A 55,177-nucleotide genomic window follows, 5' to 3' on the forward strand; every position below is an offset into this window, starting at 1 on the left:
GCCGCAGATAATAAACCGTTCGCTTTCGCCCTTCGATCGGGAGGAATGATTTCCCCAACCAGCGCGCTTTTAATCGGAGCAAACCATCCGTTGCAAAAAGAAATGCCTCCGATCAGACAAAACATCAGAAAAAAGAATGCGGATGAACCGGTTTGGATGACAAAAAACAAACAGACTAACAGTGTGATCTGTATCAATTGAGAACTGATTAACAAAGACCGAAGCGTGAACCGGCCGGTGACCAGCGGCAAAACGGCGCTGCCCAATACGCGACATACAATGCTGACGAACGTCATAAGAGAGGCCATCGCCGTCGAACCGGTTTTTGTAAACAAAAACAAGATGACGGCCATCGTATAAAGTGAGAACCCCAAGTTGATAGCGGTCTGGCTGTATAAAATAGTGTAATATGCCCTTTTCATATTCATCTTCTCACTCCCTGATTATGTAAATCATACCATATTTGCTGATCAGCTCTCTTTTTTTAAAAAAAGGTAGGTATGGAGTCAAAGCTGGCTGACATCGAAAATGTCATTAAGATTCCGGACAAAAACAAAAGCCGATGCGCGCAGGCATCGGCTTTCAAATTAACCTAAACATTATTTATCACCAAACGACTCAAGAACAAGCGACACAAAAGCTTCAGCGGCTGGAAGCTGCCATTTTTTCTTTTTGACCAGCATATGAGAATAAAGCCGCTCGAACGGCTCAGACTGCTGAAGAATTTTCAGCTTCCCCGCTTTTACCTCTTCTTTTACCGTAATATAAGGTAAAACGGAGAAACCGAGTCCGCTCATCACCGTCTGCTTAATGGCTTCTATACTCCACAATTCCATTGTTTGTAAATGACTGATATCATGCTTGACGAGAAATCGTTCAAACATAGTCCGATAGCTGCATCCTTCTTCATTTGTAATAAAAAAATGCTTGCCGCTTTGTTGATAGTCGTCAAAATGTTCCGGTGCGTCACTGCCCGCCACGAGGACGATGCGTTCCTCCAATAAAGAATGATGTATGCACTTTTCCATTTGTATCTCCGGATACACCATAAATGCAATATCCACACGGCCGCTTACTAATTCCACCTGATTCTGCCCGCATGTTCCGTTGCTCAATATGATATTGACGTTCGGATACTTCATGGAATATTCTCTGATAATCGGCCCCAGTCTGGAAATGGTCAAAGACTCCGGCGCCGCAATTTTTAAAACGCCCTTCACCTCGTGAATGCTTTGCATATTTTTGATCTTGTCATGGGCGGAAAGTAAATCCTCGGCTAACGGTATCAGCTCTCTCCCTAAAGGCGTCAGTTTCAGACGCCTTTTTTCGTACGTAAATAATGCGCCGCCGATCTCCTGTTCAAGCGCCTGAATATGAGTCGTAATCGTCGACTGCGTGTATCCCAGCTTCGCCGCGGCCCCTGTATAGCTTCCCTTATCTACAATGGCCTGAAATGTAATAAGATGTCTGATCTCCATATGAATTCACCTCTAAGATGTATCGAAAAAATCAATAATGCGATTTTATTTTTCAATTTTATTTATAACTATTCTTATCATACAATAAAAAACGGTTCCATCACATTAGCAAATGAAGGTGATTTAATGAGTATCATAGCTTTTCTTTCTTATGTCCTGATGACATCTATTACGCCCGGGCCGAGCAATATTTTAATGATGAATGAAGCGCGCAGAGCCGGCTTTATTGGTTCATGGCGTTTTAACGGCGGAATCCTGACGGGATTTGCAGTGCTCGGCATTCTCAGCGGTCTGTTCACAATGAGTGTTTATCATTGGATTCCCGTCGTGGAACCTTACTTTAAAATTGCCGGAGCCGTCTATTTGCTCTATTTGGCTTGGCAGATTTCGCTGCCCAAAACATCAAAAGGCGATTCTGAAAAAACCCGATCGTCTTTTCTATCGGGATTTCTGTTTCAGATGATCAATATAAAGAGTATTTTATTCTTTTTAACCTTAATGAGCGCCTTTATATTGCCATTTCAGCACACGTATCCATTGATTGCGTTCTGGCTCGCGTCGGCTATTCTCCTGGGCTGGGCGGCTTTACTGCTGTGGTCGGCGTTCGGCTCTGTTTTTAAACATCTCTTTGAGAAACACGATAAAGCGTTTCGCATCGTGATGTGTCTGCTGCTCATCTATTCTGCGGTAAGCATTTATCTGTAATTCAAAAAAGATAAACGCCTATTGGTGTTTATCTTTTTTTCGTTTCGTCAATAATCCCAGCCAGACTGAAACGGCTGCTGAAACGGCAGAAAGCGCCGTGATCATGACGGCAATGCCGCCCCAGCCGAATTGGTGATAGAAAGCGCCGCTTGCAGTCCCCCCGATGCTCCCTCCCACATAATAGGAAAACAAATATAAGGCCGCGGCCTGTGCCTTATCGCGTACGGCCAGTTCGCCAACCCAGCTGCTGGAGATCGAATGGCCCGCAAAAAAGCCGAATGTGAAAATCGCAACTCCTAAAATCATGATCCCTATATCAGCAGATAAAGTAATGCAGACACCAATCATGACAATCACCAATGAGAATGGCAGGATTTTTCTTTTGCCGTATTTGTCTGCTAACATGCCCATCCACGTTGAACTGAACGTTCCGACAAGGTATACGAGAAAAATAAACCCGACTGCCGTTTGGCTTAGTGAATAAGGCGGCTTCATCAATTGAAAACCGATATAGTTATATAAAGATACAAAGCCGGCTTCCAATAAAAAACCGATGATCAAAAGGCAGCCGAAACCGGGCGTCCTGTATTGACGGTAAAATGAGGTAAAAATGTCGTTTCTTTTATATGTCCGGGGCGTAAAATGAGAAGAGGCAGGAAGGATCGTCCAGAAGATAATACTTGCCAGCAAACTGATGAGGCCGATCGTCAGCAAAGCCGTATGCCAGCTGAAGGAATCCGTCAGAAAGCCGCTGATGATGCGTCCCGTCATGCCGCCAATCGAATTTCCGCTGATATAAAGCCCCATTGCCATTCCCAAGCTGTCCGGCTCAATTTCTTCAGCTAAATAAGCCATTGCCGCCGCGGGAAGCCCCGCTAATGCGGCTCCCTGCAGCGCCCTGCAAACGACGAGCAGCTGAAAGTCCGAAACAAACCCTGTGAGAACGGCTAGGATGGATGCAGCAAATAATGACACGCCCATTATCTGCTTCCGCCCGTACATTTCTGATAAAAAACCGGCGAATACCAGACTGACGGCTAAAGCAATCGTTGCCGCTGATTGGCTTAAGCTTGAAACCGCCGGTGACAGGTGAAAATCGTTTGCGATATCAGGCAGCAGCGGCTGCGTTCCCCAAAGGATGGCAAACGTGCAAAATCCGCCAGCAAACAAAGCGAAGTTTACCTTTTTGAATTGAAGTGTGCCGCGGCGAATGTAAGTCATTTATCTTCCCCCTTTGCTGTTAAGCCGGGTTTGAATAAACGCTATAAAATTCTCCGCTGCCGGCGATAAATAGCCGTCTTTCCTCCAAGCCAAACCAATCTCTCTTTTACAGATCGGATTGGTGACACTGAGAAGTTTGACCTTTGTTTTATCAAAAACGTGCAAGTCAGGGATAAGAGACACCCCCAGTTTAGCGCCGACTAACCCGGAAGCTGTCACAATATCTTCTCCCTCAAATACGACATCCGGTGAAAATCCCGCTTTTTCACACAACTCTTTAATCATGCCGTGAAGAACATTTGTATCTTTAAAAGAGATAAACGGTTCATGCTCCGCCATTTTCAAATCAATTTCATCATATGAGGCGAGCGGATGTTCAGCAGAAACGGCTAAATATAACTCTTCTGTTAAAAGCGGCTGGCAGATCACCTCATCGTTTTCATCACGAAGCGAAGTCAATGCGATGTCCACTTCTCTTGAGGTTAATTGCTCGATAATCTGCTGATTTGATGCTTGGGTCAACTGAAAATTGACATGAGGATACATGTGTTGAAACGAGCTGATCACATCCGGAACCATACTCATGCCAAGCGACGGCAAAAAAGACAATAAAATTGTGCCGCTGTTGGGATGTATTTCATTCCACACTTCCTGCTTACCGATTTCAATTTGTCTGATAGATTGTTCCACACGATGCAAAAACATTTTCCCGTACCGATTCAAATAAATATTCCTGCCTTTGCGATCAAAAAGCTGAACGCCCAGCTCGTCTTCAAGCTTTGAAATCGAACGGCTGAGAGCGGGCTGAGATATGGACAGCTGTTTTGCTGCCTGTGTAATATGCTGCACTTGTGCCACTGTCTGAAAATAATTAATCTGATGCCAATCCATTGATTGCCTCCGCTGATTTGTTATTTTCACTTATCATACGTTACCCGATCTATAACTTCTAATTGTTAGTTTGCATGAAACTGATGCATATAAGGAATGATTTTCAAAACAGAATAAAAAAAGAGGGCTTCCTTTCCGGAAGCCCTCTTTCCGTCTGCTACGCCAATAAAAGAAAAATAAGCGCTAAAACAGCCGGAAGTCCTTGTTTTACGATAATTGATTTGTTTGAAGTAAAGCCTCCGAAAATGGCCGCGATGACCACGCAGATGACGAAAAACATTTGAATCATATGGCCAATCGGATCAGCTCCGAGGATCAGCCCCCAAATGAGGCCGGCAGCCAGAAATCCATTATACAGACCCTGATTTGCAAACATGACCGCTACATTCCGATCACCTTCTAAATGCTTCGGCAATTTGAAGGACCGCTTAGCTGCCTTCGAATTGATAAAAAACATTTCAAGTATCATGATAAATACATGTTCTAAAGCTACAATTCCGACGAAAACAGCTGCAATAATCTCCACTGTCCCTCTCCCCTCAGCTTCACTTCAACCTTATTTCCATTGTGCGATTGTTTCGATAGGAAGACGGTAGGAAGCATATCCTTCGTCTGCCGCTTTTCCGATTGATAACAGCATGACCGGTACATAACGCTCTTTATCCATTCCGAAAACCTCGGCAATCTTTTCTTTATCGTAGCCGCCGATCGGGTTTGTGTCATAGCCGTGCGCGCGTGCCGTAAGCATCAGCTGCATGGAAACGAGTCCTCCGTCAATCAGAATCGTTTCACGGTTCACTTGCTCCGGCAGTTTTTCAAAATGCGCCGTCAACGCAGCGATTTGTCTGTCTTTTACTTCCTGCGGCATGTAGCCCAGTTCGACCGCTTTTGAATAAATTTCTTCTAAATAGTCATCACTGTTCATATCTGCGAAAACCGCGATCACCGCAGATGATGTGCTGACTTGTGTTTGGTTAAAGCTGGCAAGCGGCGCGAGTTTTTCTTTTCCTTCAGGGCTGTCAATGACGAGAAAACGCCACGGCTGCGCGTTGACTGAAGACGGCGCTGTCGTTGCTTCTTCCAGGATTTGAGTCATTTCTTCTTTGCTGATTTTAACAGCCGGATCATAATTCCGAATGGAACGGCGCCCTTTCATAATGTCCATAAAGTCGTTTGTTTTCAGTTCTGTTTTCATGTGTAAAACACTCCTATGCTTTCATATTTTCTATATTATTCTGCATCTGTGACAATACGTTTTTTAACATACTGCGTTCTTCCTCGCTGACACCGGCAAGCATTTCCTTTATGAAACGCTCCTTCTCCTTTTTGGAAGCCTCGATTCTCTCCCGCCCCTGTTCAGTAAGCCGGACAAGTATAATTCGGTTGTCCTCGGGCTTCCGCCTTCTTGTGACCATTTCTTTAGCTTCAAGCTGTTTCAAGTGTCTTGTCACGGCTGCGCCATCAATATTCACCTTTTTCTGAAGATCGCTTTGGCTGATCTCATCGACGTAAAAAAGCACGGCGAGAAGCTCAAGGCGGGATTGGCTGATTCCGGTGCACGCTTCAAACTTCGTGCCGATCACTTTATGCAGTGATTGGAGCTGATATAAAATCTCGCCTTCCTCTGAACAACATGCTGTCAAAACCCATCCCCACTTTCTTTTGCGCAATTAATTGACTAGTCAATGTTTGATATATCAATAATATACAGCCGTCATTCTATTTTTGCAAGTTTTTTCTCCTTTTTTAAAAAAAGCTGCCGATTAACGGCAGCTCGCTTCTTAATGATTATGGACTTTTCTGAAATTACTGCCTTTTACTTCTGCGACATCATATACCGTCACAAAGGCTTGTTTATCAATGTCATTAATAATTTCTTTCAGTTTGGTTTCTTCCAAACGGTTGATGACACATGTGATTTCTTGGAATTTTTCATGAGAAAAACCGCCGTATGCTTCTTTATAAGTAGCGCTCCGGCCCAATTCTTCACGAATGGTCTCTACCATTAATGCAGGCTCATTGGTGATAATCTGAAATGTTTTAGAACCGCTTAAGCCTTCCTCAACCACATGAATCACCTTAGATGCAATGTAGTAAGCAATGACGGAAAGCAATGCGCCTTGCAGCCCAAATACAAAAGAAACAAAAATAAACACAAACATGTTTAAAAATAAAATGAGGTCGCTCGTGCCAAACGGCAATTTCCGTGACAGAAGCACAGCCAGCATATCAATTCCATCTAATGCGCCGCCGTTACGCAATGCCAATCCCATTCCAAAGCCGAGAATAATCCCGCCGACAACGGTGATTAACAGGGTGTCTCCCTCGATGATAGCCGGTGTGTGGTGGAAAAAACTCGTGCCCGCGGCAAGTGAGACAATACCGATAATTGATAGAAACGCAAAACCTTTCCCGATTTGCTTATATCCTAACCAGACAAACGGTATATTGATCACCGCAATTAAGATCCCAAGAGGCAAATGAAACAGCTGTGAACCGACAATGCTGAGTCCGGTTACACCGCCGTCAGATACACTATTCGGAATCAATACGGTTTCCAGTCCATACGCGGCAATAATTCCGCCGATGATGACCATGATGGCCCGTACGATTGATTTCACTCTGAATTTCTTACGTCTTTGTTTTTCGATTGTACTCATATCATTCCCCGCTTCAATTATTTTTTCTTATTTAAATATACCATAATTGATACTTTTCGTTAAAAATAAGCCTATCGGCTATGTTGAAGCAGGAACCGAGGAAGGAGATGTCACAGATAACGTATCCATTTATGACTTTAATCATTCACAACGTAATCATTCACTAAAAGGAATTAATAACCATTAATAATCTCTTTTATTCCCCTTCTTCACATATTCCCAATCATGTTCTATATTTTTTCTCACCCGCTGAAGAAGGCTGAAAATGGTTTCTTTTTCCTCAGATGTAAAGCCGGACAGGGCCACCTCCGCAGAATGCTCTCCTTCTCTTTGCAATAACGGATAAACCTTTCTCCCTTTTTCAGTCGGAAACAGTTTTTTTATTTTTTTATTTTGATCATCAGGACGCTTTTCAATAAACCCCTGTATTTCCAGTTTTTTGATTGCCCTCGCCGCTGTTGTTCGGTCGACTTTAATCATTTCCGCCACTTTTTCCTGTATCACTCCCGGGTTTTCACATATACGCACAAGGTAGAGATACTGCCCTTTTGTTAAGTCTAATTCTTTAAATTCAATATTGCTGATGGAATCCAGTGCCCGTGCGATCATGCCGATTTCCCGCAAAATATCAGTCATATCTTTTCAAACCCCTCATTTTTTGTTGCATTTACAATATAATTATTTTATCGTTACTTCTATAAGACCACAAGCAAGCCGTGCAGTCCAGACTAACATGTGAAAAGGATTGGTTGATTATGAAGATAAAAAGAATAACAACGGAAATTGATTTGCAAGCAGCGCTTGAGATTAGAAAAGCAGTATTCATTGAGGAACAGCAAGTACCTGAATCCGATGAATTTGATCAGTTCGATACGCTTGGGGATCAGTGCGGGCATGTCTTGGTTTATCATGAAAATCAGCCTGCCGGCACAGGACGCGTCCGCATTGTAAACCATACAGGCAAGCTCGAACGAATCTGCATCCTGAAGCCTTATCGCAAATACGGGTTGGGCAAAGTCATCATAAGCGAATTAGAAAACATGGTAAAAGAAAAAGGCATCACCCAATGTAAACTGCATGGACAAACACATGCGGAAGGCTTTTATCACAAACTGGGCTATCAGACAGATTCACCGGAATTTATGGAAGACGGCATCCCGCATGTCTTGATGACAAAAGAGCTGTGAGCTGTCACTGAATGAGCAGCCAAACGGCTGTATGAATTATTTACCGAAAGCCTTGTATAAAGGCTTTTTTTCTTAGCCTGAAACTCAAATTAAAAGGTATGTGTGCGCAGCCGGTGCTTGTCACAAATGGCCGCCACAAAAAAATCAAAGCTGGAATAAAACTACCAATTTAAGCTTTTAATCTATTAAAAATTAACAGTTAAAGAGATTGTAAAAAGGGAAGAAAATCTCAAATTATACAAGAAAGACTGATTCTCTCTAATATGGACTGCTGACGCGTTACATTTTTTCTATCTTCACATATCTTTAATACTAAGTACGTTATAAATAGATTCCAGGAGGAGATATGAAGTGGAAGAAACGAGTATGGAGCCATCACGGCTCTGCAAAGAATTTGCTAGAATTCTCAATTCAACGCCCAGTGTCGTAAATGGCGTATGTACGGCGACAAGATTTCGAAGCAACATTCATCCGGTGGTACTCGGAAGAAGAGCCGAGGCATTTCCTTTTATTCCTCAGGCCTTTTCATTTGAAAGCATGGACCGGGAAGGCAGAGCTTTATGTTTAGGTGAGACTGTTTTACTGCAAGAAGAAGTGAACCCGTTAATGAGTGAGCTGCGCAAATTCGGTATCATCGTAACTGCCGTTCATAACCATTGGCTGTTTGATAAACCACGTCTGATGTTTATGCATTTTGAATCAATTGATAAACCTCTCAATTTTGCAAGAAAAGTGAGAGAGGCCCTGAGAGTTCTAACTACTAAAACTGTGCGTGCGGTACCAAAAACTGACGGGGAAATGATTGAACGGCATGGTCTTTGTGACGAGTTCAACGATATTCTAGGCGGAACCATGCATACGTTTGAAAATGGAATTTGTACAGTAATGAGATCACGAACGAATATAAAACCTGTAGTACTTGGACGGCCCGGAAGATCATTCTTGCTCATTCCGCAAATGTTTTCATTTGAATCAATGACAAAAGACGGCCGTGCCCTCTGCAGCGGAGAAACTGTCATTCTGCAAAAAGAAATCAATCCATTTATCAGCGTTCTTCGGAAGCATGATCTGATTGTAACGTCACTTCACAATCACTGGCTGTTTGATAAACCGAGACTGATGTATATTCATTTCGAAGCGATTGATAAACCTGTCAACTTCGCCTTAAAAGTGAGAGATGCTTTAAAAGTGCTTACTGATAAAGAGGTCAAAGCTTAGCATGTTTCGAAGTATCAAAAAGCGATTAATATAATCGCTTTTACATATGATCAACCGAAAAACAAAAAGGAGGTCAGACATTTTAATGTTAAAAAACAGCCTTATAGGCTGTCGTTTTGTGTATATTCTATTGATGAGTTTATACTAATTCCCCCGCATTCCATACATTTCTCAATGGTTTTCTACATGTCGTTGTGCAAACACCTTCTTAGCCACTGAAAGAGCATTAAGTACACGCGGGAAGCCTGTATAAGGAACCAATTGGGTGATACTCTCTACAATCTCAGTCGGTGTTAATCCGGATGTAAGCCCTGTATTGATATGAAGTTCAAGCTGAGGCTCGGTTCCTTGCGTTACTAGGGATGAAATGGTAACAAGCGCACGTTGTTGATTGGTTAATCCCGGCCGTGAATATATATCTCCGTAAGCAAATTCTATCATGTACTTACTTACATCTGGGGCGATATCTTTCAAGTCTTCAGAAATCTTTAAATGCGTAGAGATTTTATCATCGCTTGTTAAAGTGTACTCCATTAATTTGTCTAAACCTTGTTGGTAACGGCTTTGATCCATTTGAATTTCCTCCTGAAAGGTACTTATTTTCTGACATAAGATAATATATCGCAGCCCTCTCTAACCGTAAAATACATAAAAACTATAAAAACCATTCATTTTTTTCATGAGTTATCTTGATTTACGTAATTACTCTTACAAAAAAATGAAATATACCGGATAAATTCGCGTACTGCGTGCGAAACGTATTTTCCTTTTTTTAAAATAATCGCCACTTTCCAAGGAATTGATGGATTAACAATGGAGATTGCCTTAACTAAACTTTGATCAGTCTTTTTTACTATAGACTGAGGGAAAATGGAAATACCTAGTTCTTCTCCAATCATTTCGCTGATAAAATCCCATTGAGAACTTTCATAAACGATATTTGGACGAAAACCGGCTCTAATACACTCTTGAATAATCCGATCGTGAAGAGAAAAGTCTTCACTAAATAGGATGAAAGGTTCATTTTTCAAGTCTTGCATTTCCACAATCTCTTTATGAACAAGCGGGTGAGCGGAATGAACGAAGAGCATCAGTTCTTCATTAAGCAATGGAATGATATCAAACTGCTCTTCGTCCACTGGTTCAATAACCACTCCAAGATCCAGTACCCCATCTTCAACCTCCTGTTTCACCTTGTTACCCCCATGTTCTATCAGCTTGATGTTCACATCAGGATACAATTGTTTAAATCCTCTAATGATTTTAGGAAAAAATAAGACACCGATAAGGGGCGGTATTCCAATTTTCACTTTTCCTTTTTTTAAATGTAAAAGATCGTATAAGTTCGTCGACAAGTCATCTATTGACTTCATAATCATTTGACCTTGTTCAAATACAATTTCGCCCGCATCTGTCAATGCGATCTGTCTAGCGGATCGATCAATGAGCTCAACCTTTAATTCCTCTTCCAAACTTTTCACCATCTTACTTAAGGCAGGCTGTGACAAATGTAAATTTTCTGATGCCTTAGTAAAACTGTTGGATTTAGCAACTTCAAGAAAGTAAGTGATTTGGCGTATATCCATCGTATGACCTCCATTCCATAAGTTTAACGAATACATTACATTCTTTTTATTCATTTTACTTATACAACTGCTGGGTGTAAACTTTTAGGAGACCAAAATGTTTCCTGGAGGGGTTACTATGAGTAAATTATTAGAAAGTAAAGTTGCTCTTGTTACAGGCGCGGCGAGTGGAATTGGTTTAGAAATTGCACGTGAATTCGCTAAAGAAGGCGCAAAAGTTGTGATTTCCGATTTGAACGAAAAAGCCGTGCAACATGCAGCTGAGGAACTTACGGAACAAGGATACGAAGTCCTCTCTGCGGTTTGTGATGTAACAAACGAAGAACAAGTAGAAAAAAGTGTCTCTAAGACACTTGAAACCTTTGGACGATTGGATATTCTGGTAAACAATGCGGGGATTCAGCATGTGTCGGATATAGAAAACTTCCCGACTGATAAATTTGAATTTATGCTGAAATTAATGCTTACTGCTCCTTTTAGTGCGACAAAAAGAGTATTCCCTTTGATGAAAAAACAAAAATTTGGCCGCATTATCAATATGGCTTCCATAAATGGTTTAATTGGTTTTGCAGGGAAAGCGGCTTATTGCAGCGCTAAACACGGTTTGATCGGTTTAACTAAAGTATCAGCATTGGAAGGAGCGGAATACGGAATTACCGTCAACGCCTTGTGCCCGGGATATATCGACACTCCATTGGTGCAAAACCAGTTAAAAGATATTGCAGAGACTAGAGGCATTTCTAAAGAAAAGGTGTTTGAAGAAGTCATTTACCCCTTGGTTCCTCAAAAACGTTTGTTAGCCGTGCAAGAAATCGCTGATTACGCAGTATTCCTCGCCAGTGACAAAGCGAAAGGAGTTACAGGACAGGCAGTCGTAATGGACGGCGGTTATACGGCCCAATGATCTAAATAATAGAAAAAGCGCTATTCTTCATCTGTAGATATAAGAATTTCTGTGAATGATTTACTCTTCATAAACCAAGCCGATGTTCTTCTAGGAAAGACATAGCCATACAGATTGAAGTTTGAATAAAACAAGGAGGGCAAAGATTAACCTTTTTTAACATTTTGCATCTTAACTTAAGAAAAGCCGCTTTGTTAGCGGCTTTTTTACTGGTTTTCATGAGGGGGAAGAAGCATTTGAAAAAGCGAAACGCGAAAACAAGCCGATTCTTGTCATTGATAGCTTGTCTCTTTCTATTAAAGTAATCATTATATATTTATCTGCTTGCCAATTCCTTAATCATCAAACCCAATTCATAAATTCCCTTTTGAAGGTCTTCAAGAGATGCATAAGCATATGATAAGCGAATATAATTCCCTTTTTCTTGAGCATAGATACTGCCGAGATTGAGAAGTATCCCTTTTGTCAAAGCTTTTGTATAAAGTAATTTCATAGATAGTGAAGGCAATATTTTTACCCAGACAAAGAATCCTCCCTTCGGCATATTCCATATAGCGACATTCTTCAAATTGGTTTCTAAGAGACTCATGACCAATTGCCTTCTCACCTTTAATTGACTTCTCACCTGTTCTAGATGTTGCTGGTATTCACCGGATGTAAACCACTCTGCCGCTACTCTCTGAGATAACGAACTGGAGCCGTAATCTGTTTGCATTTTTATGTCGGATAAACGTTCAATCACTGGTTCTGGACCGACGATCCATCCAATCCTCAAACCCGGACTTAACGTTTTCGATAAACTGCCTATGTAAAGCACATGCCCATTTTTATCTATTGTTTTAATAGGATCTGGAGGAATCTCATCTATCCATAACTCACGATAAATGTCATCTTCAATAATGGGAAGCTGTGCATTCTCACTTGCGGCAAGGATTTCTTCTCGTCTCTTTTTTGACATTAAAATACCTGTCGGATTATGAAAACAAGGATTTGTATATAAGATAGCCCTCCCCCGCTCCCCCCTTGCCACGTGGATATGTTCCGGCAAAAGCCCATCGTTATCCATAGGAACTCCAGTCAGCTTCATACCGGCTGATTGAAATACGTGTAATGAATAAAGATAGGACGGCTGGTCAAGATAAACGGTCGATCCCCTTTGTAAAAGCCCCATTGATATAAGCTGCAAGGCTTGCAGTGCGCCCGAAACAATAAGAATGGAAGAAGGAGACGCTTGAATGCCGATTGTTCTTAAATAGCCGCTTAATGCCTCTCTCAAAGGCAAATATCCTTTTGGTTCCTCATACCCGAATGCCTCTATGTTTTGAGATACCTTTCCCATGATCTCTTTCATAACAGCTAAAGGAAAAATCTCATGTGAAAGTTCTCCTTTACTGAGCTGTATAAGATCAGAATTTGATTCTGATTTATTGATCTCTTGAACGATTTTTTGGCTGGGCTGCTGGATTCCGGAGGTTACATACTGATCCCAATCGGGAGCGGAATTCTTAGCCAAAAGTGTCCATGTATTGTTCGTAACAACTGTCCCTTTGCCCATTCTGCCTTCGATTAATCCATCCGCCGTCAATTCCTCTAAGGCTGTAATGACTGTGCTCCTGTTCACCTCAAAGTGTTTAGCAAGCGTGCGCTGGCTTGGAATCTTACTTCCAATCGGCCATTCTCCATTTCCTATTTTCTCTTTTATAAATTGAATGATTTGTATGTACTTAGGAAGCTTTTTCATCTTTTTTTCTTCTGGAGCTCTCATAAAAAGGATCCTCCTTAAAAACTAAAGTGGTTGGGTCAAAATCTATTTAACTGGTTGAAGCCATATCATCAAATCTTTATTAATATAGAACCACATTAAATAACTGGTTGGTTTTTGTAAAGAGGAGTGAGAAAGATGAGAAAGAAAACAGTTCGAATCGGTATATCTTACAGTCTGATGATTGGGTTGTGGGCATCAGCTTTCCCGGGAATTCGAGCGGGTTTGGAGAGTTACACGCCGGAACACCTCGCTTTGTTTCGCTTGTTGATTGGGTCAATGGCACTGTTGGTTTTTGCTGTTTTGACTCATATGCGTTTACCTGACATGAAGGATATCCCTGCTATTTTATCGTTAGGATTTTTAGGTTTTGCACTATATCACATTTTGCTGAATATCGGAGAAAAAACAGTCAGCGCAGGGGTAGCAAGCTTACTCGTGACCATGACACCTATTTTTTCTGCAATGTTATCCCGTCTGTTTTTTGGTGAACATTTTGGGCTTTATAAATGGATTGGCTCTATCATAAGTTTATTGGGTGTGTCGATCATTTCATTTGGGGCAGGAAACTATACAAATTCAGTGAACGGCATTTTGTTAATCCTGCTGGCAGCTTTTTCGGAGAGTATTTATTTCGTTTTTCAAGCTCGCTATATAAAAAAATATGGATTTATTCCATTCGTTACATTCACTATTTGGGGCGGGACAGTACCTATGCTTGTGTTTCTGCCTGGCTTAGGGGAAGAGTTTTTGAACGCTTCAATGAACTCAACATTGTCTATCGTTTACTTAGGTTTATTACCAACGGTTGTGCCTTACTTTGCACTTGCGTATGTAACTTCACTCGTCGGTGCTTCAGAAGCAACCATTTCACTTTATTTAACACCAGCCGTAGCCTTGGCCATTTCTTGGGTGTGGTTAGGTGAGGTGCCTGCGTTTATTGCACTGACAGGCGGGATGGTTACAGTCGCCGGAGTGTGTTTCACCTATCTAACAGTAAATAAAACGATAAAGATTTTAAATCCTTATTTCTTATCTAAAAAGCAATAAGGTGGATGAAGTTTAATCCTGAAAATAGAGTCATAAGCAGTTCTCCTTTTTAATGACTTGGGTGTGGTTCACAAAGTTGAGTGTATGAATTTTTTTAGAGGATTGTGGTATGTTAAACATACAAATATTAATAGAAAGAAGGTGAGCCCATGCCAAACAATAGTAAACCCAACAGTTTAATCATGGAGAAGTCCCCCTATCTGCTCCAACACGCCCACAACCCCGTAAACTGGCATCCTTGGGGAAAAGAAGCCTTCGAAAAAGCAAAACGCGAAAACAAGCCGGTTCTTGTCAGCATCGGCTATTCGACGTGTCACTGGTGCCAAGTTCGTATAGCTACACACCTATAATTATGATAATCTAGAAGTATATTACATTCAGGGAACTATAGAGGGTGATGAGCTGTTGGAGTTAAAAAACAAAATCAAGCGAGTAGCCATTTATCTAAGAAAGTCACGAAATAAAGAGGGCGAAGAAACAGAAGAAACCTTGGCAAAACATCGAAAAAGACTTCTTGATATTGCTCATAAAAACAATTGGCAGTATGAAATATTCCAAGAAGTTGGAAGTTCAATGGATGAAATGCGACCTGAATACCAAAGGATGATTAACAAACTCACAGATGGCATATTTGACGCTGTTTTGTCAGTTAACTTAGCCAGGGTTACAAGGGATGATGCAGAGACACCTAAATTCATGAACCTTTTACGCCAAGATGACATACTCTTTGTCACTGATAGTGAAAGAGTATATGATCTTGAAGTACAAGAGGACTGGCAAGCATTAAAATTTACTGGGTTCGTTAACAATTGGGAGTACGAGAATATAAAAGCCCAACTAAGAAAAGGAAAAAAGGACAGTGCAAAAATGGGTCGCTGGTCAAATGGCAAACCCAACTACGGATATATTTATAACCGTTTGGAAAGAAAATTGGAAATTGATGAAGAAAAAGCAAAAGCTGTAAAGCTTGCATTTCAAATGACTATTGACGGCATAGGTGCTGATAATATCGCAGTAAAATTAAATAAATTGGGATACAGAACAAACAATGGGAAGTTTTTTCACGGTCAAAGCATTGTCAGAATGATTCGATCCGAGATATATAAAGGGTGGATTGTTGCTAATCGGTTGAAAGGAAGAAATAAAACAGACGGAAAAATAAGACCACAAGATCAGTGGATTGTTGTTAAAGACGCTGTTAAACCCTGCATTATAGACGAAGATACATGGGACAAAGCAAACAAAGCTTTAGATAAACGAAAATTACTTAACCCTAGAGCCAAAATGAGAAAACACGGATTATCCTCTTTAATTGTATGCGGTTTATGTGGAAGAACTCACTCAGTTACAATACGTACGGATAGAAATAACATGAGAGTAATTCAATCATGTAGAAAAAGAAACCCACTTGGCGAAAAATGTACCAATGGTGGAATACAATATAATACGATGATGGAATTAATCATCAACAATATAAGAATGAAAAAGGATCAAATACAGTTAGAGCTTGAAAAACTAAAAGATGAAAACGAAACCATTGATACGACTGCTATTGAGATACAAAGCATTGAACAACAAATTAAAAAAGTCGAAAAAGCATTACAAATGCTCCAACTTCAATTAGAGGAAGACTTAATAAGTCTCAGTGATTTTAAGGAGAGAAGAACTATCCGATCAATTGAATTGGATAATCTTCAAAAAGAATTAACCAAATTAAAGGAAACATCAAAAGAAGATAAAATAAAATACAAGGAATCATTCGTTGAATACTTAGATCACTTTCTCAATAATTGGTCAGAATTAGATGAGTCGCAGCTTAATAATGAATTGATGTCTTTTATCAAAAAGATAATATGGTACCATCCTATAGGCAACAAAGAATATCGTGAAATCAAAATTGATTGGTCTGAATAAAAACAAGCCCTTCATTAAGGGCTTGCTGATTTACTACTCATGTTCAACTTTTTCTTGTTGATTTACACAGTGATAACATTGTCCTTCCCATAATGCAATACTCATATCGCCCCATGCTATTTCTTCACCACACCATTCATTAGGGCACTTTTCCATATATAGATCATTGTTTAATATATCAAGTGCTAATGCTTTTAACTGAGCATCGCTTAATGAATTAATATCTTCAGTAACTGCTCGTTTGGCTGAACCAATTGCAGCTTGATGACTTAAAACATTATCTTCTAAAAGCTGTTTTAAGTATCCATAAAGACCCCAACTATGTGCATCTTCACCTTTATGGTCTGAAGCATCGCTTTTTAAACGCTCAACTAAATAATCTATCTCTAATTTACTAACCATCTGATTACCTCCCCATTTATTTCAAATACCTCTATTATACTAAACTATGGAAAAAGGATAATCATTTACTTATCCGTTTTTTTAAAAAATCCATTATACCTACTCCTTTGCGTTTTTTCGGTTACAGCGATACTTTTGCGACTTGACACCCACAATATAACAACTCAAAAATATACATACATAGAGGGGTTTACGTCTTAAAAACAAACATTGTATAATGTAAGGCAATAATGAAATCGAGGTGAAAATATATGTTTTTAGCTCCACTATTTGAAAATGATGTTCCAGTAGCACTTCTCCGCCCTTAATGGAGTAAAGTGACTACTTCTCTCCGTTAGGGCATTTATTGACCTAATTTTAAATACGGAGGGAACAAAAAAAATGAAAAATACCCTGTTAGGTTCTATATATTTAGCTTTAGCCGCTAGTATCTGGGGCGGCATGTATGTTGTGGTTAAGGTTGTTGTCGCAGTAATTCCGCCTATTGAATTGGTTTGGATTAGGTACGTAATAGCCATCCTTACACTTCTTATCGTCGGTTTAATAAAGAGACAATCTTGGAAAATTAATAAACGGGACCTTTTATTAATTGTTATCATTGGAATAGTTGGCAACACAATTTCAATTGTTACGCAAGAATATGGAACGATGTTATCCTCAGCACAGATGGGAGCAATTATTACGTCTGCCACACCAGCGTTTATGGTTATTTTTGCCCGTCTATTACTCAAGGAGCCCCTTAATATAAAAAAAGGAGCTTCAATTATTTTAGCCACAGTAGGCGTATTGTTTATTGTTGGAAACGGCCATATTGATACATCTAATCAAATTGGCGGTATTACTCTACTTGTTGCAGCACTTACATGGGCACTTATGTCAGTGCTTATCAAACGTGTTCCAAACAGTTATTCACCTATACTTGTTACAACATATTCAACTTTTGTTGCCATTGTGGCACTAACTCCTTTTATAAAACCTAGCACGATTTTTACGTCACAATTATTTGACGCTAAAATTCTAGGTGGTCTTTTGTATTTAGGAATTGTTTCAACAGCTTGTGCCTTTTTATTGTGGAACCGTGGACTACAATTATTAAATGCATCAAGTGGAGGACTCTTTTTCTTTTTTCAACCTTTAGTTGGGACCTTACTTGGATGGCTTCTGCTGGGAGAACAAATAGGCGGGACATTTTGGATAGGCTCGTTTTTAATTCTTAGCGGTGTGTTATTAGTTATTAAAGAGAAAGAGAAAGAAGTAAATTCATAACAAAAAGAAAAGCAAACTATCTTGTATAGTTTGCTTTTCAATTAACTTTAGTTTCTTTACCTTTTGATTCTTCATAGTCTGGTGTTTTCTTTGATAAGCCAAGTCGATCATTTTCGCCATTCATTGGCATACCATCCATCTCTTGATACTTATCGCCGACTTTCTCATAATAGGTGTAAGACGTCAGTTCACGAAAAGAATCTTTTGGAAGGTAAAACGCAAATTGAATATATTTACCTTCGTCATAAACTCTAATAATCGCATTGTCTCGTCTATATATGGGGTCACTGTCATCTTGTTTTTCTTTATATTGATTGATTACATCATCAATCGCACTATCATATTTGTTGCCGCCGCATGCAGTTAAAACAATCATCATTATTAAACTAAGGAAAATTAAAAGGTTTTTCAAAATAAACATTACCTCCTTTTTCAATTTTTAGTATAAACAAACAATTTGATCTTTTCCACTTTTTATCCATTTCCCTTGACCTGCACATTATCAACTAACCAACCATCTTTCTCTTTTTTCATAGTCGTTTGAACAATCAACACTTGATTCGTAGTAACTGAATTCGCAGTTGTGGAGACTTCAGCAATGTTTAAAAACAATTCATGAGATTCATCTAACGGCTTTGAATAACTCTCTAATGAAAGTAAATCACTTTGCACACTGACTGTGTGCTTTTGATCAGAACGAGAAGGGAATGCATAGTCAAATCCTTTTCCAGTTGTATGCTTCTTAACTGTCTCATATCGCTCATCTATGTCCGAGTAATTAAAAAATGCTTCAAAAAATGCCTTGTTTTCCGAAGCGCTGCTTGTTGATTCTATATGGTTCAATTCCTTAATTTTTTCTGTCAAAACTTCATTCTTATCCTTTAACTTTTCAAACTTATAAGTTTGCTGTCCATTCGTGAAAAATCCCGTCAGCAATATTAATAACAAACAAACTGAAGCCCATGCAATATGTGTTTTCATGTTTCCACTCCTAGTTATTTAATTCGTCCAAAAGATACAAGGTGATCTCTCCAATAACCTGATTTCAGATTAGAATATTCGATTCCACTGTCATTTGAATTAAACATTCTGCCATTGCCAACATAGATGCCGACGTGAGTAATGGCTTTTCCTTCATATGTGCCGCCAAAGAACACCAAGTCGCCCGCAGTCGCTTCTTTTTCACTTATTTTCTTTGTTGCCCCATGTTGTTCCTGTGCTGTTCTTGGAAGAGTAATTCCGGCTTTGGCGAAAGACCACTGAACAAGGCCCGAACAATCAAATCCAGTTTTCGGGTTTGAACCACCCCAGGCATACGGTTGCCCTTCATACTTCAAAGCTTCTTTCATGACCGTTTCATAGAAATCCATAGAGCCATTCACAGGCGCTACATTTTTATCAGAACCTTTCACATACCTCATAACGTGATCAACATAGCTTGGATCACCATAACTTTTCCATCCCATTTTGAAAGCTTGCAATCGGCTGAAATCAAGTGCCAATTTCTTTGTGTATTTCCCGCCATTCTTTTTGACATAGTCTATAAATCCAGAACCAAAGTTGTATGCCTGTAAGGTTAAACGAACATCACCACCAGCCTGTTTAAAAACCTTCTTAAAATGTTTAATGCCGACTTCAATCGAACGTTCTGGGTCAGTTATGGAGTTGGGAGGTAAGCCGATACTTTCGGAACTTTGCATTATATCTAAAGAACGCCCACCACTTTCTTGCATGGTGAGCGCCATAATAATATTCATTTGATCAAAAACACCTTCCTGACGAGCGTACTTCTCAAATACAGCCCTAAATCGTTCGACTTCCGGTGCAATACCAACCGTTTCATATTCGCCATCCCCGCCGCCTATAAAATCGTCTCCGACTTGATTCTCCCTTGAAATCGTCATAACCACTACGATACATAAAGCAAAAAAGAAGATAAAAGGAGCCGAGAACACCAAAGGAAGAACTACCTTTTTACTCATCATCTTGTTCTTTCATCCCTTCTCAGTCGATCTTCTGTTTTTGATGAAGAACGTCTTGCAATTTCATTTAACGATACTTGTTCAAATGTATTTACGTTTTCTTCAGTTCGCTTAATCGTTTGTGATGAAGTCTGATTTTCTCTTAAAACAGTCTTACTTTCAGCAGGTGCATCCGTCTGTTTTTTCTCAGCACGAATACCATCTGAATGAACTTTTGCGGGTTCAGATGGTCTGGTTTTTCGTTCATTATTGACAACAGGTTGATTCTCTACTTTTGTAGGTTGAGAGCTTTCAAAGCCATTCTGTGGTTCAGATTGACTCGTTATGACTTTTTGGTCTGAACGTTTGATGTCTGCTGATCTCTCTTGTGCTACAGGTTCACTTTTTGAAACAGTATCATCTTTCTGGACTTCAAAATCTTGTTGCATATCTGTTTCAGGATTCTGGTTTTGTTCTTCATAAACATACGCTTTTTGATCAGTACGTTCTGTGTCTTTATCACTCTCTTGTGAGACTGGTGCTCGATCAGAAGCAGTTTCTTCTTCATGTTGTAATGATGCATCATCAAATTGTGGGTGATGACTTTCAGGCTGTTTAAGAAGCTGTTCCTCATATTCTTTTTGATCTGTTCTAGCTGATTCATCCTTTTTATCCTGTAATATAGGCGCTCTTTTGGATAACTCTTCATTACCTTCTTGCAAAACGTCCTTCAGCATAGGAGAGTTTATTCCATCTTTTCTCAATCTTTCTAAATGGGATTGCTGTTTATTTTCTTTTGCATTCGCAAATGCTTCTTTTTGTTTCTCATGTTCTTTTGATAGAGTTTGAGGATTTCGTTTTAAGCTTCGGCTGTTATGACTAGCTATTCCGTTAGTAGTCTCTTTTTGTGGGGTTCTTGAAATGGCATGGTTATTATCATATCCCATAGCAGCCCCACTCGGTGAATTACCGCCACTTCCACTTGGAGCACCATCTAGGCTATCAGCTGAAGCATCTTTTCTCCCCCTAAAATTCTTTGCAAAATTCGTGAATGTGCCTGCCGTTCCTGTACTTAGTGCTCCTCCTACTTTTTTCGCATTTTCCCAAGCAGGCTGAACAACGTTTTGTCTCATATTTTCCAACATATTGTTATCAACTGAAACCACTTTTCCAGCAGTCACAAACTTGATAATGGCATCCCTTTTCAAAAAACCAATCCAAAGAATTAAAGCGAGTACAGTAACATTCAGTAGATACTTTCCAAAACCATTTGGAGGAATTAACGTATCAACCATAAAACAAATGACATACACAAACAGAACAATGACTCCTAACATCGCTTTAAGTAGGTAAACACTCCCTAAGCGTCCAAGTGTAACAAATCCCGAATATGCTAATTGGGGAACATACGCTAAGATGAAAGCAAATGGCACAAAGAACACAATCACTAGAGCGATTATTTGAAGCAAGAAGTTAAAAAACGCTAGTGCCAAAAATGGAACACCAATCACAACAGAAGCGACCACAGCAATAAAAGACTCTCCAAGTTGAGCAAAGACATTTCCAGTGGTCATGGACTCATTTTCATATTTGCGTATTTCCGTATCTTTAATATGGTCTTTTTTTGCTTTCTCTCCATCCTCAGAAAGCTTATATGAAAGAAGTTTATCGACCCTCGATAATTTACTTTTCGAATCGCCTTTTTCATTAATTTTTGCTTCACTCGTTTCTCCAAAATTCACGATTAGAAAAGGTTTCATTAAAGCCATGTCAAAGTAAAGGTTACGCATGACCGCAACTGTGCCTTCCATTTCCTTTCCTTTTTCAATTGCAGAACCATCTGCAAAATTCCCTTCATCTTGAACAATGCCAACCAACCCATTTCCCGCAGTTAAAAGCTTTCCTTGTGCTTCTACAGACAAGGCATTCAACGCCTTCATGTAATAACCAGCGTTTGACATCCAAAGCCCGCCGATCACCATGACACAAATAAATAGAATACTCCGTCGCATTGCTTCTTTTACGCTACCTCTCACACAGAACAGATAGACGACATAGCCACACGTGAAGATGAATAACGCTTCACCGAAATTCTTTTTCAGAGTTTTATAAACTGATTTAGAAACGTTTGTAATGGAGTTTGCGAACTCGTCAATCGGTTGCAAGTTATACAAAATATCCATTCCCGCATCAACCACACGGACAATATTGCCTGCAAAAGAAAAAGTGACGTTTGTCAGTCCAACAAACGCCCCCTTGATTAAATCGTCAGATGCTTCATTATTCGCTTGATAGCGTGAGATAGGAAACCTCTTCACCTTCAATTCCACGCCGCCAGCTTTTTCGACTTTTGGCTGTGTCGTTGTATCTCCATCAGCCGAAATAACAGTGACAGCTGAAGCAACAGTTAGAAACAACAACACGATAGCCGACACAATCAGTATCCTTTTCTTTTTCATTACAGCCACCTCCTAATCTAATCGAGTTAATAAATAAAATTGGTATCTGGCTTTCTCTAAGTCTCTTTGTGTTAGCAGCACGTTTTCGGGATATCGTTCATACAGAGAGAAACAGATTGCTTTTTGATATTTCATATGTCTGAAAGTCTTTCGGTTTTGTTCAATCTTGATGCCTAATAATTTTTGAAGAAACTGTGCCGTTGATTTATGCCCAATAAAACTTTTGTATCGTCCGTCATAATGTCTCAACCATTGTTTAACTTCGTCCAATGTGATTTTTTCAGCTTTATAAAAGCCTGGACTCGTGACCACAAGAGAGTTTAAGAAAGCTATTTCCATGTACGATTCAACCCCTTTTACAAATATTTTTCTTCCGCATATGCGACGGCTTTTTTCTCAACTGTTTTCAGAGCACCTTGCCATTCTTCGAATAGGCATTCAATCGAAATTTTGGAGGTGCGGCCATAGTAATCTTTAAATAAGCATTGACCTTGGAACATGGATTCCATCATTTTTTTGTTTTCTTTAGTGACCTCCATATTCATCCACTTCAACACTTCTTCACGTTCGTTTGGTTCGTCAAAGGCAAAGGCAACACCGAAGTTTCCGGAATCTTCTTCTTTCAAAGCGTCTTTTGTGGATTGGGAAATGAAGTATTCCGCATTGTTGTATGAACGACCAATCCGGCGCATTTGTCTTTCTACTTTTTTTCCTTGTTGGGAAGTGGTGAATATCCATGCTTCATCTATAAATTCAACAGTTTGTTCATCTTGATTCATACCGAATAGTTCGCAGAACTTACCAAGCGCAAACATGACGGCACTAGACTTTAATTGTGATATGGTGTAGTTTTCAAGTCGCTCAGCATGATCAGGCAAATCCATATTTTCAACCTCTAAAATGGTGATTCGTTTTTCAAGTGACAATGCAGGGTTTGAACCATCATGAATACAAAGTTTCAAAATGGAATCTGACACAACCTCATTTAAATAGTCGCCAGCTTTTTGTACAGCTTCTTCCGGATGGTTCTGCATCCTCCAAATAATATCAAGTGAGCCGACCTGTTCGCCTTTTTGCTTCAACTCAATTACTTCTGACGTAGCACGAAGGAAAGCTGTGTTCACATCGTCTTTCCCTTTAAAGTCATATACTTGTTCAAAAATGACTTGAACTAGCTCTTTTGCTTTCATAGGAGGGAGGAAAGAAACAGGATCAAGCGCTCCCCAGTTGTGCGTATTTTCATGATCTAGCGTGATATAGTTGTATTTCTCTAAATGTGCAATATATAAGGGGAAATTCTCTCGAATGTACTCATCATTCAAGACTCTTTGAATCCACTTTCTCATTTCTTTTTTAGGGTCTATATACAGAGATTTGATGTTTAACATGCTGATATAGTTAAAGATCAATTTCGCCAGATATGACTTGCCGTTTCCTGTGTCTCCTGTGATTAAGCAGTGGGGAGAACGTGTCTTTGAACCTTTTAACTGTTGATTCGCTAAGAAAGGGTGGAATAAGACAAAATCACGGCTGGACATAATGGCACTTTCTAAGTCTGTGTGCTCTTGAAAACGATCAACCCAACCGAGAAAGAATCCAATTTTCGAACCAATATCAGAGTTAACAGCGAAAAGACCTTCTGCAACTCCATCTTGTGTCGTTTTTTGAATCCAGTTCTTATCGGTTATATCTAACTTTTCACCAGGGAGCATTTTATAAAAAAGGTTTAGTTGATCAGCCACCGGAAGTCGGCATGTAATGCCAGCGCCTTTTAAATGCCTTTTGACAATCGTTGCTTTCCCCACACATTCTTTTTTTGTCTTTCCATGAACGACTATCACAGACAGCCAGTTCATCACGTGCACATCTTCTTTCTTTATTTCATCTTGTAAATGCCTTATCATTGTGGCACTTGTGACAGTAGAAACATCACTTCGATCGCCTGTGCTTTGTTGTTCTTTTTGTTCTTCTTTCAATTGCTGTCTTTTGAGGTTGAGGGCAGGCTTGGTAATGGACTTTGATTCCGTTTGAATTTTCATCTGTACTTCAACAGGGAAGGGAAGAGACTGCGCTTCATAAAACAAATCACTTTCCGACATATTGTGAAGAAATTCGTCAATCACGACAAAAGCTGAATAGCCTTCATCTTGGTCACTATGCAGATGTAAAACGGATGGGTCAGTGGGGTCTATGATCGTGTTTGTAATAGAGCGAACATCCTTTATCTCACTTTCTTCATTCGTTTGGTGCTTTAACCCACGTACAAAGTGATAACGGTTAATGTATGTCATTTCGGATTCTGAAAGCCGTTCTCCGCGAACAGAAGCCATGATATTGGCTAATGTTTCTTCAACTTCCTCATATTTTTCAAAAAAAGAGGTGGAAACATTTTGTTCCCACCCGAGCATTTTCACAACTGTATCAGTCGCCGTATTGAAAAAAGATAGTATATTGTCTTTAAGTTCCACACTAATATTGACAAGACTGCTTTTCAGTTTTACACCTAAAATGAAATCATACTTTGTCAGCCTTCCTAATCGCTGTTCTAACAGCCTTACGGTTTCTTCATTGTAGTAACGTGCCACATCCATTGCATCTGCCGCAATATCTGTTTCTAAATCCTTAAATCGTTTTTCTAATTCATACTCACTTGGATACATCATCAAGTGAAAATCCTCATAAGATGTAATTTCTTCAAAAAGATGCTGCCATTTCTTTTTGTACGACTCAACTTTTTCTTTATTTTGCATAGGAATCGAATTGCTTTTTATTCGGTAGTACGCCCACACGTCGCCCGTTCTTGTTAACAGCAAATTCTTGTGTATTGCCTTCATAGGCGTTTTTAGTCTCATTCGAATAATCCACCACCTTCACAAGTTTTCGAAACTCAATTTGTTTTTCATTACTTAAATCAACCTTTCGGTCATTGCAATACTTCTTTTGTGGAAGCTTGATGAAGAAGTAATATTTTGCGAAATCAAAGAAATATAAATAGATGTTTTTGCCTTCCGGCTTTATTTTTGTTACAAGCATGGTTAGAAAAAACGGTATTCCAAAAATCACGATGACGTAACTGTTATCAAAAGCGTGAGGAAAAATCATCCTCACGCCGTACCAGAACCCAAAGCATAGGCCAACAAAAATGAAATAGTTAATAGCCGGTATTAACTCAACTGCAAAGGGTAACGAATAATTTTCGGTTAATTGCTGAATTTTTTTCGGCTCTCTCATTGCCTTCCGGTAGTTGAACACCAGACGCCCCATTCAGATGCCCCCTTACAATTTTTCCATTAGCGCATTGATCCAGCCGGAGAATTCTGACCAGTGTTTAATAACCCACGTCACCGCACTGCCAATACAGCAAACAAAGATAATGCCGCCCATTTTTAATTTCATCAGATTCTTTGCGGCTATGAACATGACCACGATCGTAATGAATTGGATAACAACATCAGATGCCCATCCTTTTACCCCTCCAAGCGTTGGAAGGTCTGCGCCAAGAATAAAGAAATTCATAAATTCCATATTGATTTTTACCTCCTATTGATGAGTAAGTTTTTTCACGTAATATTGACCACTGTTCTCCGTAATCTCTAAACTGAATTTTTCATTTACCGGAATGTCATTTTCTTTTTCCTTAAATTGAACAGCACAAAAAACCTCGAAACCTTTTTTCGTCTCGAAGATTTTCACTGACTGCACTTCCCCAAATAACAAGTTTCCTTCCAACGCTTCCGGCTTTTTCATCATATAAACCATTTCTTCTTTCTTTTCAGAAGCGTATTTCTCAAAGAAATTTTGAAGAAATGATTCGATAGATTCTTTTTTCTCGCCTGCATATTCGTCTCTAGTTTCTTCATTACTCTTAGAAGCAATATCGCCTTTTAGATCATAAATCTGTGTAAAGTAAGGAACAGCAGACACCGCAAAGGAATCACCTTTATTTGTGACTGGAATATTCAGCAACATTTGTTTTTCTGATTTTTCGTTTGTTTTAACCTTTTCTTTCACCTTCTTTTTCTTCTTTCCATCTTTGACTTCTTTTTCAACTTCCTTTTCTACAGGGTATAGATTTTCATATGTGACCTTATATTGAAAAAGGCTGTTTTTATCACCTTCTTTCACGTTATATAAGCTGTAATCTTTTAACTCTCGATCACCTTTTAAACCATCCACATTGAAGCGTTCTTCATGTTCAAAATGGTTATCTTCCTGTTTCACCATGTAGCTTTCAAGGCTCTGCATTCGTTTTTCAATAGATTCTTGATCGTTCTTCACATTCACATATTCATTGATGAACCCTGATAGAAAGTTTTCAGCAGCAGTCACCGAAATTTTTTGTTTATCGTCATTTGTTGGCTTATTGGCTTCATCTTTCATATCATTAAGCTGAGAGCGAGTATTAATTGACAGAAGCACAGCGAGCAAGCAGATAAATAGCAAGCCACCGACACAAGACCACAATGTGACGGCTATCAGTTTCGACCTGTCACGAGGGACTTTCTGTTTGTCTTTTTCCGGTCTTTCAATTCGTTTCAGTTTTTGAAAGGCAGACCGAAAAAAGGACTCTTCTTTTTTATCCGAGCCAATTTCTTTATGGAGCAATTCGATTCACTCTCCTTTCATAGATTTCTAAGCACTTTCCTCCTGGTTAACTTTCATGTTTCTTGTCATTTTCAAAATGGCTCTCGCCATTTTTTCATAGTTCGGTTCGTTTAACTCCGTCACGATTACTTCCACTGGCTTACCTTTAATTTCAACAACCTCAACACTCTGTTTCATGAAAGACCTCGCTTTCTTCAAACCTGTTTTGTTTTTTCAAGGAATAATAAAAAGGATGCTACATGTTGTAACATCCTTACTTGTTCATCACATTGAACTGATGATTATAGATTATTTAATTTGCTTTAAATGAAGGTTTTTTCCCAATAAATCTTAATATGCTACTTAGAATAACAATAGATGAAAATACTAATAGAGGTGTACTTACCTGTTGATCAGTTAATAACTTAATACCAATAACTAAAATTAGCGTTACAATACAAGCTATATTTACCCATTTCCACCAAGACATTCACAAAACTCCCTCTAACTTGATTATATATTTCCATCATAAGTATAACACACCCCTTTTTACCACTCCCTTTTCATGAAATCTGCTTTGTTTTTTCTAGAAATAATAAAAAGGATGCTACACGATGTAACACCCTTTTGATGCTTTGATTCTCCATATAAACTTTTAAGCTAGTCATTCGACCGTCCGGCAAATATCTTGTCTTATAGAATGTGTAACGATACTCAGCAAACCCTTTTATTCGTTCGCCTTCGACAACCAACATACAATCTCTGCTTAAACTTCTCACAAAAACTAAAGAGGGGATACCCACATTAAAACCCAAGCTTTTGAATCGTTTGTCTACAGCAGACACCGCACATTTTCACCCCTTATTGGTAGTAGCTAATTCCTTCAAACTCTACAATTCTTTCATCTGTCTCGACGTCTTCATCCTCCAGTATGTTGAAGGTAGCTTGAAGTTTGGCATTCACATTATCTATAACCGCAAGGGTTTGGACTATGACTCTTTGAGCAACATCACTGTAAAAGACGTCTTCCATCATCTTTTCAATGAGTTCCTCAGCAATATCCAAACAGCCAAGAGACTCCAAATCACTCTCTAGTCGGGCCTGATTCAACAGATTAATATTAAACATCTTATCCCCCTTTTAGGAATGCACTATCCTACAAAGTAATGTATAATTCTTCCTAATCATGTGGTGGAAATAACTTAAAGATAGGAGTGGTTATATGCCTAATTTCTCTTTAGTTTTAAAACAGCATTCGCCTTCATTTATTGAATCAAACGATGATTATTTAGCCAAAAGAGATGTAAAAACAACCCCCGCAGAGATTTCCCTAACAAATAGGGAGGTCAAATCCTTAGCACAACTAATAGATATAAAAAATACTGAGTTAGACAATAATCTGAACTCAGTTGTTGAAATTAACAGTAATATGAAACTAACATTAAACGAACTGTTTTATTCTCTTGATTCCCCCAGCGAGATTGAGTTTGAACTACGTGTCTATTATGGGAAAGCGCAATTTATTAATGAAAATGGACACGATGTTATAAAGTTCACAACAGAACAACATCATAAAAATCATCTAAATGAAATTGTGAACGACACACCTTCAATTAAAGTTTTCTCTTCTAATCTCAATAAATTTAAACACCTCAAAGAATTAGTGAATTATCTAAATACCGATAAAACTTTTACTTGTTATTATTTTGGATTTCCAAAACTAGACCGGTTTATAAGATTCATACCTTACTTTTATAACAATCTGTTTATCGAATATTAAAAAGTTCTCTACAATCATCAACGAGTTTCTCGATATAAGGTTTATCCAATATTTTAAGCTGATAATTGGTTAACTCCATAATTGCAAATGGCTTTTCAATATTTTCGGGAAACTCTTTTTTTAAGAAATTGTTAACGTCCTCTAAAGAACTGGCATTCAGAATAAAAACATGTTCATCAAGCACAATTAGAAAAACCCTCATTGGGTCATCATATTTTCCTCCAGTAGAAGTAGCAAAATCAATAGCTCCAATTGCCATTCAAAAACCTCTCCTTTCTTGGGCTTTGCCCAAACCCACCAACGTATGCACGTTGGATTGCTGTTAATCTATCCCCCTATTCCCCCGAATCATCGGGGGACTCCCTCGCCGGTAGGCAGGAACAAACGGTTGTTTGTTCAATGCCAAGAGGGTTTGGCTGGCGCTGAATATGTCAACTCCTTATCCTCACTTCGTTCCGGTACCGTTGACACATACGTTTAATCGCATCACTTATGTTTATAAAGGTTTAGCAGCTTGTTTTTAAACAACCATGTCAGCAACATCAGCCATAAACACATCTAGCATTTTTTTATGTTTGTCTGCTAATTCAGCTTCTACGATCATATCTGAAAGATCAGTTTTCCCTAAATGCTTATCAGCTTCAAGCACCATTTTCATAGTAGGGGCACAAGAGTTACGAAGCCAGTTTCTTGATTTTTGGTAAAAGTCTTCTTGCGGCTTCATGAAAAGTCTCAATTTGCCTACATCCCCTATAAAAGCTTGCCAGAAATCACTTGTTTCCCAATATCGACGTTCTCTTTCGTTCGGGTCAACGAATTTCACATAGTTGTTAATAATCTGTAATGCGATATATGTCAAATCTTGTCGTTTGATCAGTTCTTTAATGGCTACTTGTGCCCGTTCGTTTTTTAAACGAATTTCATAGCGATTCCAGTCACCTAAATCCTCTAACGGGATATTGTATTTTTCAGCCTGTTCATGATTTTTTTCATAGAAACATAGATAAGCTTCTGATTTTTTTGAGCCAAAGTATATTGTCGTTCCACCCATTTGACCATCCGAGAGATCAAAAGAACCGTTATAATCTGATTTTCTAAATCGTGAAATACATTCGCCCTTTTGGGCTTTCTTTAGCAATTCAGGGATTGAGAAGTATGTCTTTTTATCGTCAATCGCTAAATCAAAGCGAGTGAATGAACCGTCATTTTGAATACAATCCCGAAAGAAGTCAAACCATGTTTTCTTCCTGCACTTTAAGAATGATTCAAACTGTCTACAACCTTGACCAGACAACTCAATCAAAACACCTCTGTTATCATCTGGCGCAGAGTAAAAGACTTTGATATAGTCCAGTTCGTACGTACCAACGTATCCATAAAAGCCGTTGGGCTTTTCAGTCATAAAATCTTTACTCAGATGGAGAATATTCTCAATAATGTGGTCAACATCGTGAGTTTTAAAAGTGACTCGAATGTAGTCAACCATTGATACTAAAGGATTTTCAACGTTCTCTTTTTCTTCTTCTAACATTACTACCCCCCTGTTAGCGTGGGGGGGTTGTTTTAGCTCATCCATTCGCTTCGCTCACTCCTTCGCCGCTGGCCGTCTGGTCGCTTACGCTGCCGCTGGCGACTGCCGTCGCCTGCGCTCCCTCGACTCCAACCAGCGCATTTTTAATAGATGACATAAAATCATATCCTTTCGGCACAATTGGACTGTAAAACTCTAATATTGAACCTGTGCCGACATAGGCATATCCTCGACCTTTCACGTCTTTTTCCATAAATGTTTTATCAACGTCACCGAACATCATCCCATAACCAGTATCAGACATATTGCCAAGAGCAACACGAAAACTAAATTGATCTCGTATCCCATCAGCTAGATATTTTGCATCTGGTCGCTGTGCCCCTAAAACAAGAAAATAACCAGCTTGACGACCCAACAGAACCAATTGTTTCATATAGGATAAGGCTTTATTCCTTTCTGACATGTCTAGTAAATCCATAAATGCCACGTATTCATCAAAGAAAATAAAAACAGGTTTTAGCCCTAAATAGGCATAGTTTTCACCCGTCTTGTAATTGGGCATTTTCTTCATTTCATCCATTCGCTCCATCATTCCATCAACTGACTTTCTTAAACACATAAGAATGCCAGTTTTCTGCGAATAGACTCTTTTCGGGATCACCTCTTCCAAGTCGGCTAAATCAGCATTTTTTGGGTCTAAGATTTTCACATCTGCTCCAAGTCCCACACACGCTTTTATGATGGTCAACATGAAATAGGTTTTCCCTCCCCCTGTGCTACCGGATATGAGCATGTGCGGCAACTTATCAAATTGCCATGAAATATGCTTCATTAACGGAAGGACCCCATTCTCAGCTTTTGCATCATCAATGGAAATACGATTCTTTTTGACATCGTAAAGAAGCTTAAAGCACACAAAGCCTTCTTCCATTTGCTTATCAACCAAGTCACAAAATAAGCCGTTTTCCAAATCTTTTCCTAAGTCTAGGAAGCGATTCTGAAAACGGCTCATATCCATAGCAATACGGATATAAATGTGATTGTTTTTAACTCGGTAATACACCTTAGGAAAGTAAGTGATTTTTTCCTTTGTCCCTGTATCATTTGAGAATAGCTTTTTAACCTTTACATGATCTTTTTCATAAAACTTGTTAGAGAAAACCATTCTTGTAAGCATCTGCCTGTGCTTTAACCTTTTAAAAAATCCATTAAAAGTTAAATAGGCAACATACACACTTCCAATACCAATTGACAACGAGCAAACCAAACTTTTAACGATCAAAGGTACATTCCATTCAAAGTGATCAATCACTTGAAATACATCAAAGTGAAGAAGATGACCTTTCCAAAAGAGGAACATAGATAACAAAAAAACAGGCACAAAGATAATTGCACCTGCTAATTTTACGTTGTTTCTCATGTACGGGCGGATTCGTTTACCCCTGTATTTCCAAAATCTTCTGTTTAAAAAATCAATCATTTATATCACCCACCTGCCGATATGAGAGCATCATGTTATTTCTTTTCATTCCCACCAGTTACCGCGGCAGGTTTAGAGGATACAGCAGACCCTGCGCCTTTTAATACCAGGTCTTCTGCTTCAACAGTCCAGTTAACATTAGCAAAATTCCCATTTGCTCTAGCAGAAGCCATGATTTTCGGATTTTTCAATTCAACATCCTTAAAGAAATCAAATTCCTTTAAATCAACATAAGCAGGAATTGTCACTTCAATCTGCCCGCCTTGTACACTAGACCCTAGATTATATATCCTTGATTCCAATGTATCTGTTCTTTTACCATCCACATAGGCATAACGCTCACGGTTTAAACCTAAAAATTTCAGTTCACCAAAAGTCATATTGATATCCGGTACAATAAAGTTTAAGTTCATTTTTCATATCCCCATTTCATTTTTTATTATTTATTTTCAAAAGATCGTTAAATTTCGTATTTTATATTTTGGATTCGCTCCGGTTCTGTATCCATCTTGGCGCTTATCAGTTGCTAACGGCGTTATGCCCTCATGGCAACCTAGTAGGCTAATTATAGCCATCAAGCTGACTACAGCTATTCCGCACGCTTATTCTAGCCTGCTACAGCATTTAAAGTGATTGCTGTTCATCACTCAAATACTCACGCATGACTTTTCAACAAGAATGCCGTATAATAAAAGTGTCTAGTTTTTATTTGCCGGCGTTCTTGATGATTATTCGTCAAGGCGCTTTCTTTGTTTATATGTAGTTTTCAAAGAACAAACACCCCTAGCGACATAAGTTATACAATTCATCGTTATATAAAGTAAACACTTGGTTATCCTTCTTACTCAATGGACGAGATGACCAGATACACCACCAATTCCAACCTTTTAACTGCTTGGATACTTGTTCATTAGCCCTTAAATGATTATCTTCATCGACAACAAAAGTTTCACAAATCACATAATCTTTAAAATGTTTCAAATCTTTATCGGACTTTAAAGCTTCAACATCAGTGATGATTGTTGCATTTACCCTTATTTTCATTGCATCCCCCCTTTCAAAGGATTCTTAACAGCTCCCTATAGTGGTATATAACGTCACACTATGGATGATTGCCGCAGCTTTTCAATGCCTTGTCTTCTAATACCGTAATGCTTACATATCCTGCGATATGAAACGCCTTTTCGCAGTAATTCATTAACATTTTCAATTGTTAAGGGAAGGTTTAAATAATGATTTATGATGACTGAATTCTGAGCAATTTTCATTCGTATTATCCAATCACCTTCCATTTGTCTGGCCAACGGAACAGCTTCTTTCATAAACAAATGAGTTTGGTTTAAACTAATGACGTTCACCCCGTTGTTTTATAAATATATTTCTCTTCAAATCTGGCACGGCTGACTTTTCCTTTAACAACTTTGTATCCCTCTTGTTTGAGTTCCTCATTTAGCTCCCTAATGATTTGATATGCTTTTGCCTGCCGTACCCCCAAAATGTTTTGAATGTTTTCAGCAGTTAAAAATTCTTTCAAACAACTCCCTCCTTTTCTGCCTTTTTCGTCTTTTCGTTTATAAGTTAATTATAATTAAACTATACGTTTAAGTCAATGCAAAATTAAACTTTAAGCATAAAAACAATAGGTTTTTTTATTTCAGTGCAAAAATTCATGTTACATATAATGAATGTAAAACCATTATATTTATGCATTTAGTTTAAGTCAACAACCAAATTAAACTTATCGAAAAGATAATCGGTAAGTCCTAGCTTGGTTACATTGATGGTGATAATATAAAAATAAACTTTCTGTAGATTGGACGAATTTATATGAGCTTAGGAAAACGATTAAAAGAAGCGAGAAAAAAACGTGGACTTTCTCAAATTGAAGTTGCTCAAAAACTTAACATTTCTAACCAAGTCATTTCTAATTATGAAAGAAATTTTCGTGATCCAGACACAAAAACATTAAAGCAATTAAGCGACTTGTATAATGTTTCAACTGATTATTTAGTAGGTAAAGCCCCAATTGAAAGCAACAATAAAGCTTCAAAATTAACCCAAACATTTAATGAAGTAATTGAGGAACTAAAAGATGAGGATACACTACTCTTTAAAAATGACGGTGAGTTCGACGAAGAAACAGCTCTCCTAATTAAGAAGGCATTAAAAAATGGAATAAAGCTTGTAGATGAATTAAAGAGGAAAGAGTGATACCAATTTATACGAGCAAAAACATAAAACACAAAGTACAGTTAATCTTGTTGAGTTACGGAACTAATGATGTTTATGAAATTTGCGAACAACTAAATATAATCATAACCAAGAACAACTTAGGAAAAGCCGAAGGTTTACTTCAACATCTTAAAGAAGAAAATCGTTATATAATCCATACAAACGAAAAACTAACGCACCAAACAATCCAAAAATTCATTGTTGCCCACGAACTAGGACATTATTTCCTCCACAAAAATTTAAATGCTTTTAAAGTGGCTAATTGCTCCGCTGTCTTAAAAGATAAGTTAGAACACCAAGCAAATATATTCGCTTCTGAATTGTTACTTCCAGACAAATTATTAAAAGAACATTTATTCGAAATACAAAACTTAACAATCCATCAACTAGCATCTTTCTTCAATCTACCTACACATGTCATACAGCACAAACACTCACAATTGAAACTTTTGTCAAGAAACCGAATGGAAACAGGAATTAATCATGTATGCGAAATCTCTATATAAAGAAAAAAAGCCCACTCACGAAAAACGAGTGGGTTTACTTTAGCTTCCAAGCCGATCTGATGCAATACTAATTACGTTTTCAGATTTAGCTTGATGACCAAAAGTATCTGAATTAAAGGATAAGCCCAGTACTGTCATCCCCATTAAAATCGTCATTGATAAGGCAATCATTTTTTTCTTCATGAATAATCTCCCCTTTTCGAATTTCGTTTCTGGCTGCTATTACCTTACGATAATATTCGTTAGAGAGCGAAGAATTTCCTTTTTCATAATAAAACTCTGCAACTTCATGAGCATATTCTTCGATATCAGCAAATAATTTCTTCGATTGAAAGTAATCTAAGGCCTCATTAATTAAAGAAACATCCTCATCTGAAAAATATAGTCCCTTTAGCAATTTGAATTTGGCTTGGTATTCATAATCATTGTTACGCATAGCAATGGCACTTCCTTGTTCAAAATAAAGAAGCGCTTTATTCATTACTCCTTTTTGTGCTAATACATGAGACAAATTAAATAAAGTTTTAGACATGAAAATATGCTTTTCCTCTTGAAAAACTTGCAATGCCTTCATGAGATTTTGAATCGACAAATCATATTGACCAACACTCCTATAAACAATACCTAAATTCATATGAAATGTTGCAATGAGATATTTTTTCCCGATTTTAAAAGCATCCTGTAATCCTTTTTTCAATTCCTTAATTGCACTATTGTAATTTAAAGTATCAATTAAATTCCCAGCTACAATAAACCTGCAATGAAGTATTCTTTCATCATGAATGTCAAATTTCTGGTATATCTTTATAGCTCTCTTTGCATAACTCAGCGAAAAATAAGTTTGTTTCATATAATAATATACTTCTGATACTTTAAAATAAAATTCTCCACGTTCAATTTCATCTTCAATCTCTGATAATTTGGTTTCAGCCAAACTATAGGCGTTTATTGCAGAAACAAGTTCTTTTCTTCTAAATTCGTACATCCCCATGAAAAAGAAGAAATAATACTCAAGCATTTTTGATAAACTGCCTTCTTTTTCCTTCAAAATTTCATAGGTATTCTTAACTTCTTCAACGTCTTTCGATCTCAAATAAATTAGCATCAGTTCATGTCTAAAATCTAAAAGTTGATAATATAGGAGGACATCTTGCTTCAGTTCAACTTCTTCTAAAAGGGATTCAATTTCTAACTTCTTCTTTTGGGCTTCTTCAATCATATTTTTCTTTATAATTGTATACCATGAATTTAACTTAGATATTAAAATTTCATACGGAATCCTTTCTTTTTTTATAGATGTATGATCCAAGAAAATCTCACCCCACAGATTTACAAAATTATTAGAATATTTACATTAATTGTATTATGTCAGATCAAAAAACCATTTACAATTCCTAATGTGAAAAGGTACATTTTAGCTACTCCTTAGCTATATGATTGCGTTTTTTTTGCGGTAATAGCGATACTTTTGTGACTTGACAGCATTTTTTCATTTCTTTTATCAATAAACAGTCAGTTCTTGTATTTGTTTATCGTTACTATGGTAACCTGCCAAGATAATAAGAAATTAAAAGACCAATTTATTGATACAAATGTAGTGAACTGATAAAGTTTGAATTAAATGGATTAATTTAATAATGGAGGTTTAATGTTTATGAGTAAAACAATAAGGTTAATAGCCCCTGATTGGCAAGGTGGAAATAAGCGAGAGTATTATTTTGGTGCAGAATTACTGTCATGGTTAGCTCCTAAAAATGCCAACCAAAAAGAGATAAAATTAAATATTGATGAACCGAAAAATGAAGAATTAGAAAAAGAAAATGGTGTGGTTGCTCAATCTACTGTTAAACGAAATGTGAGTATGGCAGCAGAAGTTCTGAAAAAAGAATTGCCAGATAAAATCATTACTTTTGGTGGGACTTGCTTAGTGTCTCAAGCACCTTTCGATTATCTTCATGGTAAATATGGAAAAGAACTAGGAATCATCTGGATAGATTCCCATCCTGATGTTTCAACCCCAAAAGAATTTCATCACGAACATGCTATGGTTTTAGGGAATTTATTAGGAGCAGGAGATCCAGAGTTATCTAAAAGCGTTGAATATCCTTTTGATTCAGATCAATTTTTATATGTTGGATTGCAAAAGCCTCTTGATTTAGAAGTAAAATCATTAGAGGAATTAAATCTAAATTATACAGTTCAAGACAAAAGCAATTTAAAATCTGAAGATATACAAAAGTGGATTAAAGAGAATGGTTTTACTAAAATAGCTGTTCATTTTGATTTAGACGTATTAGATCCAAATTTTTTTAGATCTTTATATTTCTCTGAGCCTGGTGTAACAGAATTTCCTGCAGAATCCGGAAAGATGACTCTTAAAGAATTATTGAATATATTAAAAGGTGTTTTTAAAGAAAATGATGTTGTCGGATTTACAATAGCAGAGTTTTTACCATGGGATTCTATAAATTTGAAAAATTTATTAGCAGAATTAGAAATTTTTGAACAATAGTTAAAAAATGATCTGTTTTTAAGCAGATCATTTTTTTATTTTTTTAATTTTTAGGTAATGAGTCTTCCGGATAGACATACTTTAGAGGCTTGACAGTAAGTCCAAAACTTAACAACCCTTACTTTAATTAATGTACACAACAACTTAACTCGACACAAAAAAACTATTGAGAGCTGTGTCAGTAGTTTTTATTTGGTATATATACACGATCTAAACAATTGACTCTTAAACAGGCGTTGTAATTTATTTAGTCATTCGGTTTCATTATTAATTACTGCTGTTGCACCTGTATTTTCATCACTATTAGATTGACCATGCCCTGGTCCAAAAAGATTTAATATTACAACCCCCACCAGAATTAAAGCAATTCCTGTGACGCTGGCAACGTTAATTTTTTCTTTCCAAATCAAAATTGAAATAATAGTGGTAGCAACTATCCCTATTCCAGACCAAAGTGCGTATGCGGTATTCAGTGGAATTGTCTTCATTGCAAGTGATAAAAAGAAAAAAGAAGCTATAAAAGAAATAATCAAACCAATAGTAGGAAAAATTTTCGAGAATCCTTCTGATGCCTTGAGCAGCGATGAACCAATAAGCTCCCCTGAAATTGCGAGTACTAAGTATAAATAAGCCATTTTTACTTCTCCCTCCAATATTAATTAATCAACTCATTAAAAACCTTTGTCTTAAATAAACCCTATATAGGTTCACTTTCACTCTTTCTTTATTAATTACAACTTTACAAAAAACAACAAATGTTTATAAGTCTTTATTTTTAAAAAAAGTTGTGCGCACACATATGGCTGTTATTCCTTAGACGAGTAGATAAAATCTAACCTAGATAATCTAATAAGGTATAAACTAAACTCCATTATGGTAAAGTAAAATTAGCAACCAATAGTTAAAAGTGAAAGAAGGTGATCCCATGCCCACTAACAATAAACCCAATAGATTAATCGCTGAGAAGTCTCCATACTTACTTCAACATGCTCATAACCCTGTAAACTGGTTCCCTTGGGGAGAAGAAGCATTTGAAAAAGCGAAACGCGAAAACAAACCTGTTCTCGTATCTATTGGGTATAGCTAGCTCGGGTAGCTACACGCACATGTCATTGGTGCCACGTAATGGCCCACGAGTCCTTTGAGGACGAAGAGATCGCCGGTATGTTAAACGATAAATTCATAGCCATCAAGGTTGATCGTGAGGAGCGGCCTGATGTGGATTCCGTGTATATGAGAATCTGCCAGCTGATGACGGGGCAGGGCGGGTGGCCGCTGAACGTGTTCGTCACCCCAGATCAGAAGCCGTTTTATGCGGGGACATATTTTCCGAAGACGAGCAAATTTAACCGTCCGGGCTTTATCGATGTGCTTGAACATCTGTCCGAAACGTTTGCGAATGATCGGCAGCATGTCGAGGATATCGCCGAAAACGCCGCCGCTCATCTTGAAGTCAAGGTTCACCCGGCCGAGGGCATGCTTGGCGAACAGGCTGTTCATGACACGTATCGCCAGCTGGCCGGCGGGTTTGATACAGTGTACGGCGGATTCGGCCAGGCTCCGAAATTTCCGATGCCGCATATGCTCATGTTTCTGCTTCGCTACTACAGCTATACGGGCAAGGAACAGGCTTTGGCCGGCGTAACCAAGACACTCGACGGCATGGCGAACGGCGGAATTTTTGACCACATTGGGTACGGCTTTGCCCGCTACTCGACTGATAATGAATGGCTCGTGCCGCATTTTGAGAAAATGCTGTATGACAACGCCCTTCTCCTGACCGCATATACAGAAGCCTACCAAGTCACGGGTAATGAGCGCTACAAACAGATTGCGATGCAGATCGTAATGTTTATTCAGCGGGAAATGACGCATGAAGACGGCAGCTTTTTCTCAGCTTTAGACGCTGATACCGAAGGCCGTGAGGGGAAATATTACATATGGTCCAAAAAAGAAATCATGAACCTTCTCGGTGATGAACTCGGCCCGCTTTACTGCAAGGTGTATAACATCACAGATCAAGGCAATTTTGAAGGCGAAAACATCCCGCACCTCATTTTCACGCGGCGTGAGGCCATTCTCGAAGAGACCGGCCTCACCGGACATGAACTGGCTGAACGCCTTGAAGAGGCAAGAACAAAATTGCTGGAGGCCCGTGAAAACAGAAGCTATCCGCATACAGATGACAAAGTGCTGACCTCATGGAACGCGCTCATGATTGCCGGGCTGGCAAAAGCCGCAAAGGTATTTCACGAGCCTGACTTTCTCAGCATGGCGGAAACAGCGATCCGCTTTCTCGAACGGCACCTCATGCCGGACGGGCGCGTCATGGTCCGCTATCGCGAGGGCGAAGTGAAAAACAAAGGGTTTGTCGATGATTACGCTTTTCTCATCTGGGCTTATCTTGAACTGTATGAAGCGGGTTTTAATCCGTCTTATCTGCAGAAAGCGAAAACGTTATGTACAAGCATGCTGGAGCTGTTCTGGGATGAACGGCACGGAGGTTTCTTCTTTACGGGGAATGATGCTGAGACCCTTCTTGTCAGGGAAAAAGAGGTTTATGACGGGGCCGTGCCTTCCGGAAACAGCGCGGCTGCCGTACAGCTGCTTCGTCTCGGCCGCCTGACGGGTGATATATCACTGATTGAAAAAGCCGAAGCGATGTTTTCTGTGTTCAAACGGGAAATAGAGGCCTATCCGAGCAGCAACGCTTTCTTCATGCAAAGCGTACTGGCACATACAATGCCCCAAAACGAAATCGTTGTTTTCGGAAGGAAAGATGACCCGGACAGAAAACGTTTCATTGAGGCGCTTCAGGAGCATTTCACTCCCGCCTATACGATTCTCGCCGCAGAACATCCGGAAGAGCTTGCCGGCATTTCTGACTTTGCCGCGGGTTATCAAATAATCGACGGGAAGACAACGGTCTACATTTGTGAGAATTTCGCCTGCCGGAGGCCGACGACGGATATTGATGAAGCGATGAACACCTTACAAATCAGCAGCAGAGCCTAGGCGGCCTGCTGCTTTTCTTTTTTCACAAAACGGAATGCGAGCCATGCGAAGATGATATTGATCACCAGAGTCGATATGCAATCATATATTTCATAGCCGCCGGCTGCTGTTGTAAATATCGATGGAATGCCGCCGTACACCGAATGATCCTCTGTGAGAAAGATAAATAAAAACATATTATTGGCAGCGTGACCGCCAAGGGACATCTCCAGACTGCCCGTTTTAATCGTGATAAAGGTCCAGATCATGCCAATGGTGACATATCCGATTCCCGCCCAGAGAGCCCCATTATCCATCTCTGGATTCCCGAAATGAAGTGCGCCGAATAATCCGCCGATAATGACTGTCAGAACCACCGCATTTGCCGTCAATTTTCCGGCGAACTGAAGCAGAAAACCGCGAAAGAGAAATTCCTCCGCAGAGGTTTGAATCGGCACCAACAAGACGGCCGCCGCTAACAGGAGCAGAAAACGTGAAGCATGGAATTCCTGAAGCGAGAAACGATCCGGATGAATTGTAAAATCAATCAGCCCCGCGATAAACATCAGCACAACATATGTGCCGAATCCAAAGAAAATTCTCTTCCAGTTCAGCGACTGATTCGGTGTGATGATGGATAAAAACCGCCGTTTCATAATGAAACGAACCGCTATCCAAATGCCCGGAATCGCTATGAAATAGACGATATGCTGTAAATAAATATCCGCCAGCGGGTCACTTAATGCCCCCTCATCCCAATTTATCGTCAGTGAAGGATTGAAAGCGGACGTGAGAAACATATAAAACACGGTCAGTATGCTTCCGAAAAAGAACAAACCCACAATGACCAACAGAGAAAGAATATATCTCGATACACTATTTTTTCCCTCTGCGGGCCGTACAAACGTATTCATATTTATGCATCAACTTCCTTTCCTTCAACATTTTACAATATAAACAAAAACAGATATAGGAAATGTTATATATTTTAAGAAGAAAGCGCTATGCCGTTTCCTTTGGCTCTGGTTATTTACACTCTGTTTTTGCCAAAAAAAGACCTTTATAATGTATTCGTCAGATAAATTCACAGTATTTTCTGATTACAATTGCAAAGTCAGGGGGTTTTTTATGAAACATCAGACATTCTCAAATGTAGCGAACCGATTAGACCGTCTCCCCATTTCACGTGTGCACTATCAAGTATTAACCGCTCTCGGAATCATCTATTTTTTTGATCTCGCTGATCTGTTTACGCTCAGCAACGTGGCTCCGGCGCTGATTGAGCATTGGGGCGTGAAGCTGTCCACCATTGCCGACATCACGGCCGCATCCTTCCTGGGCATGTTTTTAGGCGCGTCCATCGGCGGAAGGCTGTCCGATCGGATCGGCAGGAAAAAAGCGCTGAATTGTTTTGTCCTTGTCTTTTCGATCTCATCTTTTCTGAATGCGCTGGCATGGGACATTCCGTCCTTAATGATTTTCCGCTTCTTGACCGGGCTCGGCGTCGCGGCCGCCATGATTGTGACGAACAGCTATTTGGCGGAATTTTTTCCATCCTCCGTACGGGGAAAATACATCTCCCTTTGCGCCATGATCGGGCTAATCGGCGTTCCCGTTACAAACGTTGTTTCCGCTTTTGTCATTCCTTTAGGCTCATGGGGGTGGCGGCTCGTATTCGTATGGGGGGCGGCCGGACTCATTTATTTCTTTTTTATCCGCCGGCTTGAGGAATCGCCGCGCTGGCACGAAAATCGGGGCGCATATGATCAGGCAAACGCCATTATGAACCGTCTTGAAGCACGTGCAGAGAAAGAAAAAGGCCCGCTTCCCGCGCCAAAAGAGGCGGCAGAAGTACATACAGTGAAGCACGCAGGCTACTTAGGGCTGTTTCAGGGCAGGAATTTAAAGATCACCATCATCCTGTCAGCGGTATGGATTCTTGAAACCTTTGGCTTTTACGGCTTTGCTTCATGGGTGCCCAGCCTGCTGAAAAGCAACGGCATCACCATGGAAAAAACGCTGTGGTACAATGTGCTTCACTCTGTCGGCGCGCCGCTTGGCGCATTGCTCGGTTCCATGATATCCGAAACGTTCCAAAGGAAATGGATTCTGGCCGCAAGCGCCTTTCTGACTGCCATTGCCGGACTGTTATACGGCATGACGTTTATTCCCGTCATGATTATTGTGTTTGGGTTTGTCGTTAACGTCACGGAACGGATCTTCACCTCAAATCTATACGCCTACACATCGGAACCGTATCCTACGGAATATCGCTCGGCCGGGAGCGGGCTGGCGTATGGGCTCGGCCGTTTTTCCAACATATTCGGCTCCCTGCTCGTCGGATTTATTGCCGTTAAGCTCGGCTACATCAGCGTCTTTTTGTTCATCGGCGGCTGCTGGCTTCTATGTTCCGTTTTGTTAATCCTCTTCGGCCCGAAAACAAATGCACAGCAAATTTAATCAATAAAACAGTGCGGAATCACTCCGCACTGTTACACTGTGATTTCTATCAAATTGCCTTCCCCATCCTCTATCACGCTCTCATAATATCCGTCACCCGTCACGCGCGGGCCGCTTACAACCTGAAATCCATCGTTTTTAAACGTTTCCGTCAATTCATTCACCCGCTCCTTGCTGCCTGTAGAAAATGCGAGATGCGCCCATCCGGTCATATTCTGTGACGGAACTTCATCAATGCCGCCTTTTTTCATAAGTTCCAGCCTGCATCCAGAGTCAAATGAAAGAAAATACGATTTGAAATCTTTTTTCTCATTATGATAAAGGTCATTGGCCTTGGCGCCGAAGTATGTCTCATAAAACTCTTTCATCCGTTCCAAATCTTTCACCCATATCGCTGCATGTTCAATTCGCATATGTCCGCCTCCCTTTTTTTCTCAATCTATTTATAAAGCATGAAACCCATTTCAGCTCAAGACTTTTTTCCGCTGAAATTGATGCATAATTTGTTTTTTAGCCGTTTCTTCGTGAAAAAACAATAAAAATGCTTCCTTTCCGACCCGTTCCAAATGAAGTTCCAGGGATGGAATATTCAATGCCCGGCTGACGCTCAGATTTCCCTCGCCGATGATCTCCGCGTTCCATTTCTGTTCTTTCGCAAACTGGTACAAGCCGGCAGCCACGTCATCACTGTGCGCATAGATGGCCGTCGGCGCCTTGTCGAAACCCCAGAAGTGCTCACCCGCACGCTTTCCGTCGTCCATATCATGGCATCCGACCAGAATGCGGGTTTCATCAAGAGAGCCGAAAACCGCCTTATATGCGGTTACCTTGTCGGCCGTACTCGGGCTTTTTTCCGCTTCCCGCACACATGTAAAAGCAACGTCTTGATGCCCGCGGTTTTTCAAATACAAAAAGCTTTCTCTGTATGCTGCCTGCCTGTCATTATAAGCGCAGGGAATCTCTTGATGCTGTGTATATTCACAAGCGACAATGGGACCGTATTCCAGGTAAGGCACGGCGGTTTCCCATTCATTCGCCCGGGACGTGACAATCAGTCCGTCAATCTTTTTCATTTTCAGCAGTTCGAAATATGTCATCTCTATAGCGGGGTCATAGTTGGTGGGGAGAAGGGTTGTCACGTAATCATGGGCAAACGCTTCCTTCGTGATACCGTTTACAATTTTGTCAAAGCAGGGATGGTCGCTGTACGGCAAAATCACGCCGATTGTATTGGTCTTTCCGCGAATCAGATCAATGGCGGTTCGATTAGGGGTATAATCCAGCTCCTTCATCACTTGATTCACAAGACGCCTTTTCTCCTCAGATACGTACGGATGTCGGTTTAATACGCGTGATACGGTGGCCACCGACACATTCGCCAGTTTCGCTATCTCTTTTATATTTGCCATGTGCTCCTCCATTTTCGGTGATAAAAAAAGCAGCAAGAGTGGATTTCTCTTACTGCTATCTCATCATAAATCCAATGTCATTTCAACAGGGCAATGGTCAGAACCCATGATATCGGCACAAATGGCCGCTTGGCTGATCCGCTGCTTCAGTCTGTCTGAAACAATGACGTAATCAAGCCGCCAGCCGATGTTTTTCTCACGTGCGTTCGTCCTGTAAGACCACCAGGAATACGCGCCTTCCTGGTCAGGATATAAATAGCGGAATGAGTCGGTAAATCCCGCGTTCAGCAGGGCGCTGAACGCTTCCCGCTCCTGCTCCGAGAAACCGGCGTTCTTCCGGTTGGCTTTCGGATTTTTTAAGTCTATCTCCCTGTGTGCGACATTCAGATCGCCGCATAAGATCAAGGGCTTCTTCCGGTCAAGCTTCTGCAGATAATCCTTAAAATCGGCTTCCCATTGAAGACGGTAATCAATTCGCTCTAATCCGCGTTTGGCATTCGGCGTATAACAGTTGACGACAAACACATGCTCAAATTCAAGCGTGATCACCCGTCCTTCTTGATCATGGTCGTCAATCCCCAGTCCATAGAACACGTGCAGCGGCTTTTCTTTCGAAAAAACAGCCGTGCCTGAGTAGCCTTTTTTCACCGCATAGTTCCAATAGGCGTGATATCCTTCAAGCTGTAATGATACTTGTCCGTCCTGTACTTTTGTTTCTTGCAGACATAGAATATCGGCTTCCGTTTCCTGAACGTAAGTATTGATATCTATCTTTTTCATCACGGCACGCAAGCCGTTTACATTCCAAGAAATCAGTTTCATGTGATCCCTCCTGTCCGGCTCAGCCGGTATTTCAGTGTTTCAATGTTTCCGCCCTCTAATGCCAGCAGCTGCTTTTTCATTTCTAAACCGCCTCTGAACCCGGTCAGTTTCCCGTTTTTTCCGATGACGCGATGGCACGGAACCGTAATCAATACCGGATTTTTCCCGATTGCGGCGCCCACGGCTCTTACGGCTGCCGGTTTCTGAATCATTTCTGCTATATCCGAATAGGAGTATGTCTCGCCGTACGGTATGTCCATAAGCGCTTTCCATACAGCAAGCTGAAATTCTGTCCCGTAAAGATCCACCGGCACTGAAAAAGCTGATCTGCCATTGTCAATGTACTCGGACAGCTCTGCCGTGTAAGGCGCCAGCTTTTCATCATCACGTGCCAATCGGTATTGCGGCAGTGATTTTTTTGCCCACTGCTCAAGCTCTTCAAAGCTTCCATGATTTGACCCTATAAAGCAAAGCCCCTTAGATGTAGCGGCTGTATACAGGCTCCAATCATTCCGTGTGAAGAGTGTCCAATAGATCATAGGCTCTTTACTCATATTGAACCTCCCTGTCCCATTTTGGCCGTTTTTCTGTATTCTGTGGGCGAACTCCCGGTTCCCTTTTTAAAAAGGGTCGCGAAATGCGCTGTGTTTGGAATTCCGACAGTCAGAGCGATCTCCATGACTGCCATATCAGTATGCTTTAAAAGGTGTTCCGCCTTCGACAATCTTATTTTCTGTATATACGCAATCGGGGATATTCCCCTGATTTTTTTAAATGTCCGCTGTAAATGATAGGGGCTGCCGTGACACATTTCGGCCAGTACGCTCAGATTCAGGGATTCGTGATAATGGCGGTCAATGTACTCAGTGATTTGAGCAATCCATTCTTCATCAGGAAGACGAAGACCGTTCGGCCGGCACCTTTTACAGGGACGAAAATGTCTCTCGAGCGCTGCATCAGCCGTATCAAACACCAGCACGTTATCTTTATTCGGAACTCTCGATTTACAAGAAGGCCGGCAGAAAATCCCCGTCGTTTTTACTGCATAATAAAATGCCCCGTCATAAGAAGCATCATTGTGTATGATTGCGCTCCACTTTTCATCAGTCAGGATATTTCTGTCTGTCTCCATCTCATCCACCCCCTGTTTTTCAGTATAAACAAATTCATTGCATAAGTACGCGTTTTTGAATAGAGGAGCAAGATAACAAAGATAGGTGTCAGGAGCACTTCCATGTTTCATGTGAAACATTTCGGCAGGATGGAGGGGGATTGATATAAAAAAAGAGCAGGAGCCCGCAGGCTCTTGCTCTTTTCTTTCGGCTTACTCGCCAGTTACGTATGGAAGTAAAGCCATTTGACGTGCGCGTTTGATCGCGATAGTCAATTTACGTTGGTATTTCGCGTTTGTTCCAGTTACACGGCGAGGTAAAATTTTACCACGCTCAGAAACAAACTTTCTAAGAAGATCTACATCTTTGTAATCGATGTGCGTAATGCCGTTAGAAGTGAAGTAACAAACCTTACGGCGTTTCGCACGACCGCCTCTGCGTCCTCCTGCCATTGTCATTTCCCACCTTTCTCGTTATGAATATAGCGATAATCTATTAGAACGGAAGATCATCATCCGAGATGTCAATCGGCTTGCCGTCGTTGGCAAATGGATCATCATTAAAGCTGTTCCCTTGATTTCGTCTCTGGTTATTCTGATTTCCGCCGAACGGATTATCATTTTGGCCTCCGCCAAAGTATTGGCCTCCGCCGCTGTTTCCTTCGTTGTATCCGCCTGATCCAGAACCGCCGCTGTTTTTAGGCTCAAGAAATTGAACACTTTCAGCTTGGACTTCTGTCACGAAGACACGCTGTCCCTGCTGGTTTTCATAATTTCTTGTCTGGAGTCGGCCGTCTACGCCGGCAAGGCTTCCTTTTTTAAGAAAGTTTGCAACGTTTTCGGCTTGTCTTCTCCAAGTGACACAATTAATGAAATCGGCTTCACGTTCTCCGGACTGGTTCGTGAATGTACGATTCACAGCTAGAGTAAACGTGGCGACAGCCGCACCGCTTGGCGTATAACGAAGCTCTGGGTCTTTTGTCAGTCTTCCGACTAATACAACTCGGTTAAGCATATGAAAGACCACCTTTTAACATTATATATTTCAAATTGCTTATTCTTCTTCTTTAACAACGATGTGGCGAATGATATCGTCACTGATCTTAGCTAAACGGTCGAATTCAGCAACCGCTGCAGCTTCAGACTGAACGTTTAAGATTTGGTAGAAACCGTCACGGAAATCGTTGATTTCGTAAGCAAGACGACGTTTACCCCAATCTTTTGTTCCAGTGATCTCCGCTCCGTTAGAAGTCAATACGTTGTTGAAACGCTCGATAACTGCCTTCTTTGACTCTTCGTCAATGTTCGGACGGATAATGTACATAACTTCGTACTTTTTCATCTGTTTGCACCTCCTTTTGGTCTAAGCGGCCCTATAATGGGCAAGGAGCAATAATTCTATTACTCACAAGTTTATATTATACCAAAGCTCTTGTCCCTTTACAACTGTGTCCTATACATTAAATCGGAAATGAATGACATCTCCGTCTTGGACTACATATTCCTTACCTTCCAGACGCACTTTTCCGGCTTCTTTCGCTCCGGACATTCCGCCGCCTGCCAAAAGGTCTTCATAAGCAACCGTTTCAGCGCGGATAAAGCCGCGTTCAAAGTCAGTGTGGATGATACCCGCACACTCAGGAGCTTTCATGCCTTTTCTGAATGTCCATGCGCGCACTTCCTGTTCGCCCGCCGTAAAGTATGTCGCAAGGCCGAGAAGAGAGTATGACGCTTTAATCAGCTGATCAAGACCTGATTCTTCGATGCCGAGCTCCTCAAGGAACATTTGCTTTTCTTCGCCTTCCAATTCAGCAATTTCAGACTCAATTTTCGCACAGACGACGATAACTTCGGCGTTTTCACCCGCGGCGTACTCCCGGATTTTCGCAACATATTCATTATCTGAAGGATCAGCCACTTCATCCTCGCTTACATTTGCTACATAAAGCACGGGTTTTGACGTAAGCAAATGAAGCTGCTTCACAAGCTTTTGCTGTTCTTCCGTAAATTCAACGGAACGGGCAGGCTTTTCTTGTTCGAAAGCTTCTTTTAATTTAGACAGAATGTCAAATTCAAAAACCGCTTCTTTGTCTTTTTGCTTAGCAAGCTTGCTCACACGCGTGATGCGTTTTTCGACTGTCTCCATGTCGGCAAGAATCAATTCAAGATTGATCGTTTCAATATCGTCAATCGGATCGACTTTCCCTGACACGTGCGTAATATTGTCATCAGCGAATGCGCGTACAACGTGGCAGATCGCATCAACCTGACGGATATGAGAAAGAAACTTATTACCGAGTCCTTCACCTTTTGATGCGCCTTTTACGATCCCCGCGATATCAGTGAATTCAAACGCAGTCGGCACCGTTTTTTTCGGGTTCACCAATTCAGTCAGCTTTTGCAGACGTTCATCCGGCACTTCCACGATTCCCACGTTCGGATCAATTGTACAGAACGGGTAGTTGGCTGATTCGGCACCAGCCTGGGTAATTGCATTAAATAACGTCGATTTTCCGACATTCGGCAAACCGACAATTCCAGCAGTTAAAGCCATTCTTTCATCTCCTCTATATCAAACCATCATCGTATAAACGTATTGTAAACCTAGAGCAATTATAAGGAGGTTCATAGGAAAAGACAAGCTGAGAAAAAAGCATTTCCCGCCCTCTCTCTCCTTAGATTATCCTTTTTTAACCGCTACCAGACAGTCAAAAAGCGTACTTCCCATTCCATTATCGGAATTTGAATCCTTTGTGAGCATGTTGACAGAGCCTCCGAATGCCGCCCACATGCCTTCATCTATATTCACCGTCTTCGGATGAGCCTGCTTCATGATTTTCACCCTGCCGCGCAGACGGCCGCGGTCATTGTACACCTCTGCCGTATCTCCGTCTTGAAGTGAAAGCTCCTCGGCGATATCCGGCGACAGATCCACCTGAATCTGCTGAAGCTTTTCAATAAACGGCACGTGCTGTGAATGATTGGAGCGCTGCGGGTGAATGGACAGCAGCGTATACGGATATTTCCCGGCCAGTCCGGCGTCATGATAAACAGACTCCTCCGGCACTTCCAATTGAGGGAGGCCGCTGTATCCTTTCTCTTCTGCCAGTGACGAGACGAATTCAAATTTTCCGCTCGGGGTTAAAAATTGAAAATCACTCCACGGAACCTGTTTGACCGGAAGCGGCATATGTCCTTTTTCCTTTAATTGCTCAAGGGTGATTCCTTCTTTCTCCAAAGAAGAGAGCCCCATTTTTAAGAAATCTTCCGTACTGTAATCAAACAGCTCCCCGAATCCGAGACGCTTTGCGAGTTCCGTCCAGATCCAGCGGTCTGATTTTGCCTCTCCCTGCGGTTCCGCAAGCTTCTTGCCATATTGAACATAGTGATGATACATGCTGGAATAATAAATATCTTCCTCTTCGAAAACAACGGCCGTCGGCAGCACATAGTCACAGAGCTTCGCCGTATCGGTCATGACCGAATCAATGGCCACTGTGACCGGTGTTTTTTCAAATGCTTCCTTCACTTTTTTTGTATTCGGCACCTGTGTCAGCGGATTGCCGCACGTCACGATGATCATTTCAATCGGCGGATCGGCTGCATTCAGCGCCTCTTCGGCTTGAGTCATCATCGAAAACGTTCTCGAACTTTTCTTCAGATCAGGACGGGTGAGCTCGGCCTTTGCAAAGCTTTCACCGACTTGCACATTTCCGAAGTTTGCGCCGCCGCCTTTGATACCGACATTTCCGCTCGCCGCAGCTAAAGCGTCAATCCACCGTATCGTCCCGCCCCCGTTTTTATATCTCTGCATCCCAAGACCCATAAAAGTGGAGGCGGGACCGTCAGCATATAAATCAGCAAGATATTCAATCACTTCTAAAGACGTTTCTGTTTTCTCAATGATCTCCTCAATAGAAATCGTCTGCAGAAGCTTTTCTATTTCTTCAAAACCGACCGAATGCCTTTGAATGAAATCGGAATCGGTTCTGCCGGTTTGGCATAATATTTTTAAAACACCCGCCGCAAGCCAGCCATCCATGCCGGGTTTGACGGATATATACCGGTCGGCAAGCTTGGCAGTCGGGTTAAAAATAGGATCAATGACCGTCAGTGTCGCTCCTTTTTTCTTCACCTGCTGCAGATGATGATAGAGGTGCATATTCGTCCGGGACACGTTTCTGCCCCATACGATCACATGCTTGCTGTGATAAATATCAAGCGGTCCATGCCCGTAAGAACGCCCGAAATCCCAGCGCTGCGCTTCAATGCCGGAACCCCAGCAAATGCTGCCCGCAATCTCCGTCACACCGCCGTATCCATTGAAAAAACGCTGGTCGAGCGCCTTCAAAAGACCGTTATTGGCGTAATCATGACTGTGCAGCACTGCGGCAGTGCCCAACGTCTCCTTAATCACCGCCATTTTTTCAGCAATTTCATCTAACGCCTGCTCCCAGGAAATGCGGACAAATTCGCCGTTTATCTTTTTTAAAGGAAAACGAAGCCGTTCCGGCGCATTCGTTTTCGTCTCCAGCATTCTGCCCCGGCCGCAAATTTTCCCTTCCGTAATGGGATGATTCGGGTCTCCGTCTACTTTCGTCACCTTTCCATCCTCAACTGTCACCAAAAAGCCGCAGCTGTCCCAGCAATTCAGCGGGCACGCTGACTGATGCACTTTGCTCATCGGGCCTCTTCCTCTCCTCTATATGAAAAAGCATGAGCGCCAGCCCTTATGATGCAGGCTCCTCATGCTTGACGAGTACTTTTTTCAGCTTTCTCTCAAAATCTCTTCTCGGAATCATGACACTGTGGGAACAACCCGTGCATTTGATCCGAATATCCATTCCCATCCGAATGATTTTCCACCTGTTTTCACCGCAAGGATGCGGTTTCTTCATTTCAACAATATCATTCAGGCCAAAGTCTTTATCCGCCAAGACCCTTCACCTCTCTCCATAGACTGCTTTATTTATTGTACAAAAAAAGACAGGATAAGAGCAACGGCCGCACTCAAAATGAGCATTATACTTTTTTCCATCTCCCTAAAATAGGGTAAAGAAGAAGACATACCAGCAAATAAAGACTTAAAAGCCCGTAAATGGGATATAAAATCGCGATCAAATCTGAAAAACCGATTGTCGTAAAAGGCACCATCACAGCTAAAAGAAGAGATACGAGCGTCCATCTCGGCAATTTCACAAATGCAAGCATGCGGCTGGACAGCCCGAACAGACCGGTCACGGTTGTCGTATAGATGGCTAAAAAAAGCACGGCGGCCATACAAAGAAATAACGGATAAGGAGCGCCTTCAAGGACGGCGAAAAGAGGAATCTCATATTGTGTAAGACTGCCTGAAAGCTGTACAAGCGTTTCATTGTAAACAAATGAAATCATACCGAAAATCAGCCCGCTTGCAACGCTTGCGATTTTCGCTTCTCCCAGTCCCTTCATATCTTTTCCGATTGAAGAAAGAACAGCGACAACAGAAAGGATGTTTAAGGACGTGAAGGTAATGCTTGCCGGCCAATTATACTGGCGGGTCAAATCTATCGTCCACGTGTAATGATGGGTTGTCTGAAAAAAGACCAATGCATATAACAGCCCCGCTACAAGAATCGGTATCAAAATACTATTCAGAGATAATATTCCTTTTATATCCCAAAAGAATAAACCGACGGTCACAATGCAAAGAAGAAAAACACCGATCCAAAACGGCAGCTTGTACATTTGCAGCGTCACACCGCCGCCGGCAATCATAACCATCGTCATTGAAAATAAATAAAACATAATAAGCACATCATAGACTTTAGCAAGAGCCGGCCCCATCAGATGCTCAAGCACAGGTAAAAAGTGCGTTGATTGAACCCGATAGCTGATCTTCAACACAATATAAGCCGAAATCGTAAACATGACTGTAAACAATACAATAGCCAGTCCGCTTTCGACACCGAAAAACTGCCATATTTCCTGCCCGCTTGCATACCCAGCCCCAATCTGGCTGCTTAATATGAGCAGCATCCACTTCATCCCGGCTCTCCACACCCTCATCACCTCATAAAATTTCTGATCATCTCCGCATATTGCTACTATATTGAGTGACAGCGGCAATCATTCATACAAATGGGACAAATATGGTATGATATCGACGATTGACTATTCAGAAAAATTCACTTATGCAAGGAGCTCAAACCATGTACATCAGGCGTTTAACCGCAAATGATACCCAGCCTTATTCCGATATTAGGCTCAAAGCTTTAAAAGATCACCCGGACGCTTTTGCCGTCAGCTATGATGAGGAGAAAGAATGGCCGTCCGAAAAATTTAAAGCCAGGCTTGAAGCCGACAATGCCATCGTGCTTGGCGCCTTTGAACAAGACAGACTGATAGGAATCCTCAAGATCTCCAAGCATCCGCTGTTTAAACTAAGACACATTGCGGTTATCGGTTCTATGTATATTTCCCCCAAACACCGAGGGTCAGGCGCGGGAAAAGCTTTAATGACGGAAGCCATCAGCCGAGCAAAAAAGATGAAGGACACAGAACAGCTCCATCTCTCTGTTACTTCAACAAACGAACCCGCAAAAAAACTCTACGCTCAGTTAGGATTTATCCTCTTCTCTACAGAAAAAAGAGCGCTGAAATTAGATTATCAGCAATATGTCGACGTAGATCAAATGGTCTTATTTCTTTCATGAACTTAGAGAATAACTGCTCTGAGTTCTTTTTTCTATCCCGCTCTTTTCAAACAACCGGCATGCTGATCACGACATAAGCATAAAAAAAGGAAGCGCTGGATATACTGTAAACAACCATACAACACCAAAAACAACAATGTAATACTCGTATGACATGACAAGGAAGTGAACCTTATGAATCGAAAAGGCGGGCTTTTTTCTCAAGAACGGGCAAAACAATATGTATCTCATACGGATTCTTCTGCTGCGAATCAAATACAAGCGATCCTTACTTCATCTTTACGTAAAGCAGCCGGCAGACCGTTAGTCACCGTGTGTATCGGCACAGATCGGTCGACCGGAGATTCATTAGGTCCGCTCGTAGGAACAAAGTTAGAAAAAATGAATTTAGGCAGATTGCACGTTTACGGCACGCTGTCAGATCCTGTTCACGCCGTCAATATGAAAGACAAGCTGAAAGATATTCAACATCTACATAAAAATCCGTTTATTATAGCGGTTGATGCTTGTTTAGGCCGCGTCAAAAGCGTAGGGTCATTTCAAATCGGCGATGGGCCGCTGAAGCCCGGAGCAGGTGTTCAAAAAGATCTTCCTGAAATCGGTGACGTCCATATCAATGGAATCGTCAATGTCAGCGGGTTTATGGAGTATTTTGTCCTGCAGAATACGAGGCTTCATCTTGTTATGAGCATGGCAAATGTTTTAGCAGAGGGGTTACAGCTGACAGATAAATCAGAAGGCCGGCAGGAACGGCTCAGTCCGTTTCATAAGTTGACAAGACGTATATAAAAAACCATCTTTTTTTAAAAAGATGGTTTTACGCTTCTCTTTCAGACAATAGTTCTAGGATACGTTCAAGATCTTCATTTGAGAAAAACTCAATCTCAATCTTCCCTTTTTTCTTTTGTCTCTTTATATTTACTGTTGTTCCGAAATAATTTTGCAAATACGATTCCCGCTCTTTTAACACCACATCTTGAACAGGTTCTTTTTTCTTTGTTTCACGTGGAACATTGTTGTTTAACTGCTGAATCAGCTGCTCAAGCTGACGGACGTTCAGCTGTTCTTCAACCACTTTCTTCACAAGCGGCTCAAGCTTGTCTTTATTTTTCAAACCAAGCAAGGTTCTGCCGTGTCCCATGGATAACGTACCTTCTGCAATGAGGTTCTGGATGCTTTCCGGCAGCGTCAGCAGTCTTAAATGGTTGGCAATATGAGGCCTGCTTTTTCCGAGCCGTTTAGCGAGCTGTTCCTGGGTTAAATCCAAATGCTTCAGCAGTGAGTCATATGCCAGAGCTTCTTCAAGCGGTGATAAGTCTTCACGCTGAAGGTTTTCCAAAAGAGCGATTTCCCGCATCAGCGATTCAGATAAATCCCGCACGATAGCCGGCACTGTCTCTTTACCGGCAAGTTTTGCGGCGCGGTAACGGCGTTCGCCGGCTACAATATCATAGCCCTTCAATGATTTTCTCACGATAATGGGCTGAAGAATGCCATGCTGAATGATGGATTCCTTCAGTTCAGCTAATGACTCATCGTCAAATTGTTTTCTTGGCTGATAAGGATTGGGGCGTAAATCACTGATTTTAATCTCTTCCACTGTCTCTTCAGACAAATCAACCTGATTAAACAACGCGTTAATCCCTTTTCCGAGCCCGCCTTTAGCCATTCGCTGCCACTTCCTTTGCTAAATCTAAATATACTTCCGCACCTCTCGAACGCGGATCGTATAATATGATCGGCTTGCCGTGACTCGGCGCCTCACTTAAACGGACATTTCGAGGGATAATGGTTTGATACACTTTATCTCTAAAGTATTTCTTTACCTCTTCTATCACTTGAATGCCGAGATTCGTTCTGGCATCAAGCATCGTCAGAAGCACTCCTTCTATCATTAAGTCGGTATTTAAATGTTTTTGCACAAGCCGAACTGTATTTAATAATTGACTCAATCCTTCAAGAGCGTAGTATTCGCACTGAACCGGGATAACGACTGAATCTGAAGCGGTAAGCGCATTAATCGTTAATAACCCGAGAGACGGAGGACAATCAATAATCATGTAATCGTAATTTTGTTTCACTGATTCTAATGCTCTTTTCAGCCTGACCTCCCGTGAGATCGTCGGAACCAATTCGATTTCCGCTCCCGCAAGCTGGATCGTGGCCGGAATGACATCTAAGTTCTCTACTGAAGTCGGTTTAATAATATCTGTAACATCTGCATCATCTACTAAAATGTCGTACACACAATGATCCACATCGGCTTTTTCAATCCCTAATCCGCTCGTTGCATTGCCCTGCGGATCAATATCAACAAGAAGAACCCTTTTACCTATGTAAGCCAAGCAAGCCCCCAGATTAACGGAAGTCGTCGTCTTCCCGACTCCGCCTTTTTGG

The 55,177-nt window shown here is 40.6% G+C and carries 67 protein-coding genes and 1 pseudogene (2 of these 68 running past the window's edge); 17 read left to right on the top strand and 51 right to left on the bottom strand.

All coding sequences use genetic code 11. The features are described 5' to 3' along the window. On the bottom strand, window positions 1–428 hold the start of the coding sequence (locus NSQ37_RS04935) for an MFS transporter (protein ID WP_069006968.1). It extends 790 nt beyond the left edge of the window; the window shows 428 of its 1,218 coding nt (coding positions 1–428); its start codon is at window positions 426–428; its stop codon lies off the left edge, out of view. Between the two features lie 171 nt (window positions 429–599). Further along, a complete protein-coding gene (locus tag NSQ37_RS04940) occupies window positions 600–1,478 on the bottom strand; it encodes a LysR family transcriptional regulator (RefSeq protein WP_015240968.1) in 879 nt (292 codons plus the stop codon). 126 nt (window positions 1,479–1,604) lie between these two features. Here NSQ37_RS04940 and NSQ37_RS04945 point away from each other — a divergent pair, with 126 nt between their 5' ends. Continuing rightward, entirely contained in the window at window positions 1,605–2,183 is a 579-nt protein-coding gene (locus NSQ37_RS04945; protein WP_012118916.1) for a LysE family translocator, read from the top strand. A gap of 18 nt (window positions 2,184–2,201) precedes the next feature. Here the strand turns inward: NSQ37_RS04945 and NSQ37_RS04950 are convergent, their stop codons facing one another. The 7 genes from NSQ37_RS04950 to NSQ37_RS04980 form a co-directional block, all read right to left on the bottom strand. Continuing rightward, window positions 2,202–3,404: an MFS transporter gene (locus tag NSQ37_RS04950; RefSeq protein ID WP_015240970.1), complete on the bottom strand. Its 1,203-nt coding sequence runs from the start codon at window positions 3,402–3,404 to the stop codon at window positions 2,202–2,204. Beyond that, window positions 3,405–4,295, bottom strand: coding sequence for a LysR family transcriptional regulator (locus NSQ37_RS04955; protein WP_015240971.1), 891 nt, complete (start codon window positions 4,293–4,295; stop codon window positions 3,405–3,407). A 157-nt stretch (window positions 4,296–4,452) separates the two neighbouring features. After that, entirely contained in the window at window positions 4,453–4,821 is a 369-nt protein-coding gene (locus tag NSQ37_RS04960; protein WP_015240972.1) for a DUF1304 domain-containing protein, read from the bottom strand. Window positions 4,822–4,851: 30 nt separating this feature from the next. Further along, the gene (locus NSQ37_RS04965; protein ID WP_004393039.1) at window positions 4,852–5,490 is read right to left on the bottom strand and encodes a nitroreductase family protein; all 639 of its coding nucleotides are present in this window, start codon (window positions 5,488–5,490) and stop codon (window positions 4,852–4,854) included. Between the two features lie 13 nt (window positions 5,491–5,503). Continuing rightward, entirely contained in the window at window positions 5,504–5,965 is a 462-nt protein-coding gene (locus tag NSQ37_RS04970; RefSeq protein ID WP_169510223.1) for a MarR family winged helix-turn-helix transcriptional regulator, read from the bottom strand. Between the two features lie 111 nt (window positions 5,966–6,076). Further along, window positions 6,077–6,955, bottom strand: a complete 879-nt coding sequence (locus NSQ37_RS04975) for a YitT family protein (protein ID WP_012118921.1) — start codon at window positions 6,953–6,955, stop codon at window positions 6,077–6,079. Between the two features lie 183 nt (window positions 6,956–7,138). After that, window positions 7,139–7,591 (bottom strand): MarR family winged helix-turn-helix transcriptional regulator, encoded by a 453-nt coding sequence (locus NSQ37_RS04980; RefSeq protein WP_007615031.1) that lies wholly within the window; start codon window positions 7,589–7,591, stop codon window positions 7,139–7,141. Window positions 7,592–7,710: 119 nt separating this feature from the next. Between NSQ37_RS04980 and NSQ37_RS04985 the strand changes: the two genes are divergently transcribed. Beyond that, a complete protein-coding gene (locus tag NSQ37_RS04985; RefSeq protein WP_015240973.1) occupies window positions 7,711–8,142 on the top strand; it encodes a GNAT family N-acetyltransferase in 432 nt (143 codons plus the stop codon). A 351-nt stretch (window positions 8,143–8,493) separates the two neighbouring features. Then, a complete protein-coding gene (locus tag NSQ37_RS04990) occupies window positions 8,494–9,360 on the top strand; it encodes a DUF1259 domain-containing protein (RefSeq protein ID WP_012118923.1) in 867 nt (288 codons plus the stop codon). Between the two features lie 171 nt (window positions 9,361–9,531). On the opposite strand, the gene NSQ37_RS04995 is transcribed toward NSQ37_RS04990, so the two are convergent. After that, the gene (locus NSQ37_RS04995) at window positions 9,532–9,933 is read right to left on the bottom strand and encodes a carboxymuconolactone decarboxylase family protein (RefSeq protein WP_007409882.1); all 402 of its coding nucleotides are present in this window, start codon (window positions 9,931–9,933) and stop codon (window positions 9,532–9,534) included. A gap of 104 nt (window positions 9,934–10,037) precedes the next feature. Then, window positions 10,038–10,946, bottom strand: a complete 909-nt coding sequence (locus tag NSQ37_RS05000; protein ID WP_025285581.1) for a LysR family transcriptional regulator — start codon at window positions 10,944–10,946, stop codon at window positions 10,038–10,040. A 118-nt stretch (window positions 10,947–11,064) separates the two neighbouring features. Between NSQ37_RS05000 and NSQ37_RS05005 the strand changes: the two genes are divergently transcribed. Then, window positions 11,065–11,850, top strand: coding sequence for a 3-hydroxybutyrate dehydrogenase (locus tag NSQ37_RS05005; protein ID WP_015240976.1), 786 nt, complete (start codon window positions 11,065–11,067; stop codon window positions 11,848–11,850). A gap of 316 nt (window positions 11,851–12,166) precedes the next feature. Here NSQ37_RS05005 and NSQ37_RS05010 read toward each other — a convergent pair whose 3' ends face one another. Beyond that, on the bottom strand, window positions 12,167–13,615 hold the full coding sequence (locus NSQ37_RS05010; protein WP_025285583.1) for an aminotransferase-like domain-containing protein: 1,449 nt from the start codon (window positions 13,613–13,615) through the stop codon (window positions 12,167–12,169). Between the two features lie 135 nt (window positions 13,616–13,750). Between NSQ37_RS05010 and NSQ37_RS05015 the strand changes: the two genes are divergently transcribed. The 3 genes and pseudogenes from NSQ37_RS05015 to NSQ37_RS05025 all read left to right on the top strand — a co-directional run bounded on the left by NSQ37_RS05015 (window position 13,751) and on the right by NSQ37_RS05025 (window position 16,576). After that, complete coding sequence (locus NSQ37_RS05015; RefSeq protein ID WP_025285584.1) at window positions 13,751–14,662, top strand: DMT family transporter; 912 nt, start codon at window positions 13,751–13,753, stop codon at window positions 14,660–14,662. 149 nt (window positions 14,663–14,811) lie between these two features. Continuing rightward, window positions 14,812–14,991: pseudogene (locus NSQ37_RS05020) on the top strand (DUF255 domain-containing protein); the annotation flags it as partial. A gap of 76 nt (window positions 14,992–15,067) precedes the next feature. Beyond that, window positions 15,068–16,576, top strand: coding sequence for a recombinase family protein (locus tag NSQ37_RS05025; RefSeq protein ID WP_341123347.1), 1,509 nt, complete (start codon window positions 15,068–15,070; stop codon window positions 16,574–16,576). Window positions 16,577–16,609: 33 nt separating this feature from the next. Here the strand turns inward: NSQ37_RS05025 and NSQ37_RS05030 are convergent, their stop codons facing one another. Continuing rightward, window positions 16,610–16,978: a hypothetical protein gene (locus NSQ37_RS05030; protein ID WP_341123348.1), complete on the bottom strand. Its 369-nt coding sequence runs from the start codon at window positions 16,976–16,978 to the stop codon at window positions 16,610–16,612. A gap of 381 nt (window positions 16,979–17,359) precedes the next feature. Between NSQ37_RS05030 and NSQ37_RS05035 the strand changes: the two genes are divergently transcribed. After that, window positions 17,360–18,244, top strand: coding sequence for a DMT family transporter (locus tag NSQ37_RS05035; protein ID WP_341123349.1), 885 nt, complete (start codon window positions 17,360–17,362; stop codon window positions 18,242–18,244). Window positions 18,245–18,281: 37 nt separating this feature from the next. Here the strand turns inward: NSQ37_RS05035 and NSQ37_RS05040 are convergent, their stop codons facing one another. The 13 genes from NSQ37_RS05040 to NSQ37_RS05100 form a co-directional block, all read right to left on the bottom strand. Next, window positions 18,282–18,656 (bottom strand): cystatin-like fold lipoprotein, encoded by a 375-nt coding sequence (locus NSQ37_RS05040; RefSeq protein ID WP_445661283.1) that lies wholly within the window; start codon window positions 18,654–18,656, stop codon window positions 18,282–18,284. 62 nt (window positions 18,657–18,718) lie between these two features. After that, window positions 18,719–19,225: a hypothetical protein gene (locus NSQ37_RS05045; RefSeq protein ID WP_341123351.1), complete on the bottom strand. Its 507-nt coding sequence runs from the start codon at window positions 19,223–19,225 to the stop codon at window positions 18,719–18,721. Window positions 19,226–19,239: 14 nt separating this feature from the next. Then, window positions 19,240–20,229 carry a bifunctional lytic transglycosylase/C40 family peptidase gene (locus NSQ37_RS05050; protein WP_341123353.1) on the bottom strand — a complete coding sequence of 330 codons (990 nt, stop codon included), beginning with the start codon at window positions 20,227–20,229 and terminating at the stop codon, window positions 19,240–19,242. Next, window positions 20,226–22,673 carry a CD3337/EF1877 family mobilome membrane protein gene (locus NSQ37_RS05055; RefSeq protein WP_341123354.1) on the bottom strand — a complete coding sequence of 816 codons (2,448 nt, stop codon included), beginning with the start codon at window positions 22,671–22,673 and terminating at the stop codon, window positions 20,226–20,228. The genes NSQ37_RS05050 and NSQ37_RS05055 overlap by 4 nt, the downstream gene beginning before the upstream one ends. 3 nt (window positions 22,674–22,676) lie before the next feature. Then, window positions 22,677–23,003, bottom strand: coding sequence for a YddF family protein (locus NSQ37_RS05060; RefSeq protein WP_095292607.1), 327 nt, complete (start codon window positions 23,001–23,003; stop codon window positions 22,677–22,679). Window positions 23,004–23,020: 17 nt separating this feature from the next. Then, window positions 23,021–25,516, bottom strand: a complete 2,496-nt coding sequence (gene conE, locus NSQ37_RS05065) for a VirB4-like ATPase ConE (RefSeq protein ID WP_253600785.1) — start codon at window positions 25,514–25,516, stop codon at window positions 23,021–23,023. Then, window positions 25,404–25,928: a conjugal transfer protein gene (locus NSQ37_RS05070; RefSeq protein WP_249852447.1), complete on the bottom strand. Its 525-nt coding sequence runs from the start codon at window positions 25,926–25,928 to the stop codon at window positions 25,404–25,406. Before NSQ37_RS05070 ends, conE begins: the two co-directional genes overlap by 113 nt. 12 nt (window positions 25,929–25,940) lie before the next feature. Continuing rightward, window positions 25,941–26,189: a transposon conjugation system subunit ConC gene (gene conC, locus NSQ37_RS05075; protein WP_087961787.1), complete on the bottom strand. Its 249-nt coding sequence runs from the start codon at window positions 26,187–26,189 to the stop codon at window positions 25,941–25,943. 15 nt (window positions 26,190–26,204) lie between these two features. Beyond that, window positions 26,205–27,269 (bottom strand): conjugal transfer protein, encoded by a 1,065-nt coding sequence (locus NSQ37_RS05080; RefSeq protein WP_341123363.1) that lies wholly within the window; start codon window positions 27,267–27,269, stop codon window positions 26,205–26,207. A gap of 27 nt (window positions 27,270–27,296) precedes the next feature. Beyond that, entirely contained in the window at window positions 27,297–27,446 is a 150-nt protein-coding gene (locus tag NSQ37_RS05085) for a hypothetical protein (RefSeq protein ID WP_003328171.1), read from the bottom strand. A gap of 115 nt (window positions 27,447–27,561) precedes the next feature. Next, window positions 27,562–27,738, bottom strand: coding sequence for a hypothetical protein (locus tag NSQ37_RS05090; RefSeq protein WP_187957401.1), 177 nt, complete (start codon window positions 27,736–27,738; stop codon window positions 27,562–27,564). Window positions 27,739–27,811: 73 nt separating this feature from the next. Then, window positions 27,812–28,093, bottom strand: coding sequence for a hypothetical protein (locus NSQ37_RS05095; RefSeq protein ID WP_106022323.1), 282 nt, complete (start codon window positions 28,091–28,093; stop codon window positions 27,812–27,814). Between the two features lie 16 nt (window positions 28,094–28,109). Beyond that, window positions 28,110–28,376: a hypothetical protein gene (locus NSQ37_RS05100; protein WP_106022322.1), complete on the bottom strand. Its 267-nt coding sequence runs from the start codon at window positions 28,374–28,376 to the stop codon at window positions 28,110–28,112. A gap of 94 nt (window positions 28,377–28,470) precedes the next feature. On the opposite strand from NSQ37_RS05100, the gene NSQ37_RS05105 reads away from it, so the two are divergent. Further along, the gene (locus tag NSQ37_RS05105) at window positions 28,471–29,028 is read left to right on the top strand and encodes a hypothetical protein (protein ID WP_341123368.1); all 558 of its coding nucleotides are present in this window, start codon (window positions 28,471–28,473) and stop codon (window positions 29,026–29,028) included. On the opposite strand, the gene NSQ37_RS05110 is transcribed toward NSQ37_RS05105, so the two are convergent. From NSQ37_RS05110 to NSQ37_RS05145, 8 genes are all read right to left on the bottom strand, one after another. Then, entirely contained in the window at window positions 29,015–29,287 is a 273-nt protein-coding gene (locus NSQ37_RS05110) for a hypothetical protein (protein WP_088680222.1), read from the bottom strand. The genes NSQ37_RS05105 and NSQ37_RS05110 overlap by 14 nt on opposite strands. A gap of 261 nt (window positions 29,288–29,548) precedes the next feature. After that, window positions 29,549–30,604 (bottom strand): replication initiation factor domain-containing protein, encoded by a 1,056-nt coding sequence (locus NSQ37_RS05115; RefSeq protein WP_242304539.1) that lies wholly within the window; start codon window positions 30,602–30,604, stop codon window positions 29,549–29,551. Next, on the bottom strand, window positions 30,597–32,039 hold the full coding sequence (locus NSQ37_RS05120) for a helicase HerA domain-containing protein (RefSeq protein ID WP_341123371.1): 1,443 nt from the start codon (window positions 32,037–32,039) through the stop codon (window positions 30,597–30,599). Before NSQ37_RS05120 ends, NSQ37_RS05115 begins: the two co-directional genes overlap by 8 nt. Before the next feature lie 35 nt (window positions 32,040–32,074). Next, the gene (locus NSQ37_RS05125; protein WP_106022318.1) at window positions 32,075–32,452 is read right to left on the bottom strand and encodes a YdcP family protein; all 378 of its coding nucleotides are present in this window, start codon (window positions 32,450–32,452) and stop codon (window positions 32,075–32,077) included. Between the two features lie 36 nt (window positions 32,453–32,488). Continuing rightward, window positions 32,489–32,617 (bottom strand): hypothetical protein, encoded by a 129-nt coding sequence (locus NSQ37_RS05130; RefSeq protein WP_341123373.1) that lies wholly within the window; start codon window positions 32,615–32,617, stop codon window positions 32,489–32,491. A gap of 205 nt (window positions 32,618–32,822) precedes the next feature. Then, window positions 32,823–33,083 (bottom strand): hypothetical protein, encoded by a 261-nt coding sequence (locus NSQ37_RS05135; RefSeq protein WP_341123374.1) that lies wholly within the window; start codon window positions 33,081–33,083, stop codon window positions 32,823–32,825. Window positions 33,084–33,136: 53 nt separating this feature from the next. Further along, on the bottom strand, window positions 33,137–33,361 hold the full coding sequence (locus NSQ37_RS05140; protein WP_445661284.1) for a hypothetical protein: 225 nt from the start codon (window positions 33,359–33,361) through the stop codon (window positions 33,137–33,139). 32 nt (window positions 33,362–33,393) lie between these two features. Next, window positions 33,394–33,573 carry an ICEBs1 excisionase gene (locus NSQ37_RS05145; RefSeq protein WP_341123376.1) on the bottom strand — a complete coding sequence of 60 codons (180 nt, stop codon included), beginning with the start codon at window positions 33,571–33,573 and terminating at the stop codon, window positions 33,394–33,396. Window positions 33,574–33,866: 293 nt separating this feature from the next. Between NSQ37_RS05145 and NSQ37_RS05150 the strand changes: the two genes are divergently transcribed. Further along, complete coding sequence (locus tag NSQ37_RS05150) at window positions 33,867–34,250, top strand: helix-turn-helix domain-containing protein (RefSeq protein WP_341123377.1); 384 nt, start codon at window positions 33,867–33,869, stop codon at window positions 34,248–34,250. Further along, window positions 34,247–34,777, top strand: a complete 531-nt coding sequence (locus NSQ37_RS05155) for an ImmA/IrrE family metallo-endopeptidase (protein ID WP_341123378.1) — start codon at window positions 34,247–34,249, stop codon at window positions 34,775–34,777. The genes NSQ37_RS05150 and NSQ37_RS05155 overlap by 4 nt, the downstream gene beginning before the upstream one ends. 112 nt (window positions 34,778–34,889) lie before the next feature. Here NSQ37_RS05155 and NSQ37_RS05160 read toward each other — a convergent pair whose 3' ends face one another. Beyond that, a complete protein-coding gene (locus NSQ37_RS05160; protein ID WP_341123379.1) occupies window positions 34,890–36,086 on the bottom strand; it encodes a Rap family tetratricopeptide repeat protein in 1,197 nt (398 codons plus the stop codon). Window positions 36,087–36,431: 345 nt separating this feature from the next. Between NSQ37_RS05160 and NSQ37_RS05165 the strand changes: the two genes are divergently transcribed. After that, window positions 36,432–37,289 (top strand): arginase family protein, encoded by an 858-nt coding sequence (locus NSQ37_RS05165; RefSeq protein ID WP_341123381.1) that lies wholly within the window; start codon window positions 36,432–36,434, stop codon window positions 37,287–37,289. A 251-nt stretch (window positions 37,290–37,540) separates the two neighbouring features. On the opposite strand, the gene NSQ37_RS05170 is transcribed toward NSQ37_RS05165, so the two are convergent. After that, window positions 37,541–37,924 (bottom strand): DMT family transporter, encoded by a 384-nt coding sequence (locus NSQ37_RS05170; protein ID WP_152187160.1) that lies wholly within the window; start codon window positions 37,922–37,924, stop codon window positions 37,541–37,543. Between the two features lie 290 nt (window positions 37,925–38,214). Here NSQ37_RS05170 and NSQ37_RS05175 point away from each other — a divergent pair, with 290 nt between their 5' ends. Together NSQ37_RS05175 and NSQ37_RS05180 are read left to right on the top strand one after the other, a co-directional pair. Then, the gene (locus tag NSQ37_RS05175) at window positions 38,215–38,376 is read left to right on the top strand and encodes a DUF255 domain-containing protein (protein WP_077199439.1); all 162 of its coding nucleotides are present in this window, start codon (window positions 38,215–38,217) and stop codon (window positions 38,374–38,376) included. A 38-nt stretch (window positions 38,377–38,414) separates the two neighbouring features. Continuing rightward, complete coding sequence (locus tag NSQ37_RS05180) at window positions 38,415–40,304, top strand: thioredoxin domain-containing protein (RefSeq protein WP_341123384.1); 1,890 nt, start codon at window positions 38,415–38,417, stop codon at window positions 40,302–40,304. On the opposite strand, the gene NSQ37_RS05185 is transcribed toward NSQ37_RS05180, so the two are convergent. Continuing rightward, the gene (locus tag NSQ37_RS05185) at window positions 40,301–41,197 is read right to left on the bottom strand and encodes a CPBP family intramembrane glutamic endopeptidase (protein WP_052828059.1); all 897 of its coding nucleotides are present in this window, start codon (window positions 41,195–41,197) and stop codon (window positions 40,301–40,303) included. The two genes, NSQ37_RS05180 and NSQ37_RS05185, sit on opposite strands and share 4 nt — an antisense overlap. 214 nt (window positions 41,198–41,411) lie before the next feature. Here NSQ37_RS05185 and NSQ37_RS05190 point away from each other — a divergent pair, with 214 nt between their 5' ends. Continuing rightward, a complete protein-coding gene (locus tag NSQ37_RS05190) occupies window positions 41,412–42,743 on the top strand; it encodes an MFS transporter (RefSeq protein ID WP_007615061.1) in 1,332 nt (443 codons plus the stop codon). 32 nt (window positions 42,744–42,775) lie between these two features. On the opposite strand, the gene NSQ37_RS05195 is transcribed toward NSQ37_RS05190, so the two are convergent. The 12 genes from NSQ37_RS05195 to NSQ37_RS05250 form a co-directional block, all read right to left on the bottom strand. Further along, entirely contained in the window at window positions 42,776–43,156 is a 381-nt protein-coding gene (locus NSQ37_RS05195) for a VOC family protein (protein ID WP_015418645.1), read from the bottom strand. 51 nt (window positions 43,157–43,207) lie between these two features. Continuing rightward, window positions 43,208–44,152, bottom strand: coding sequence for a LacI family DNA-binding transcriptional regulator (locus NSQ37_RS05200; protein WP_015240984.1), 945 nt, complete (start codon window positions 44,150–44,152; stop codon window positions 43,208–43,210). A 63-nt stretch (window positions 44,153–44,215) separates the two neighbouring features. Next, window positions 44,216–44,974, bottom strand: a complete 759-nt coding sequence (xth, locus tag NSQ37_RS05205; RefSeq protein WP_043020840.1) for an exodeoxyribonuclease III — start codon at window positions 44,972–44,974, stop codon at window positions 44,216–44,218. Then, window positions 44,971–45,528 carry a methylated-DNA--[protein]-cysteine S-methyltransferase gene (locus tag NSQ37_RS05210; protein ID WP_015240986.1) on the bottom strand — a complete coding sequence of 186 codons (558 nt, stop codon included), beginning with the start codon at window positions 45,526–45,528 and terminating at the stop codon, window positions 44,971–44,973. The genes xth and NSQ37_RS05210 overlap by 4 nt, the downstream gene beginning before the upstream one ends. Next, window positions 45,525–46,106, bottom strand: coding sequence for a bifunctional transcriptional activator/DNA repair enzyme AdaA (locus NSQ37_RS05215; protein WP_043020839.1), 582 nt, complete (start codon window positions 46,104–46,106; stop codon window positions 45,525–45,527). Before NSQ37_RS05215 ends, NSQ37_RS05210 begins: the two co-directional genes overlap by 4 nt. Before the next feature lie 192 nt (window positions 46,107–46,298). Further along, a complete protein-coding gene (gene rpsR / locus NSQ37_RS05220) occupies window positions 46,299–46,538 on the bottom strand; it encodes a 30S ribosomal protein S18 (RefSeq protein WP_004392983.1) in 240 nt (79 codons plus the stop codon). A 43-nt stretch (window positions 46,539–46,581) separates the two neighbouring features. Next, complete coding sequence (ssbA, locus tag NSQ37_RS05225; RefSeq protein ID WP_004392979.1) at window positions 46,582–47,100, bottom strand: single-stranded DNA-binding protein SsbA; 519 nt, start codon at window positions 47,098–47,100, stop codon at window positions 46,582–46,584. Window positions 47,101–47,139: 39 nt separating this feature from the next. Further along, window positions 47,140–47,427 (bottom strand): 30S ribosomal protein S6, encoded by a 288-nt coding sequence (gene rpsF / locus NSQ37_RS05230; protein WP_004392977.1) that lies wholly within the window; start codon window positions 47,425–47,427, stop codon window positions 47,140–47,142. Between the two features lie 111 nt (window positions 47,428–47,538). Beyond that, a complete protein-coding gene (gene ychF / locus NSQ37_RS05235) occupies window positions 47,539–48,639 on the bottom strand; it encodes a redox-regulated ATPase YchF (protein ID WP_004392975.1) in 1,101 nt (366 codons plus the stop codon). Between the two features lie 126 nt (window positions 48,640–48,765). After that, on the bottom strand, window positions 48,766–50,769 hold the full coding sequence (locus NSQ37_RS05240) for a molybdopterin-dependent oxidoreductase (protein ID WP_122504319.1): 2,004 nt from the start codon (window positions 50,767–50,769) through the stop codon (window positions 48,766–48,768). Window positions 50,770–50,815: 46 nt separating this feature from the next. After that, window positions 50,816–51,022 (bottom strand): DUF951 domain-containing protein, encoded by a 207-nt coding sequence (locus NSQ37_RS05245; protein WP_012118942.1) that lies wholly within the window; start codon window positions 51,020–51,022, stop codon window positions 50,816–50,818. An 85-nt stretch (window positions 51,023–51,107) separates the two neighbouring features. Further along, window positions 51,108–52,133, bottom strand: coding sequence for a YkvI family membrane protein (locus tag NSQ37_RS05250; protein ID WP_095532174.1), 1,026 nt, complete (start codon window positions 52,131–52,133; stop codon window positions 51,108–51,110). A 101-nt stretch (window positions 52,134–52,234) separates the two neighbouring features. Between NSQ37_RS05250 and NSQ37_RS05255 the strand changes: the two genes are divergently transcribed. Beyond that, window positions 52,235–52,780, top strand: coding sequence for a GNAT family N-acetyltransferase (locus NSQ37_RS05255; protein WP_225649660.1), 546 nt, complete (start codon window positions 52,235–52,237; stop codon window positions 52,778–52,780). A gap of 174 nt (window positions 52,781–52,954) precedes the next feature. Next, complete coding sequence (yyaC, locus tag NSQ37_RS05260; RefSeq protein WP_004392969.1) at window positions 52,955–53,569, top strand: spore protease YyaC; 615 nt, start codon at window positions 52,955–52,957, stop codon at window positions 53,567–53,569. 28 nt (window positions 53,570–53,597) lie between these two features. On the opposite strand, the gene NSQ37_RS05265 is transcribed toward yyaC, so the two are convergent. Both NSQ37_RS05265 and soj read right to left on the bottom strand, forming a co-directional pair. Beyond that, window positions 53,598–54,449: a ParB/RepB/Spo0J family partition protein gene (locus NSQ37_RS05265; RefSeq protein WP_012118944.1), complete on the bottom strand. Its 852-nt coding sequence runs from the start codon at window positions 54,447–54,449 to the stop codon at window positions 53,598–53,600. Then, window positions 54,442–55,177: the 3' portion of a sporulation initiation inhibitor protein Soj gene (soj, locus tag NSQ37_RS05270; protein WP_007409899.1), read on the bottom strand. 26 nt of this gene lie beyond the right edge of the window; 736 of the gene's 762 nt are visible here — the last part of the coding sequence; its start codon lies beyond the right edge, outside the window; it ends in the stop codon at window positions 54,442–54,444. The genes NSQ37_RS05265 and soj overlap by 8 nt, the downstream gene beginning before the upstream one ends.

Source organism: Bacillus sp. FSL P4-0334 (genome assembly GCF_038004825.1).
GTDB lineage: Bacteria > Bacillota > Bacilli > Bacillales > Bacillaceae > Bacillus > Bacillus velezensis.

Excerpts from the sequence above, each read along its gene's own strand:
- NSQ37_RS05060 (WP_095292607.1), bottom strand. The coding sequence starts at position 23,003 with ATGGAAATAGCTTTCTTAAACTCTCTTGTGGTCACGAGTCCAGGCTTT.
- NSQ37_RS05120 (WP_341123371.1), bottom strand. The coding sequence starts at position 32,039 with ATGATTGATTTTTTAAACAGAAGATTTTGGAAATACAGGGGTAAACGA.
- NSQ37_RS05210 (WP_015240986.1), bottom strand. The coding sequence starts at position 45,528 with ATGAGTAAAGAGCCTATGATCTATTGGACACTCTTCACACGGAATGAT.
- NSQ37_RS04980 (WP_007615031.1), bottom strand. The coding sequence starts at position 7,591 with ATGACTGATATTTTGCGGGAAATCGGCATGATCGCACGGGCACTGGAT.
- ssbA (WP_004392979.1), bottom strand. The coding sequence starts at position 47,100 with ATGCTTAACCGAGTTGTATTAGTCGGAAGACTGACAAAAGACCCAGAG.
- NSQ37_RS05085 (WP_003328171.1), bottom strand. The coding sequence starts at position 27,446 with ATGAAACAGAGTGTTGAGGTTGTTGAAATTAAAGGTAAGCCAGTGGAA.
- NSQ37_RS04950 (WP_015240970.1), bottom strand. The coding sequence starts at position 3,404 with ATGACTTACATTCGCCGCGGCACACTTCAATTCAAAAAGGTAAACTTC.
- NSQ37_RS05030 (WP_341123348.1), bottom strand. The coding sequence starts at position 16,978 with ATGGTTAGTAAATTAGAGATAGATTATTTAGTTGAGCGTTTAAAAAGC.
- NSQ37_RS05190 (WP_007615061.1), top strand. The coding sequence starts at position 41,412 with ATGAAACATCAGACATTCTCAAATGTAGCGAACCGATTAGACCGTCTC.
- NSQ37_RS04940 (WP_015240968.1), bottom strand. The coding sequence starts at position 1,478 with ATGGAGATCAGACATCTTATTACATTTCAGGCCATTGTAGATAAGGGA.
- NSQ37_RS05165 (WP_341123381.1), top strand. The coding sequence starts at position 36,432 with ATGAGTAAAACAATAAGGTTAATAGCCCCTGATTGGCAAGGTGGAAAT.
- NSQ37_RS05110 (WP_088680222.1), bottom strand. The coding sequence starts at position 29,287 with ATGGCAATTGGAGCTATTGATTTTGCTACTTCTACTGGAGGAAAATAT.
- ychF (WP_004392975.1), bottom strand. The coding sequence starts at position 48,639 with ATGGCTTTAACTGCTGGAATTGTCGGTTTGCCGAATGTCGGAAAATCG.
- NSQ37_RS05125 (WP_106022318.1), bottom strand. The coding sequence starts at position 32,452 with ATGAACTTAAACTTTATTGTACCGGATATCAATATGACTTTTGGTGAA.
- NSQ37_RS05105 (WP_341123368.1), top strand. The coding sequence starts at position 28,471 with ATGCCTAATTTCTCTTTAGTTTTAAAACAGCATTCGCCTTCATTTATT.
- NSQ37_RS05100 (WP_106022322.1), bottom strand. The coding sequence starts at position 28,376 with ATGTTTAATATTAATCTGTTGAATCAGGCCCGACTAGAGAGTGATTTG.
- yyaC (WP_004392969.1), top strand. The coding sequence starts at position 52,955 with ATGAATCGAAAAGGCGGGCTTTTTTCTCAAGAACGGGCAAAACAATAT.
- NSQ37_RS05115 (WP_242304539.1), bottom strand. The coding sequence starts at position 30,604 with ATGGATGAGCTAAAACAACCCCCCCACGCTAACAGGGGGGTAGTAATG.
- NSQ37_RS04965 (WP_004393039.1), bottom strand. The coding sequence starts at position 5,490 with ATGAAAACAGAACTGAAAACAAACGACTTTATGGACATTATGAAAGGG.
- NSQ37_RS05000 (WP_025285581.1), bottom strand. The coding sequence starts at position 10,946 with ATGGATATACGCCAAATCACTTACTTTCTTGAAGTTGCTAAATCCAAC.
- NSQ37_RS05035 (WP_341123349.1), top strand. The coding sequence starts at position 17,360 with ATGAAAAATACCCTGTTAGGTTCTATATATTTAGCTTTAGCCGCTAGT.
- NSQ37_RS05240 (WP_122504319.1), bottom strand. The coding sequence starts at position 50,769 with ATGAGCAAAGTGCATCAGTCAGCGTGCCCGCTGAATTGCTGGGACAGC.
- NSQ37_RS04995 (WP_007409882.1), bottom strand. The coding sequence starts at position 9,933 with ATGGATCAAAGCCGTTACCAACAAGGTTTAGACAAATTAATGGAGTAC.
- rpsF (WP_004392977.1), bottom strand. The coding sequence starts at position 47,427 with ATGAAAAAGTACGAAGTTATGTACATTATCCGTCCGAACATTGACGAA.
- NSQ37_RS05185 (WP_052828059.1), bottom strand. The coding sequence starts at position 41,197 with ATGAATACGTTTGTACGGCCCGCAGAGGGAAAAAATAGTGTATCGAGA.
- NSQ37_RS05010 (WP_025285583.1), bottom strand. The coding sequence starts at position 13,615 with ATGAGAGCTCCAGAAGAAAAAAAGATGAAAAAGCTTCCTAAGTACATA.
- NSQ37_RS04945 (WP_012118916.1), top strand. The coding sequence starts at position 1,605 with ATGAGTATCATAGCTTTTCTTTCTTATGTCCTGATGACATCTATTACG.
- NSQ37_RS04975 (WP_012118921.1), bottom strand. The coding sequence starts at position 6,955 with ATGAGTACAATCGAAAAACAAAGACGTAAGAAATTCAGAGTGAAATCA.
- NSQ37_RS05200 (WP_015240984.1), bottom strand. The coding sequence starts at position 44,152 with ATGGCAAATATAAAAGAGATAGCGAAACTGGCGAATGTGTCGGTGGCC.
- NSQ37_RS05090 (WP_187957401.1), bottom strand. The coding sequence starts at position 27,738 with ATGTCTTGGTGGAAATGGGTAAATATAGCTTGTATTGTAACGCTAATT.
- conC (WP_087961787.1), bottom strand. The coding sequence starts at position 26,189 with ATGGAATTTATGAATTTCTTTATTCTTGGCGCAGACCTTCCAACGCTT.
- NSQ37_RS05170 (WP_152187160.1), bottom strand. The coding sequence starts at position 37,924 with ATGGCTTATTTATACTTAGTACTCGCAATTTCAGGGGAGCTTATTGGT.
- NSQ37_RS05015 (WP_025285584.1), top strand. The coding sequence starts at position 13,751 with ATGAGAAAGAAAACAGTTCGAATCGGTATATCTTACAGTCTGATGATT.
- NSQ37_RS05195 (WP_015418645.1), bottom strand. The coding sequence starts at position 43,156 with ATGCGAATTGAACATGCAGCGATATGGGTGAAAGATTTGGAACGGATG.
- NSQ37_RS05215 (WP_043020839.1), bottom strand. The coding sequence starts at position 46,106 with ATGGAGACAGACAGAAATATCCTGACTGATGAAAAGTGGAGCGCAATC.
- NSQ37_RS05135 (WP_341123374.1), bottom strand. The coding sequence starts at position 33,083 with ATGAAAATAAGGGTAAATGCAACAATCATCACTGATGTTGAAGCTTTA.
- NSQ37_RS05045 (WP_341123351.1), bottom strand. The coding sequence starts at position 19,225 with ATGAAAACACATATTGCATGGGCTTCAGTTTGTTTGTTATTAATATTG.
- NSQ37_RS05050 (WP_341123353.1), bottom strand. The coding sequence starts at position 20,229 with ATGATGAGTAAAAAGGTAGTTCTTCCTTTGGTGTTCTCGGCTCCTTTT.
- NSQ37_RS05250 (WP_095532174.1), bottom strand. The coding sequence starts at position 52,133 with ATGAGGGTGTGGAGAGCCGGGATGAAGTGGATGCTGCTCATATTAAGC.
- xth (WP_043020840.1), bottom strand. The coding sequence starts at position 44,974 with ATGAAACTGATTTCTTGGAATGTAAACGGCTTGCGTGCCGTGATGAAA.
- rpsR (WP_004392983.1), bottom strand. The coding sequence starts at position 46,538 with ATGGCAGGAGGACGCAGAGGCGGTCGTGCGAAACGCCGTAAGGTTTGT.
- NSQ37_RS05070 (WP_249852447.1), bottom strand. The coding sequence starts at position 25,928 with ATGGGGCGTCTGGTGTTCAACTACCGGAAGGCAATGAGAGAGCCGAAA.
- NSQ37_RS05005 (WP_015240976.1), top strand. The coding sequence starts at position 11,065 with ATGAGTAAATTATTAGAAAGTAAAGTTGCTCTTGTTACAGGCGCGGCG.
- NSQ37_RS04955 (WP_015240971.1), bottom strand. The coding sequence starts at position 4,295 with ATGGATTGGCATCAGATTAATTATTTTCAGACAGTGGCACAAGTGCAG.
- NSQ37_RS04985 (WP_015240973.1), top strand. The coding sequence starts at position 7,711 with ATGAAGATAAAAAGAATAACAACGGAAATTGATTTGCAAGCAGCGCTT.
- conE (WP_253600785.1), bottom strand. The coding sequence starts at position 25,516 with ATGAGACTAAAAACGCCTATGAAGGCAATACACAAGAATTTGCTGTTA.
- NSQ37_RS05265 (WP_012118944.1), bottom strand. The coding sequence starts at position 54,449 with ATGGCTAAAGGCGGGCTCGGAAAAGGGATTAACGCGTTGTTTAATCAG.
- NSQ37_RS05175 (WP_077199439.1), top strand. The coding sequence starts at position 38,215 with ATGCCCACTAACAATAAACCCAATAGATTAATCGCTGAGAAGTCTCCA.
- NSQ37_RS05140 (WP_445661284.1), bottom strand. The coding sequence starts at position 33,361 with ATGAAAGAAGCTGTTCCGTTGGCCAGACAAATGGAAGGTGATTGGATA.
- NSQ37_RS05180 (WP_341123384.1), top strand. The coding sequence starts at position 38,415 with ATGGCCCACGAGTCCTTTGAGGACGAAGAGATCGCCGGTATGTTAAAC.
- NSQ37_RS05150 (WP_341123377.1), top strand. The coding sequence starts at position 33,867 with ATGAGCTTAGGAAAACGATTAAAAGAAGCGAGAAAAAAACGTGGACTT.